The 57671-nt window shown below is 63.2% G+C and carries 48 protein-coding genes (1 of these 48 running past the window's edge); 34 read left to right on the top strand and 14 right to left on the bottom strand.

The genetic code is table 11. The annotated features are described in order from the left end of the window. Positions 1–2303, bottom strand: the 5' portion of a protein-coding gene (locus tag VF629_RS10275) for a mechanosensitive ion channel domain-containing protein (RefSeq protein WP_331058391.1). 109 nt of this gene lie to the left of the window's left edge; the window shows 2303 of its 2412 coding nt (coding positions 1–2303); it begins with the start codon at positions 2301–2303; its stop codon lies off the left edge, out of view. Between the two features lie 237 nt (positions 2304–2540). Between VF629_RS10275 and VF629_RS10270 the strand changes: the two genes are divergently transcribed. Then, the gene (locus VF629_RS10270; protein ID WP_331058390.1) at positions 2541–4406 is read left to right on the top strand and encodes a M1 family metallopeptidase; all 1866 of its coding nucleotides are present in this window, start codon (positions 2541–2543) and stop codon (positions 4404–4406) included. Positions 4407–4602: 196 nt separating this feature from the next. Here VF629_RS10270 and VF629_RS10265 read toward each other — a convergent pair whose 3' ends face one another. Next, complete coding sequence (locus VF629_RS10265) at positions 4603–5127, bottom strand: acyl-CoA thioesterase (RefSeq protein ID WP_331058389.1); 525 nt, start codon at positions 5125–5127, stop codon at positions 4603–4605. Between the two features lie 390 nt (positions 5128–5517). On the opposite strand from VF629_RS10265, the gene VF629_RS10260 reads away from it, so the two are divergent. The 8 genes from VF629_RS10260 (at position 5518) to VF629_RS10225 (ending at position 12814) form a co-directional block, all read left to right on the top strand. Next, positions 5518–7515, top strand: a complete 1998-nt coding sequence (locus tag VF629_RS10260) for an FAD-dependent oxidoreductase (RefSeq protein ID WP_331058388.1) — start codon at positions 5518–5520, stop codon at positions 7513–7515. A gap of 188 nt (positions 7516–7703) precedes the next feature. Further along, positions 7704–8516 (top strand): helix-turn-helix domain-containing protein, encoded by an 813-nt coding sequence (locus tag VF629_RS10255; RefSeq protein WP_331058387.1) that lies wholly within the window; start codon positions 7704–7706, stop codon positions 8514–8516. Positions 8517–8578: 62 nt separating this feature from the next. Continuing rightward, the gene (locus tag VF629_RS10250; RefSeq protein ID WP_331058386.1) at positions 8579–9208 is read left to right on the top strand and encodes an SDR family oxidoreductase; all 630 of its coding nucleotides are present in this window, start codon (positions 8579–8581) and stop codon (positions 9206–9208) included. Between the two features lie 18 nt (positions 9209–9226). Further along, positions 9227–9730: a DUF1772 domain-containing protein gene (locus VF629_RS10245; protein WP_331058385.1), complete on the top strand. Its 504-nt coding sequence runs from the start codon at positions 9227–9229 to the stop codon at positions 9728–9730. 63 nt (positions 9731–9793) lie between these two features. After that, complete coding sequence (locus VF629_RS10240) at positions 9794–11401, top strand: hypothetical protein (protein ID WP_331058384.1); 1608 nt, start codon at positions 9794–9796, stop codon at positions 11399–11401. 23 nt (positions 11402–11424) lie between these two features. After that, on the top strand, positions 11425–11859 hold the full coding sequence (locus VF629_RS10235; protein WP_331058383.1) for a hypothetical protein: 435 nt from the start codon (positions 11425–11427) through the stop codon (positions 11857–11859). Positions 11860–11970: 111 nt separating this feature from the next. After that, complete coding sequence (locus tag VF629_RS10230) at positions 11971–12330, top strand: hypothetical protein (RefSeq protein WP_331058382.1); 360 nt, start codon at positions 11971–11973, stop codon at positions 12328–12330. A gap of 58 nt (positions 12331–12388) precedes the next feature. Beyond that, the gene (locus VF629_RS10225) at positions 12389–12814 is read left to right on the top strand and encodes a hypothetical protein (protein ID WP_331058381.1); all 426 of its coding nucleotides are present in this window, start codon (positions 12389–12391) and stop codon (positions 12812–12814) included. A 24-nt stretch (positions 12815–12838) separates the two neighbouring features. Here VF629_RS10225 and VF629_RS10220 read toward each other — a convergent pair whose 3' ends face one another. After that, a complete protein-coding gene (locus VF629_RS10220) occupies positions 12839–13522 on the bottom strand; it encodes a hypothetical protein (RefSeq protein WP_331058380.1) in 684 nt (227 codons plus the stop codon). 478 nt (positions 13523–14000) lie between these two features. Here VF629_RS10220 and VF629_RS10215 point away from each other — a divergent pair, with 478 nt between their 5' ends. The 3 genes from VF629_RS10215 to VF629_RS10205 all read left to right on the top strand — a co-directional run bounded on the left by VF629_RS10215 (position 14001) and on the right by VF629_RS10205 (position 16530). Beyond that, positions 14001–14774 (top strand): bacteriorhodopsin, encoded by a 774-nt coding sequence (locus VF629_RS10215; protein WP_331058379.1) that lies wholly within the window; start codon positions 14001–14003, stop codon positions 14772–14774. 118 nt (positions 14775–14892) lie between these two features. Continuing rightward, a complete protein-coding gene (locus VF629_RS10210; protein ID WP_331058378.1) occupies positions 14893–15894 on the top strand; it encodes a Brp/Blh family beta-carotene 15,15'-dioxygenase in 1002 nt (333 codons plus the stop codon). A gap of 225 nt (positions 15895–16119) precedes the next feature. Then, complete coding sequence (locus tag VF629_RS10205; RefSeq protein WP_331058377.1) at positions 16120–16530, top strand: hypothetical protein; 411 nt, start codon at positions 16120–16122, stop codon at positions 16528–16530. Positions 16531–16548: 18 nt separating this feature from the next. Here the strand turns inward: VF629_RS10205 and VF629_RS10200 are convergent, their stop codons facing one another. Continuing rightward, a complete protein-coding gene (locus tag VF629_RS10200) occupies positions 16549–18012 on the bottom strand; it encodes an aldehyde dehydrogenase family protein (protein WP_331058376.1) in 1464 nt (487 codons plus the stop codon). 245 nt (positions 18013–18257) lie between these two features. On the opposite strand from VF629_RS10200, the gene VF629_RS10195 reads away from it, so the two are divergent. The 3 genes from VF629_RS10195 to VF629_RS10185 all read left to right on the top strand — a co-directional run bounded on the left by VF629_RS10195 (position 18258) and on the right by VF629_RS10185 (position 21154). Continuing rightward, positions 18258–19457, top strand: a complete 1200-nt coding sequence (locus tag VF629_RS10195; protein WP_331058375.1) for a phosphatase PAP2 family protein — start codon at positions 18258–18260, stop codon at positions 19455–19457. Positions 19458–19871: 414 nt separating this feature from the next. Then, positions 19872–20957: a hypothetical protein gene (locus tag VF629_RS10190; protein WP_331058374.1), complete on the top strand. Its 1086-nt coding sequence runs from the start codon at positions 19872–19874 to the stop codon at positions 20955–20957. After that, positions 20942–21154, top strand: a complete 213-nt coding sequence (locus VF629_RS10185) for a hypothetical protein (RefSeq protein ID WP_331058373.1) — start codon at positions 20942–20944, stop codon at positions 21152–21154. Before VF629_RS10190 ends, VF629_RS10185 begins: the two co-directional genes overlap by 16 nt. A 129-nt stretch (positions 21155–21283) precedes the next feature. On the opposite strand, the gene VF629_RS10180 is transcribed toward VF629_RS10185, so the two are convergent. The 3 genes from VF629_RS10180 to VF629_RS10170 form a co-directional block, all read right to left on the bottom strand. Then, positions 21284–25213, bottom strand: a complete 3930-nt coding sequence (locus VF629_RS10180; protein WP_331058372.1) for a T9SS type A sorting domain-containing protein — start codon at positions 25211–25213, stop codon at positions 21284–21286. A 280-nt stretch (positions 25214–25493) separates the two neighbouring features. Continuing rightward, positions 25494–26144 carry a hypothetical protein gene (locus tag VF629_RS10175; protein ID WP_331058371.1) on the bottom strand — a complete coding sequence of 217 codons (651 nt, stop codon included), beginning with the start codon at positions 26142–26144 and terminating at the stop codon, positions 25494–25496. A gap of 149 nt (positions 26145–26293) precedes the next feature. Next, the gene (locus tag VF629_RS10170; RefSeq protein ID WP_331058370.1) at positions 26294–27163 is read right to left on the bottom strand and encodes an SDR family oxidoreductase; all 870 of its coding nucleotides are present in this window, start codon (positions 27161–27163) and stop codon (positions 26294–26296) included. Positions 27164–27465: 302 nt separating this feature from the next. On the opposite strand from VF629_RS10170, the gene VF629_RS10165 reads away from it, so the two are divergent. After that, positions 27466–28767, top strand: a complete 1302-nt coding sequence (locus tag VF629_RS10165) for a hypothetical protein (protein WP_331058369.1) — start codon at positions 27466–27468, stop codon at positions 28765–28767. Positions 28768–29059: 292 nt separating this feature from the next. Beyond that, complete coding sequence (gene rluF / locus VF629_RS10160) at positions 29060–30100, top strand: 23S rRNA pseudouridine(2604) synthase RluF (protein WP_331058368.1); 1041 nt, start codon at positions 29060–29062, stop codon at positions 30098–30100. Positions 30101–30286: 186 nt separating this feature from the next. On the opposite strand, the gene VF629_RS10155 is transcribed toward rluF, so the two are convergent. Continuing rightward, positions 30287–31558 carry a S41 family peptidase gene (locus VF629_RS10155; protein WP_331058367.1) on the bottom strand — a complete coding sequence of 424 codons (1272 nt, stop codon included), beginning with the start codon at positions 31556–31558 and terminating at the stop codon, positions 30287–30289. Positions 31559–31645: 87 nt separating this feature from the next. Between VF629_RS10155 and VF629_RS10150 the strand changes: the two genes are divergently transcribed. From VF629_RS10150 to VF629_RS10140, 3 genes are all read left to right on the top strand, one after another. Continuing rightward, complete coding sequence (locus tag VF629_RS10150; RefSeq protein ID WP_331058366.1) at positions 31646–32467, top strand: hypothetical protein; 822 nt, start codon at positions 31646–31648, stop codon at positions 32465–32467. A 154-nt stretch (positions 32468–32621) separates the two neighbouring features. After that, a complete protein-coding gene (rlmF, locus tag VF629_RS10145; RefSeq protein ID WP_331058365.1) occupies positions 32622–33617 on the top strand; it encodes a 23S rRNA (adenine(1618)-N(6))-methyltransferase RlmF in 996 nt (331 codons plus the stop codon). Between the two features lie 113 nt (positions 33618–33730). Beyond that, positions 33731–34219 carry a cold shock domain-containing protein gene (locus VF629_RS10140; protein WP_331058364.1) on the top strand — a complete coding sequence of 163 codons (489 nt, stop codon included), beginning with the start codon at positions 33731–33733 and terminating at the stop codon, positions 34217–34219. Between the two features lie 377 nt (positions 34220–34596). Here the strand turns inward: VF629_RS10140 and VF629_RS10135 are convergent, their stop codons facing one another. Both VF629_RS10135 and VF629_RS10130 read right to left on the bottom strand, forming a co-directional pair. Continuing rightward, a complete protein-coding gene (locus VF629_RS10135) occupies positions 34597–34860 on the bottom strand; it encodes a hypothetical protein (protein ID WP_331058363.1) in 264 nt (87 codons plus the stop codon). 81 nt (positions 34861–34941) lie between these two features. After that, the gene (locus VF629_RS10130; RefSeq protein ID WP_331058362.1) at positions 34942–35301 is read right to left on the bottom strand and encodes a hypothetical protein; all 360 of its coding nucleotides are present in this window, start codon (positions 35299–35301) and stop codon (positions 34942–34944) included. Between the two features lie 397 nt (positions 35302–35698). Here VF629_RS10130 and VF629_RS10125 point away from each other — a divergent pair, with 397 nt between their 5' ends. Then, a complete protein-coding gene (locus VF629_RS10125; RefSeq protein WP_331058361.1) occupies positions 35699–36223 on the top strand; it encodes a nuclear transport factor 2 family protein in 525 nt (174 codons plus the stop codon). Positions 36224–36253: 30 nt separating this feature from the next. On the opposite strand, the gene VF629_RS10120 is transcribed toward VF629_RS10125, so the two are convergent. Then, the gene (locus VF629_RS10120) at positions 36254–37384 is read right to left on the bottom strand and encodes a putative sensor domain DACNV-containing protein (protein WP_331058360.1); all 1131 of its coding nucleotides are present in this window, start codon (positions 37382–37384) and stop codon (positions 36254–36256) included. Between the two features lie 453 nt (positions 37385–37837). On the opposite strand from VF629_RS10120, the gene VF629_RS10115 reads away from it, so the two are divergent. The 3 genes from VF629_RS10115 (at position 37838) to VF629_RS10105 (ending at position 43178) form a co-directional block, all read left to right on the top strand. Then, the gene (locus VF629_RS10115) at positions 37838–38485 is read left to right on the top strand and encodes an isoprenylcysteine carboxylmethyltransferase family protein (protein ID WP_331058359.1); all 648 of its coding nucleotides are present in this window, start codon (positions 37838–37840) and stop codon (positions 38483–38485) included. Between the two features lie 707 nt (positions 38486–39192). After that, positions 39193–41433, top strand: a complete 2241-nt coding sequence (locus VF629_RS10110) for a beta-1,3-glucanase family protein (RefSeq protein WP_331058358.1) — start codon at positions 39193–39195, stop codon at positions 41431–41433. A gap of 290 nt (positions 41434–41723) precedes the next feature. Then, positions 41724–43178, top strand: a complete 1455-nt coding sequence (locus VF629_RS10105; protein ID WP_331058357.1) for a carbohydrate-binding protein — start codon at positions 41724–41726, stop codon at positions 43176–43178. A gap of 172 nt (positions 43179–43350) precedes the next feature. Here the strand turns inward: VF629_RS10105 and VF629_RS10100 are convergent, their stop codons facing one another. Then, a complete protein-coding gene (locus VF629_RS10100; RefSeq protein WP_331058356.1) occupies positions 43351–43938 on the bottom strand; it encodes a YdeI/OmpD-associated family protein in 588 nt (195 codons plus the stop codon). 191 nt (positions 43939–44129) lie between these two features. Here VF629_RS10100 and VF629_RS10095 point away from each other — a divergent pair, with 191 nt between their 5' ends. Continuing rightward, positions 44130–45227, top strand: coding sequence for an L-dopachrome tautomerase-related protein (locus VF629_RS10095; protein WP_331058355.1), 1098 nt, complete (start codon positions 44130–44132; stop codon positions 45225–45227). Positions 45228–45330: 103 nt separating this feature from the next. Here the strand turns inward: VF629_RS10095 and VF629_RS10090 are convergent, their stop codons facing one another. Beyond that, a complete protein-coding gene (locus VF629_RS10090; RefSeq protein WP_331058354.1) occupies positions 45331–47784 on the bottom strand; it encodes an outer membrane beta-barrel family protein in 2454 nt (817 codons plus the stop codon). A 228-nt stretch (positions 47785–48012) separates the two neighbouring features. On the opposite strand from VF629_RS10090, the gene VF629_RS10085 reads away from it, so the two are divergent. Beyond that, a complete protein-coding gene (locus tag VF629_RS10085; RefSeq protein ID WP_331058353.1) occupies positions 48013–49125 on the top strand; it encodes a sensor histidine kinase in 1113 nt (370 codons plus the stop codon). A gap of 73 nt (positions 49126–49198) precedes the next feature. Then, a complete protein-coding gene (locus VF629_RS10080) occupies positions 49199–49885 on the top strand; it encodes a LytTR family DNA-binding domain-containing protein (RefSeq protein WP_331058352.1) in 687 nt (228 codons plus the stop codon). Positions 49886–50111: 226 nt separating this feature from the next. On the opposite strand, the gene VF629_RS10075 is transcribed toward VF629_RS10080, so the two are convergent. Continuing rightward, positions 50112–52118 (bottom strand): amidohydrolase family protein, encoded by a 2007-nt coding sequence (locus VF629_RS10075; protein WP_331058351.1) that lies wholly within the window; start codon positions 52116–52118, stop codon positions 50112–50114. A gap of 195 nt (positions 52119–52313) precedes the next feature. Between VF629_RS10075 and tssD the strand changes: the two genes are divergently transcribed. The 7 genes from tssD (at position 52314) to VF629_RS10040 (ending at position 57650) form a co-directional block, all read left to right on the top strand. Beyond that, positions 52314–53483 (top strand): type VI secretion system tube protein TssD, encoded by a 1170-nt coding sequence (tssD, locus tag VF629_RS10070; protein ID WP_331058350.1) that lies wholly within the window; start codon positions 52314–52316, stop codon positions 53481–53483. Beyond that, entirely contained in the window at positions 53480–54046 is a 567-nt protein-coding gene (locus tag VF629_RS10065; RefSeq protein WP_331058349.1) for a hypothetical protein, read from the top strand. Before tssD ends, VF629_RS10065 begins: the two co-directional genes overlap by 4 nt. 56 nt (positions 54047–54102) lie before the next feature. After that, the gene (locus VF629_RS10060) at positions 54103–55266 is read left to right on the top strand and encodes a hypothetical protein (RefSeq protein WP_331058348.1); all 1164 of its coding nucleotides are present in this window, start codon (positions 54103–54105) and stop codon (positions 55264–55266) included. A gap of 20 nt (positions 55267–55286) precedes the next feature. Then, complete coding sequence (locus tag VF629_RS10055) at positions 55287–55874, top strand: hypothetical protein (protein WP_331058347.1); 588 nt, start codon at positions 55287–55289, stop codon at positions 55872–55874. Positions 55875–55917: 43 nt separating this feature from the next. Continuing rightward, on the top strand, positions 55918–56538 hold the full coding sequence (locus tag VF629_RS10050) for a hypothetical protein (protein ID WP_331058346.1): 621 nt from the start codon (positions 55918–55920) through the stop codon (positions 56536–56538). A gap of 262 nt (positions 56539–56800) precedes the next feature. After that, positions 56801–57433 (top strand): enhanced serine sensitivity protein SseB C-terminal domain-containing protein, encoded by a 633-nt coding sequence (locus VF629_RS10045; protein ID WP_331058345.1) that lies wholly within the window; start codon positions 56801–56803, stop codon positions 57431–57433. Positions 57434–57461: 28 nt separating this feature from the next. Then, positions 57462–57650, top strand: coding sequence for a hypothetical protein (locus tag VF629_RS10040; RefSeq protein ID WP_331058344.1), 189 nt, complete (start codon positions 57462–57464; stop codon positions 57648–57650). Positions 57651–57671 lie beyond the last annotated feature (21 nt).

The raw sequence follows: 57671 nt of genomic DNA, 5'->3' as shown, positions 1-57671 counted from the left end.
AGCTCGTACACCTGCCCGTTGATGCCGCTGAGCAGCACCTCGGCCGGGTGCAGGTGGAGCGTGTAGGGGCTGCTGCTGATTTCCTCCTGAATCAGCTCGCGGGCCGTTTGCAGGTCGGCCTGCAAGTCGGTTTCGGGGTTGCCGGCCGTCATTTTCAGGGCCAAATCCACCCGGATGTGGTCATTCGTCCGCGTCCAGTTGATGACGTGCTGCGAGAGCAGGTCGCCGTTGGGCAGGATGATTTCGGAGCCCGTCGCCGACACCAGCTTGCTCGACCGAATGCCGATGTCCTGCACCCGCCCCGACTTCCCCGCCACCTCAATGAAGTCGCCCACGTGAAACGGCCGCTCAAAAATCAGGATAATGCCCGACACCAGGTTGTTCACAATGCTCTGCAAGCCCAGGCCAATGCCCACGCTCAGCGCCCCAAACACGATGGCAATCTTGCTCAGCGGCAAGCCCGTGGCCGCCGTGGCCAGCGCAAAGCCCACCAGCACCAGCAGCAGCCGCAGCGCCACCAGCCACGACCCGCGCCGCCGCGAGTCCGAGCTGTCGTCGTCGCCCACCTCCCCAAAAAAGTAGCCGATGTACCGCTGCAGCTGCGCCGAAACGTAGAGAATCACGAAGAACAGCAGAATATTGCCGTAGGTAAACTCCGTGCTGCCCAGCACCCGCGGCGCCGTCAGAAAATGCTCAAAAACGCCGTAAATGACCCCGTACAGGTTCAGGTTCGACGTGAACACCACCAGCCACAGCGCCCCCGCCAGCACCGTGAGCAGGCGCATCAGCTGCGGCTCAATCTTGGCGTAGTCGAAGCTGGCCACGCCGCCTTCGCTGCCCCGGCTGCACAGCATCTGCAAGTGAAACGCCTCCGTGAACACCTGAATGAACACCGCCAGCCCAATGGCCTGCGTCAGCCCAAAAATGGCCGCCGTGCTGAACATCTTCGCCAGGCTCAGCCGCCCCACCACGTTGCACACCACCGCCAGGCCATTCAGCGCCACAAACAGCCCCGCCACCGGCACCAGAAACCGCAGCTTCTCCAGGGTCTCGCGCAGGCGCCACAGCAGGAAAGTTCCCACGCCCACGGCCAGCGCGTTGAGCCCCAGCAGCCCCCACCGAGCCCACAAGCCGCTATCGGCCCGGGCGTTGGTCAGGCTCAGCCACACAAAAAACCCCACCAGCCCCAGCCAATACAGAAACAGCCGCCGCGGCCAGCTCCGCGCAAACACCGCCGTGAGGGCCACCAGCAGCAACAGCTGCAGCAGCGCCAGGTAAATGGGCGGCGGGTGCAGCTCCAGCGCCGGCGCCAGGCTGAACATCACCACCAGCGTGGCCGCCACCGGCCCCGGCCGCAAGTAGCTGAACGGCTCCTCCATCACCAGGTTCTGGGCCTTCGCCCGGCGGTAGTTAACCGTGACCCAGGCGTAGAACCCCAGCCCAATCAAGACCATGTAGGCCCAGTTGTCCCAGTTATTAGCGAAGTAAAAGCCGACGATTTCGCGCCGGTACTTCCCGGCTTTGGCGGCATCGGGGTGGGCCGGGGCCGTGGGAATGGAGCGCGCCTCCCACAGCGGCGGGTAGTTGGCCTTCACATTGGCGCGCCCAAAGCGCCGCATCTGGTCGCCCACTTCGTCCTGCAGCTCCATGCCCTGGATGTAGCTGGCCGCTACCAGGGTCTGCAGCTGCTTCACCTTCATAAAGCGCTTGGCAAGCAAGCCCCCAATGCGCTGCTGCCGGGCCTGCAGCGCCGAGTCGGAACGTTCCAGCGCCAGGGCGGTGGCGTTGGGGTTGAGGGCGCGGGCGGGTGGCGCGGGCAGGCTCCTGAGGCGCACTTGCATGGCAGCCAGCTGCTTGTTGGCCACGCCCAGCGCCGCCCGCCACTCGGCCAGCTGGTTCTGAATGGTGCCCAGCATCAGCTGGCACATTTGCAGCTGCTTAATGTCGACCACCTCGCCCTTCTGCTTCACGGTGAACTGAATGGCCTTGAGGTTTTCCACCACATCAGGCAGCTCCTCGGCCAGTCCGCGCGTGTCGAACACCTGCCGCACCTGGCCCGAAATGCCGCTGAGGGTGGTGTAGCCCACTTCCAGGCGGTAGGAATCATCGCGCACCACGGTGTCCAGCGCCGTCGAGTCGGCCGGGGCGGCCACGGGCGGCGGGGCGGTTTGGGCCGCCGCCGGAGCCAGCAGCCACAGCCACACGAGCAGCGTAGCGAGGCCGCGCCGCTCGGTCATCACTTCATCTCTAAGCGCTAGTATTTTCCACTTCAAGCCTAGTATTTCCCTATCAAAAAACGTCATATCAAATAGCTAAGGCCCGAAATTTACGCCCGCCAACCCGAAGAAGCTGGGCGCTACCCCAAGTCCCGGCCGGTCCGACCGCCCTAGGCGGTCCGACCGGTTGCCGCTAAATCGGCTTATGAGGATGAGGCGAGAACCGGTCGGACCGCCTAGGGCGGTCGGACCGGACCGGAGCGGGGCTTACTTTTGCTGCTACTCGCTGCAACGCCTCCCAACCCTTCCCCGTCTGTGCTTCCTATGATTCGAATTTTCCTTGCCCTATTGCTTCTGACTGGCCTCACTGCCCCCGCCGCCGCGCAGCAGGCCCTTTACATGCCGCGCGACATCCAGCAGGCCTACGCCAAAGGCACCCGCTCGCCCGACGGCAAGCCCGGCCCCAAATACTGGCAAAACCGCGCCCGCTACGACATCACCGTGACCGCCGCGCCGCCCGCCCGCGACATCCGGGGCCGCGAAACCATCACCTACTTCAACAACAGCCCCGACACGCTGCGCCAAGTGGTGCTGCGCCTCATCATGAACATTCACCGGCCCGGCGTGTCGCGCGACGGCGACGCCTCGCCCGATTACCTCACCACCGGCCTCGTCATCGACACCTTGGCCGTGGCTGGCCAGACGCGCCCCCTCCCGCCCAACCTGGGCCTGGGCACCATTCAAGGCGTGCGCCTGCCCAAGCCGCTGGCCCCGCGCGACTCGGTCAAGTTCGCCATTGCCTGGCACTACCCCATCTCGGTGGAAAGCGGCCGAGAGGGCATGATTGACCCCACCTCCTACTTCCTGGCCTACTTCTACCCCCGCATCGCCGTCTACGACGACTACGCCGGCTGGGACCGGATTCCCTTCGTCGACAGCAAAGAGTTTTACAACGATTTCAACGACTACACCCTGCGCGTGAAAGCGCCGGCCAACTTCATTGTGTGGGCCACCGGCACGCTCCAAAACCCCGACCAGGTCCTGCAGAAAGCCGCCGCCAAGCGCCTCAAGCAGTCCCTCACCAGCGACAAAGTTATTCGGGTGGCCACCGCCGCCGACCTGGCCAAGAAAAGCATCACCGCCCAGCAGCCCATGAACACCTGGGTCTGGACCGCCAAAGACATTTCCGACGTAACCGTGGGCCTCAGCGACCACTACGTCTGGGACGCCGCCAGCGTGGTAGTGGACGCCAAAACCAAGCGCCGCGCCAGCATGCAAGCCGCCTACGCCGACTCCACCGTCGGCTTCCGCGAGTCCGTCAAACACGGCCAGTACGCGCTGGGCTGGTTTTCGAACCCCAAGAACTGGCCCGGCGTTGCCTATCCCTTCCCCAAAATGACGGCCTTCCAGGGCTTTGCCGACATGGAATACCCCATGATGGTGAACGACAGCCCGCAGCGCGACCCCGTGTTCGCCCAGTTTGTGCAGGACCATGAAATTGCCCACACCTGGTTTCCCTTCTACATGGGCATCAACGAGAGCCGCTACGCCTACATGGACGAAGGCTGGGCCACCACGTTTGAGTTGCTCATTGGCCGGAGCGAGCGCGGCGCCGCGGCCGAGGAGCTCTACAAGCAGTTCCGGGTGAACCGCTGGATTAACGACCCCTCCACGGCTCAGGACCTGCCCATCATCACGCCCAGCTATGAGTTGCGCGCCGGCTACGGCAATAACGCCTACGGCAAGCCCTCGCTCAGCTACTTCGCGCTGAAGGACATGCTCGGCGACAACCTGTTCAAGCAGTGCTTGCACGCCTTCATGGACCGTTGGCACGGCAAGCACCCCATTCCGTGGGACTACTTCAACTCCTTCAGCAACACCGCCGGCCAGGACCTAACCTGGTTTTTCAACAACTGGTTTTTCACCAACCACTACATCGACCTGGCCGTGGCCCCCGTGACGGGCACCACCGTCACCGTCCAGAACATCGGCGGCTTCGCCGTGCCCTTCGACGTGGCCGTGGAATACACCGACGGCACCAAAGCCACCCTGCACCAGTCGCCCGCCGTGTGGCAGGCCAACCAGCGCCAAGCCACCATCACCCTGCCCAAAGCCGCTAAATCGGTCACGCTGCAAGGCGGCATCTTCATGGACGCGACGCCCAACGACAACACCTGGGCCCAGCGGTAGCGCCCACCCGTCATTGCGAGCGCAGCGCGGCAATCCGTCCTCTCTGTGCGACCAGCCCCAAAGTCGTGACAAACTCATAAAAAAGCCCCGGCACTGCGCAGTGCCGGGGCTTTTCACATCGTGGGGACTAGTCGCTGAGAACAGGACGGATTGCCGTGCTGCGCTCGCAATGACTGGTATCGGCTTTTCTTATTCGTCATTCGTCTGCCCCGGCGTTGCGGCGCTGGTTTTTCAGCTCGCGGCGCACCTGCTTCACCCGCTCGTCAAACCCGTCGGGGTCGTAGTCGATGGTGTCTACGTCGACCTCATCGAGCAGGTCCATCATGGCGTTGGCGTGGTCGGTGCGGGTGCCGGCGGGCATGGTCACGTAGGTCATTTCCGACCACAGCAGGGCCAGCAGGCGGCTGCCGTCTTCGCTGCGCATCTGCATTTCCAGCACCAAGTTGGAGTTGTCGAAGTGAATAAGCTGACTGAGAATGCGCACTTTGGCGCCCTGCCGGGCCGGCTTGAGGTAGCTGATGTGGTGCTTGGTGATGACCCAGGCCGCGTTTTGCTCACGGGCCAGCTCACCCATGTTCAGGGCGTAGTGCTCGGAAGTGTGGTCTTCGCGGGCGTTGAGGAAATAATCGAGGTAGCGGGCGTTGTTGAGGTGGCCCAGCATGTCGCAGTCCTGGAAGTGGACGCGGTACGTGGTTTCGGGCGTTTGGATGAGGCGTGGCATAAGCAGCGGGTATTGCGAGCGGGCAAAGGTCGGAGCAAATGAGGATGTAGCGGGCAACGTGGCATTTTACTCCCGCGGGACCTCCCCCCCGACCCCTCCCCCGCGGAGAGAAGGCCTGACGAGCTGTAGCGCGGACTTTTAGTCCGCGAGTGGCCCGCGGTCATCCCAATCAAGACGCGGACTAAAAGTCCGCGCTACGGCTGCGCCGCCGTGGCTCCCCTCTCCTGGGGAAAGGGGCAGGGGGTGAGGTCCTGCGAGACTGCGCACGCCAGAGGCTTCGCCGCGCTCTGCATGACGAACGACATACGCGCTTACTTACCCTAAACTACTCGGCACGCCTAACACTTTGCGGAAAATTCCTTACCTTTTACCACCCAAAATTCCCGCGCCATGTTCTCGCTTACCCCCGCTCGTTCTGCTGTCCTTCAAGCCTTAGCCGACACTATCATTCCCGCCCTGCCCGACGGCAGCCCTCCCGGCTCGGCGGGCGTGAACCTGGAAAAGCTGGAAGCCGCCATTCAGGAGCAGCCGCAGGGCGCACAGGCTGAGTTTGGGCAGCTGCTGGACTTGCTGGAGAAGCCACTGCTGGGCCTCACCTGGTTTGGGCCGCTGAAGCCCTTCCGCAAGCTCGAGGCCGCGCAACGCGAGCAGCTGCTCCAAAGCTGGGCCGCCTCCAACGTGCCGCAGCTCCGCAAAGGCTTCCAGGCGCTGCGCAAGCTGTGCACGCTGCTCTACTACGGCGGCAGCATGGCCGAAGTGCCCGCCGCCTGGGGCCGCCTCGGCTACCCTGGGCCCGACGAAAAGCCCGTGGACACGCCCAAGCCCATCCATACCCTGCAACCCACCCGCGACACGGTGTACGAGTGCGACGTGCTGGTAATTGGCAGCGGCGCGGGCGGCGGCGTGGTGGCCGGCGAGCTGGCCCAGGCCGGGCACGACGTGCTGGTGCTTGAAAAAGGCCCCTACTGCCACGGCTGCGACTTCACCCAGCGCGAAGTGGACATGCTGGGCAAGCTCTACGACGCCAAAGGCACGCTCTGCACGCAGGACGGCAGCATTGGCATTCTGGCCGGTTCTTGTTTGGGCGGTGGCACCACCGTGAACTGGGCCGGCTCGTTCCGCACCCCCGACTACGTGCTGCAAGAGTGGGCCCGGGAGCACGACGCGCCGCAGTTCACCACCCTCGCATTCAAGGAAAGCCTCAACGCCGTGGCCCGCACCATCGGCGTGAACACCAACCACACGCGCCACAACGGCCAAAACCAGGCCCTCTGGGACGGCTCGACCAAGCTGGGCCAGGAAGTGAAGCTGATTCCGCGCAACGAAAAAGGCCTCACCGATTCGGACAGTCACTTCCGCAGCCTGGGCTACACCACGCTGGGCGACGCCCACGGCATCAAGCAAGGCACGCTGAACACGTATTTGCTCACCGCTTTTGAGCACGGCGCCCGCATTCTGGCCGACACTAAAGTTGACCGCGTGACCATCGCCAACGGCCGCGTCACCGGCGCTGAAGCCGTGCACACCACCGAGGACGGCCACCGCGTCAACATCATCGTGCGGGCCAAGCGCGTGGTGGTGGCCGGCGGCGCCATCCAGACGCCCGCCCTGCTGCTGCGCTCCGGCCTGAAGCACCCGCACCTGGGCCGCCACCTGCACCTGCATCCCACCGTAGTGGTGGGCGCCCGCTACCCGCACCCCATGAACTCCTGGCACGGTCCCAGCATGAGCGTGGTAAACGACACCTACACCATGCTGCACGGCACCAACTTCGGCGCTAAGCTCGAAACGCCGCCCACCCACCCCGGCCTGCTGAGCATGGTGCTGCCCTGGCTCTCGGGCAAGCAGCACCACGAGCTGCTGCGCGACGCCAGCCACCTGGGCTCCTTCATCGTCCTCACCCGCGACCGCGACGGAGGCCGCGTGACCATCGACAAAAACGGGGCGCCCTTAATTGATTACACGCTCTCAGACTTCGACCGCAGCAACATGCTGGAAGGCGTGCGGGCCGCCGCGCAAATTCACGTGGCTGCGGGGGCCCAATCGGTGTATTTGCCCCATGGCACCTTGCCCACGCTGCACGCCCAGGGCGGCACGCTTCAAAACCCGGAAGTACTCGACAAGCTGCCCCACCTGAGCTGGAAGCCCAACCACTTTGGCCTCTACAGCGCCCACCAAATGAGCACCTGTCGCATGGGCGGCGACCCCGCCACCCACCCGCTCAAAAACAACGGCGAAACCGTGGAAGTCAAGAATCTGTTCGTGGCCGACGGCTCGGCCTTCCCGGCATGCAGCGGCGTCAACCCCATGCTCACCATCATGGCGCTGGCCCATTTTACCGCACAGGGCATGAAGGTGGGCCGGGCCGTCGAAGCCATGACGGCATAGGTTGAATGCCATAGGATGTGAGCCTCTTCGGGACCGGTGAGGCTACCACTTTCCTCGCCAATGCTTATTTTCGATGAGCGTAGGCGCAACCAGCCGTGACGCGGCAGCCAGATACCAGTGAGCCTCCGGCTTGCCATCTCTTGCGGCTTGGGCTGAGCAATTTTCACCGACCACTTCTTTAGTTAGTGATGCACTTCCAGCAAATTGCCCCGCCCGCGCCGCTTCAGCCTTACGTGCAGCATTTCTGGACCCTAGAAAGCGCGGAGCCAGTGCCCCGGTCGTTTTCCACCATCGCCGACGGCTGCCCGGGCCTGATATGGCAGCAGGCAACGGGCGGCATTCGGGACCACGCCGGCAAAACCTGGCCCACGGTGCTGCTCCACGGCCAAGCCACGCAGGCCAGCACCATGCACATCGGCGGACCGTTTCGGATGGTGGGCGCCTGCCTGCACCCAAGCGCCGCCCCGGCCCTCTTCGACCTGCGCGCCGATGAATTGACCGACTCCTGCCTGGACATCGGCTTGCTGGATAACCCCGCACGCGCCCTCACTCACCACTTGAACCCCGATGCTACTCTGCCGCAGCAGCTGGAGCAGCTGTCGGCATACCTGCTGGCGCGGGTGGCGGCCACTTCGCGGCCCGCGGTGCCCGGAGTGCAGCACGCTTTGGCCCGGCTGCAGGCCACACAGGGCCGCGTGTCGCTGCGGGAACTGCAGGAGGAAACGCAATTGTCAGAACGCAGCTTGCAGCGTCGTTTTCAGGAGCAGGTGGGCATTTCGCCCAAACTATTTGCTCGCATTTGCCGGTTTCAGGCCACGTTGCATGAGCTGCGGGCGGCGAGCTACGACAAGCTTTCCGACCTGGCTTTTGAGCACGACTACGCCGACCAGTCGCACCACATTCGGGGCTTCCGGGAGTTTGCCGGCCTCTCGCCACGCCAGTACCTGCACCAGGCGCGGGAAGTGATGCAAAACCTCACCGAGCCGCACCGGAAGGGCTGACGGTTTTGTTCTATTTATTAGAGTGCAGCAAGGGGTGATTTGTAGAAAAAACAACCACTCCTATGAACCTCCTCATTTTCGGCGCCACCGGCGGTACCGGCCGCCAACTCGTCACCCAGGCCTTGGCGCAGGGCCACACCGTCACGGCCTTCGTGCGTCAGCCGGCCAAACTAGCCATCTCCCACGCCAACCTGCGCCTGGCGCAAGGCGACGTGCTGGACTACGCGGCCGTGCAGCAAGCCATGCCGGGCCACGAGGCCGTGCTGTCGGCCCTGGGCGCACCCGCACCCCAAAAAGATGCTTTGCGCTCCGACGGCACCCGCCACATTTTGCGGGCCATGACGGAAGCCGGCGTGCCCCGCTTCATCTGCCTGACCACGCTGGGCATGGGCGACAGCAAAGCCGCGCTGCCCGCCCTTTACAAATACGTGCTGGTGCCGCTGTTTCTGCGGCACGCTTTCGCCGACTCCGAAATCCAGGAGCAGTACATCCGCCAAAGCCCGGTGCAGTGGACCATTGCCCGCCCCGCCACCCTAACCGACGGCCCTCGCACGGGCCAGTACCAGCACGGTTTTCCGGCCACGGCCAAAGGCCTGCGCATGAAAATAGCCCGGGCCGACGTGGCCGATTTCATGCTGCGCCAACTGCACGAGGCCACCTACCTGCGCCAAGCGGCCAGCCTATCTTACTAACGCGCCTCGTTCTGTTTTATGCAAGGCAAAAACCTGATTCTGGCACTAGCCACCGGCACCACGGGCCTAGTAGCCGGGTTATACTACGGCTTCGAGGTAGCCATCAACCCAGCCTTTGCCCGGCTGGCTGACCGCCCCTACATCGAGGCAATGCAGCGCATCAACGTGGCCATTGTTAATCCGCTGTTTGCGCTGGGCTTTTTTGGGGCGCCGCTGCTACTGCCGCTGGCCGCCGGGCTGCACCGCCGGGTGGACGGCCGCCGGTTTTGGCTGCTGGCGGCGGCAACTGGCACTTTTTGGGTCGGCAGCCTCGGCGTCACAGTCGGGGCAAACGTCCCGCTCAATGACCAACTGGCCGCATTTTCCGTCTCCGCCGCCACGACGGCCCAGGCTGCGGCAGCCCGCGCCGCTTTCGCCGGGCCCTGGAACGGCTGGCATTCGGTGCGGACTGTGGCTAGCATTGCTGCGCTGGGGCTGGCTCTGGCCGCGTGCTTGGTGGGGAAGCGTGGCGGTATTGGGTAGGAACGGTTCGGAAAGGGCTTGCGCTGACGCTCAACTACCTTTGGGCGGTGACCAATGGGCCTTATGCGCGCTTTTAATCTGCTACAATCCCGCCGGGCAGTCACCTCGCTGTTTTTTGGCGGCTTGCTGCTGCTGGGGCTGCTGCTCACCCGCGACTACGGCATGGCCTGGGACGAGCCGGCTGAGCGCGAAGCCGGCTACATCAGTTTGCGCTACGTGGCCCAGCGGCTGGCCCCGCAAGTGCTCGAAGCCGGCCACCTGGCCCACTTGCCCGAGCTGCGCACCTACCGCGACGCCGACCACGGCGTGGCCTTCCAGCTGCCGCTGGCCGTGATGGAAGCCGCCTTCGCTCGCCACGACATTCAGGCGGCGTACTGGCTGCGGCATTTTCTCACGTTCAGCACGTTCCTGCTGGGCACGTGGGCGGTGTACCGGCTGGGGCGGGAGCGGTTTGGCAGCTGGCGCTGGGGCTTGGTGGGCGCCGCCATGCTGGTTTTGTCGCCGCGCATCTTCGCCGAGGCTTTCTACAACTACAAAGACCTGGTGTTCATGAACCTGTTCGCGCTGGGCGGGCTCACGCTCACACGGCTGCTGCAGCGGCCCACCGCCGGGCGCGCCATGGTGCACGCGCTGGTCACGGCCCTGGCTTCGGACGTGCGCATCATGGGCGTGTTGTTGCCCATTCTCACGGTGGGGTTTGGGGCGTTGGAAATGTGGGCCCGGCCGGCGCGCCGGCGGGTGCTGGCCCGCACGGTGGCGGTGTATGTGGCGGCCACGGGGCCACTGGTGGTGCTGTTCTGGCCGTACTTGTGGGAGGCGCCCGTGCAGCGGCTGTGGGAGTGCTTCGGCAGCTACCGGCGCTACCGCCAAACCCTGAAGGTGTTCTATCTGGGACAGTTCGAGTCCTGCCAGCGCCTGCCGTGGCACTACCTCTCGGTGTGGCTGCTGGTGACCACGCCGGTGGTGTACTCCTTGCTGTTTTTTGGCGGCGCGGGCACGGTGCTGCGGGCGTTTTTCCGGCAGCCGCGGGCGTTTCTGGGGCGCACCGTGAACCGGCGCGATTTGCTATTTGGGGTGTGGTGCGTGGGGCCGCTGGTGGTCATTGTCCTCATTGGGTCGGTGGTGTACGATGGCTGGCGGCACGTCTACTTCGTCTATCCGGCGTTTGTGCTGGTGGCGGTGCGGGGCCTGTGGGCGGGGGTACGGGCCTGGCAAGCGGCGGCCCCCGCTTCAGCACCCCGACGACTGGGCTGGGCCGCGGCGGGGCTGCTGGCCCTGGGCGTGGCGCACACGGCGTTTCGTCAAGTCAACGACCACCCGCACCAAAACGCCTATTTCAGCTTCTTGCCGGGCCCAACCGCGGCCCGGCTGTTTGAGCGCGACTACTGGGGCATCTCGGCCCGGCAAGGCCTGGCATGGGTGCTGGCGCACGACCGCCGGGCCACGGTGACCCTCAGCGACACGCTGTATTACCGGTACTTTTTGCACAACAATTCCCTCCTACTCTCCGGGGCTGACCGCAACCGCCTTCGCTTGGTGCCCCATCACCAGGCACGATACTTTTTTGGCATGTACCGCTGGCATCCCACGCCCTACGAGGCCTCCTACGGCACGCCCGTTCACGAAATCAAGGTGGCGGGGCTGCCCATTCTCACCGTGTTTCGGCGCTGAGGCTTGGCGGTGTACTTTGCACGATGGGAAAAGCCTTTTCTAAGCGCCCCGGCCGGCCGCTGCTCCTGCTGCTGCCTTTGGGGGCGGTGCTGCTATTTGGCAATTGCGGCGGGGGCGGCGTGCGCGCGGTGGTAACCAGCATGGAAGTCAAACGCCACGAGCGGTTTGGCGCCATCATCGCGCAGCAACGGGCCCATCGGACGGTCGCCCGGCAACAACTGCGCGGTCCGGCGCGCTGGGTTGCCTACCGCCGCCTCGACTCGCTCCACGCGGCTCGCATTGACAGCTTTTTCCACCCTGCCCCGCTCGCCAAATACGAAGAGTACCCTTACCCAAGCGAGCATTACGCCCGGGAACGAGCGAAATACGCCCGCCGCCGCAAGATGACGCGACAGCTGCTCTCGCCCGACAATCGCCCGCTGATTCCGCCCATCCGTGTGTCCATCGACACACGCTGAGCCGCCGTGGCGCCATCAAAGCCAATTTCTTCGCCTGCCCTCAGCCGCGCGCCCCGTCGCTGCTCCGTTGCGGATGTTTCGGCGCTGAGCGCGGGCGGTGTATTTTGCACCATGGAAACTCCAGCGAACCAGCGCGTGAGCTGGCCGCAGCTGTTGCTGCTGCCCTTGCTGGCCGTGCTGCTTTTTGGCAACTGCGGCTTGTCTTCCACCCGAGGATTTTTGCGTGACCTCGGGCCGGAACGACGCGACCGGTTGCGGGCCTTGGTGGTGCAGCGCCAAGCCCTGCGGGCCGCCGCGCGCCAACGCCTGCGCGGCGCGGCCTTGCAAGACGAGTACTTCCGCATCGAAGGAATCATCGATGCCCGGGCCGACAGTTTGTTTCCGTCCGGTACCCCGGCTAAGTTTCGTAACCGGCGCAACAAGATTGACCGCCAACTGCTTCGGGCTCCAGCCGTTTCGGCGCGTCCATAGCCACAGGGGGGCTGATTTGCGTATGCTAGCGCAGGCTACCATCCGGAGCCATCTAGCTATGCTTCGTTATTCTGCTTTTCGGCATCAATTACTAGTTGCCACCACCTTGCTGCTGGCCACCACCAGCTGTTCCGTTTTCCAACGCAAAAAAACCCCGGTGGTCGAAACCGTTCGCACCACCGACTCGCCCGCGCCGCCCACCGCCGCCCGCGACCTGGCCGATGTCATGGGCACGGAGCTCCAGCTCACCCCCGACCAAACCATCCGCGTCCGCAGCATCCTCAACGGTACCCTGGCCGAGTCGAACGCCGCCAAAGAGAAGTACGCCCCCAAATCGCCCCAGCTGCTGGCCGAGCTCAAGCGCATCAACACCGACTCGCAACGGGAACTGCGTACCGTAGTCGGCCCCGCCAAATTCAGCCAGCTGCAAACCAAAGCCACGCAGCAGCGCATTGCAGCCCAAATGCAGCAGCGGCAGAAGTAGCCCGCACGGCATTGCCGCCGCTCTTTAGTGGCGGCGTTGGTAGTTTTCCACCGTTTGCCACAGGCCGGCGTAGCGGCCCACCCGGCGCGTCTGCTGCGGGGTGGAAGGGGCCAGCCGAAAATGAGAAATTCCCTTGGCGCGGTGGTAACGGATGGGGGCCGCCTCCGAGGCCAGCAGGCGCACCGTGTCTTGCCCCAGGGTTTGCCAGCTCAGGCGATGGCCTTCAATTTCTAGCCTCTGCACCAGCCAGCTGTCGTCGCCTGCCTTGGGAACATTAAGGTAGTAGCGGCCCTGAAAGCGGCGCAACTTGCCCGCATTGGGGCCCGCAAGGGTGAAAATCGTGTCCTGGAGCAGCCAACTGTCCCGAACAGAATCTTGGGTTACTAGCCGTACGTAGTGAAGTCGGCCTTTCTCGTCCTGGTACGTGCTGTCTTGGGTGAGGCGGCGTGGCAGCGAATCGAGTTGCCGCCGGTCCAGCGTGATGCTTTGCAGTTCCTGCCGCCACACCGCGGTGCGGCCAACGCACAACGACCTGCTCGAATCGGGGGCGGTGTACACGGCGCGGTGCCGGGCCGGAAAAGCAGCCATGTCTGCTGCCTGCGCCGGGAAGGGTTGTGCAAACGTCACCTCCACTCCACCCTCGCACGCCGTGAGCAGCGCCGCCAGCATGGCCCACCCAGCCCCAGCCAGTCTGCTCGCCTTTCTCATGCCTTTCATGCCGAATGGCTGGCGAAGGTAACCTCCCGTTTGCCGGCTGGGGTCTGTGCTTGTAAGCCCTTCAGCAGCAAAGAGCCAAAGTTGCGCGCCACAGGCGAGCAGGGCGGGCACATGGCCCAAGAACCCGTGAAGACCAGCCGCTGCCTCGTCACCCAACGCCTGGAAGCTGTTTGAGTTAACTAAAACAGCTTCTTCGCGGGAATTGCAGCGAATGGCGGTGCGCCCAATGCGAAGCCCGGCCTCTTTTCTGCGGACTGATTAGGCCCCGCTGTGTGCTGTCAGTAATACTGGCATTCAGGTTTTTCCAATTTATTTTTTGCGGGTCCGCAAACGATTCCTGCTTCCACTGGCTGGAATCGGCCCTGTGCAAATTTTTGTTTATGTTATTGAGCAAATATATTAAACAAAAAATCTTTAAATGTATTTTATCTATCACATTACCCATCCGTTCACTTTAACTCTTTTTCACATGCAAAACGTTTTGCTGGACATCATGAAAATTCCGGTTGACGACCCGATTGCGTTCACCTTTTTCACGGGGTATATGGCCATGGCGGCCGCAGCCGTGTTCTTCTTGTTTGAGCGCAGTACGGTGAGCGATAAATGGAAAACGTCCCTGCTCATTTCTGGGATGATTACCGGCATTGCGGCCGTGCATTACTACTACATGCGCGACTATTACATCACCACGAAGGAAACGCCCGTGGCCCTGCGCTACATCGACTGGACGTTGACCGTGCCGCTGATGGTGGTCGAATTTTACCTGCTGGTGCGGGCGGCGGGGGCCAAAACCAGCCTGCTCTACAAGCTGATACTGGCGGCCGTGGTCATGCTCGTGTTCGGCTACATCGGCGAGGCGTTCACCGACGGCTCGATGCGCCACTCGGTGCTGTGGGGTTCGCTGTCCACGCTGGGCTACGTCTACATTTTGTACAGCGCCTGGTACGGCGAAGTGGCGCAGCTGGCCGCCGCCACCGAGTCGGTGGCCGTGCGCAAGGGCGTGCGCGCGCTGGCGTGGTTCGTGCTGGTGGGCTGGGCCATTTACCCCATTGGCTACATGGCCATGCCCGGCGGCTGGCTCGGGCCCGACGGAGCCAACATCCTGCGCCCACAGGCCCTCGACCTGCTCTACAACATCGCCGACGCCATCAACAAAATCGGTTTTGGTCTGGTCGTTTACGGCATTGCCCGCAGCGAGTCGGCCGTGAAGGTTGCGCCGCCCTCCTACGCGTCGGTGGTGTAGCGGCTACCGCCGGGCCGTGTTAGCCCGCCGAACCTGCTCCATAACAGGCTGAATTTCACTGCCCCGGCCGTGCGGTTCAGCCTGTTTTTCCTTTCTCCCGGCTCTCTTATTTCCCGCCATGCCCTTTCCTGTTGCTCCCGCCGACTGGTTGCGCCGCCGTTACTCCTACGCGGCCGTGCTCGCGCTCACGGGCGTGGGCGTGGCCTTTCCCGCCGCCGCGGGGCTGCTGCTGGGGGTGCCGCTGGCCGTGGGCATGGTGGTGCTGGGCGTGGCCCATGGCGCCTGCGACCAATGGGTGGTGCCCGCTGGCGCGCCCAGCGCGGGCGGGTGGCGGTACTGGCTGCGTTTTCTGGCCGGGTACCTGGGCCTGGCAGCTTTAGTGGGCGTGCTGTGGTGGCAATGGCCGGCCGCCACCGTTGGGCTCTTTTTTGTGCTCACGGTGTGGCACTGGGGCTCGGCCGACGCGCCCGCCGCTACACAGGTGCCCCGGACGTGGTGGCTGGGCCACAGCCTGTTGCGGGGACTGTTCCTGTTTGCCGTGCCCGCCTGGCGCTGGCCCGCCGAAACCGCCGACGTCGTGAACGGCCTGCTCACGTTTGCCGGCGCGCCTACGCTGGGTGCGGCGGCTTTTGCGGGGGGCGTGGCGGGCCTGGGCCTGCTGGTGGGCGGCGGGCACCTGGCGCTGTGGGCGCTCTACGCCCGCCACCGCCGCTGGGCGTGGCTCACCACCGAGCTGGTGGAAGTGGCGGTGCTGGCGGCCCTGTTCGTGGCGGTGCCGCCGCGGCTGTCGGTGGGCGTCTATTTTGTGTTTTGGCACAGCCTGCAGCACGTGCTGCGCATGAACCACTGGCTGGGCTACACCGCTCCCCGCGCCCGGCCCGCCCTGCTGCCGCAGTTGGCTTTTTTCCTACGCCGCGCCGCGCCGCTGCTGCTGGTTAGCTGCGCCGCGCTGCTGGGGCTGGGCTACCTGCTGGCCGGGCGGCTGCCCAATCCGGCGGCGTGGTTTAGCCTGGCGCTGGTGGTGGCCTCGGTGGTCACCCTGCCCCATGCCCTCCTCGTTACGCTGGTGATGGACGCCGGCTACTGGCAGCGCCCGCAGCCCAACGCCACGGCCGGGTAGACAACCGGGCCGGGAACGAATCTTGCATTCGTGCGCAGTGGCCCGTCACGGGCCACGCCAGCGCTTTGCCTGGCAGAAGCCCGCCGGCCTAGGACCGTTTACGGGTCAGTTAATAACGGCGCACGAATTCGCCTTCCGGGTGCCAGAGCCCTTCGTAGCGACTCATCGGCCCCACCAAATGCTTTACTTTGATGGTCCGGCTTCCCTTGCCTTCCCGGCCGCTACATGAGCAACCTGCCCGTTTCTGCCTACCCGAGAGCAGTAAAAATGATTTTTGCAGTGTATTCCATCGGCTTTCTGGTGGGCACTTACACACATAGCGCCGACTTGTTGGAGCGCGGCTTGCTGGCGCACCCGGTTCCGTTGGTCATTGGTGTGTTCTGGAACGTGTTAACCTTACTCGACCCGCTGACGGTCGTGCTGTTGTGGTGGCGGCCAACGCTGGGCATTCGGTTGGCGCTGGCCATAATGGTTGCCGACATCTGCGTCAACACCCATGTGTATCTGGCCGGCTATTTTGGGCCGCCGGTCCCCGGCATGGTTTGGGTGGACCTGTTCCTGCAGGCGTTGTTTGGGTTGTTTATCTTCGTGACAGCACCGTTGGCCTACCAGCTTTTGCGAGCCAAGCAGCACTAAGCCCCGTCATCTTTCTTCTTACAGGTACTTCACCAGCAGCGCCACCAGCTTGCGCACCTTGGGCGTGTAGGGCGGGTACATGGCCTTGATGCCCGTGAAGCCCACGCGCTGGCGCATCACGCCTTTTTCGTTGCTGAACGCCAGGAAGCCCGCGTGGCCGTGCGCTTTGCCGAGGCCGCTGTTGCCCACGCCACCGGTGGGCAGCTCGGGGTGGGCAAAGTGCAGCACCGTCTCGTTGATGCCCGCGCCACCGGCCGAGCTGTTTTCCAGCAAATAGCGGCGGTTGGCCGCGTCGGTGGAAAAAATGTACTGCGCCAGCGGCTTGAGGCGGGCATTGATGTAGTCCGTGGTTTCGCGCAGCGTTTTGAAGGTGAGCACCGGCAGCAGCGGGCCAAATATTTCCTCCTCCAATATGCGGGCGCCGACCGGCACGTCGGTCAGAATGGTGGGCTCGATGTAGTTCTGGGCCGCGTCGAGGGTGCCTCCGGCGGCCACCGTGGCGCCGCGGGTCTGGGCATCTTCGAGCAAGCCGGCGAGGCGGGCAAAATGGTGCTGGTTCACGATGCGGGCCAGAGATTCCGACTGTTGAATGCCGGCCCCATCGGGGTTGTAGGCGCGCTGAATAGCGGCGGTGAGCTCGCGCAGCAAAGCGGGTTGCACGCTCTCCTGCACCAGCAGGTAGTCGGGCGCCACGCAGGTCTGGCCGTTGTTGAGGAATTTTCCCCACACAATCTTCTCGGCGGCGTCGCGCAGGTCGGCGGTGGCGTCCACCACGGCTGGGTTCTTGCCACCCAGCTCCAGGGTGAGGCCGCTGAGGTGCTGGGCGGCGGCGCGCATCACAATCTTGCCCACTTCGGGGCTGCCGGTGAAGAAAATGTGGTCCCAGGGCAGCTTGAGCAGGTCAGTGGCTACCTCTTTGTCGCCTTGCAGCAGCAGCACTTCTTCGGGCCGAAACAGCTCCTCGCACAGGCGCTGCAGCAGCGCGGAGGTGGCTGGCGTTTGCTCGGCGGGTTTGATGACCACGGCGTTGCCGGCCGCAATGGCCGAAATCAGCGGCCCCACGGCCAGGTAAAACGGGTAGTTCCAAGGCGAAATGATGAGCACCACGCCCTTGGGCTCTATTTGCACCCACGACCGGGTGCCAAACAGCGCCAGCGACGTGCCCACCCGGCGCGGCGCCATCCACTGCTTGAGGTGCTTGATGGTGTGTTTCAGCTCCACCAATGAGGTCCAGATTTCGGTCAGGTCGGTTTCCGTGGCCGGCTTGCGGAAGTCGGCGTACAGCGCGTCCTGAATGGCCGTGCGGTTGGCGTGCAGCCAGTTTTGGAGCTTTTGCAGGCGTGCGCGGCGAGCCGCCACGCCTTCGGCCCGCAGCGCCGGCGCGTGCTGCCGCAAGGCAGCAAACTGCGCCTGAAACGGGTTGGTGACCGACGGAGCGCCCGCCGCAGAATCGACCGCGGGCCCGGAAACAGCAGGTTGCATATGGAATAGGAAAGGCGAGCCGACCAGCAAGGCCGCGGTTTGCAGAAAGGTACGCTAGGGCTACAACAAATGGAGTGGTCATTCGTCAGCACTTGCGGCCCTGCCTCAACATTACCCCGGCGCAACGCCGGTGTTACCTTTGCGGGTTGCTCCGCCGTTTCGGCCAGCCAATTATTCGTTTAGTATGCTTCTTCGCTTTCGTCTCGCGCGCTGGCGGCCCTGCTATTTTTAGTGTTACACGTTTCGTGAAATCTCGTTGTCGTTGCCGCGCCACACTATTATCGGTCGCGCTGTTAGCCAATCTGCTTCTTGGTACCGCCAGCTTTGCTACTGCCCTGCGGCCCCATGCCGCTCGGCCAGACACGGCCGTAGCAGCCTCGGCGCGGGTAGTGGCCGACACGGCCGTGGTGGCCGCCAAGGATTCGGTGAAGGCCGTGGCTCCCAAGCGCCAGCCTTTTCCCGCCGATACCGTGCCGCACGCCCGCAATGCCCAGGGCCGCATTTCGGAGTACACCGTGGCCCCCGGCGTGGCCTGGCACTACGACAAGCCCAAGCCCTTTCGGTGGCTGCTGCACATTCCGCGCGATTTCGGTCAGTTTCCGGGCTACGCGTTTCGCAAGGAAAACGTGAGCACGCTGAGCGGCTTGGTGGCAAGTTCGGTGGTCTTGTGGGTCGCCGACCAAGTCCTGCTGGAAGGTGCCCAGGACTTTGGCCGGGTGCTGGGGCTCAAGGCCAAGAGCACCCAAAAAACCCTGGTCAACATTCCGTTTCGGGTGGGCAGCACCAACCTGCCGCTTGAGTTCAACGTGCCCGACAACCTCAACAGCACGTTCTATTACCTCGGTGACGGCTGGACCCACTTGAGCATTGCTTCCGGCTTCTGGATGTACGGCGGCCTCCGGAAAGACAACCGCGCCCTGCAAACCTCCAGCCAGCTCGGCGAGGCCATATTGAGCACCGGCCTGGTGGTGCAAGCACTCAAGCGCATCACCGGCCGGCAGAGCCCCTTCGTGGCCACCAAAGAGCGCGGCGAGTGGCACCTGTTCCCGTCCTACAGCCGCTACCAAAGCTTCGTCCCGAACTACGACGCCTTCCCCACCGGCCACTTGGCCACGGCCATGGCCACGGTCACGGTCATCGCCGACAACTACCCCGAACACCGCTTCATTCGCCCCTTGGGCTACTCGCTGATGGGCCTGCTGGGCTACTCCATGCTCAACAACGGCGTACACTGGGCTTCCGACTACCCCATCGGCATCGCGCTGGGCTACGCGTTTGCCAAAATTGCGGTTCGCAACGGCCGCACCCGCGTGGAAGCTCCGCTGAGCTCGCCGGGCACCGGCTTGGCGCCCCCGCCCAAGCCGCAGCGCTGGTACCGTCAGGGCCGGTTTTCGCCTTACTCCTCCGGTCCGTTCACGGGAGCCTCCTGGAAACTAAGCTGGTAAGGCTCCGTTTCGCGGCTTACTTCCCTCGAAAGGCCTGGCTCAACCGCCTTAGGGCCTAACAAAATTTTGGCAATTGCAGGGCCTTACGAAACCCTAAAATGGGCTGGTTTTGCTGCGCCAATCAAGGTAGTGGTGCAAGTCAGCCGCAACGTGTGAGGGCCGCCAGCGGGCAAGTGCAATTGCCGAGCTCAAGCAAGCACAACAGTCAAATAATCTGCGCTTTGGAACCCACCACCGTCCATAAGGAGAGTGCGGCATTTTGCACTTAAACCGGACGTGTTTTTCGAGATTACTGAAAAACAATTGCATTTATGGATATACAAGATTTCTAATTAGACTTTTCTATGCGTCGCAGCAGGTGCGTTTGTCGAAGTGGGTTTACCTTTCAGCAACCCTAACCATACTACCTCATCTATGAAATTACAATCTATTACACTTGCACTGCTGTGCAGCGGCATGGGATTTTTCCTCTCGTCCTGTGAGAAAAATGACGCCACACTTCAGCCCAAAGATGCCCTGACAGCGGTTGCATCCAGCAACGCCACCGCGACCAGCAGCGACGTGCAAGTAAACTCGGGACTGCTGAAGGGCGTGACGCTCGACTGCTCCTTCGAGGCCTACACCCAAGCCGTTCTGAACGGCTACAGCAGCAACGCCGTGCTGCCCAGCGCCTGCTCCCCCACGGCATTGGACGGGGTGGTAAGTTCCTACGTGCAGCCATTTGGCGCGTTGGAGCGCCAGTGGTACAGCACCTTGGCCACCCTCAACCAATACTACAGCTACGTTGATACTTCGACGCCTTACTTCGGCGTGAACGGCGAATTGACCCAAGTGGCCACCAAGTACAAGCGCGACCTGGAGTCGTTCTGGAACATGCCCAACGAGGTGGACCTGCACGGCCAGCACACTGCCAACCTGCAAAACCGCGACGCCATTGCCACTGCCTACATCGAGCTGGTGGGCCGCACCACGGCCGTGGCCTACGCAAACGCCGACTTTCTGATTGCGAACGTGGTAACTCCCAGCACCGTCTTCAAGACGACGCCCTTGCTGTCGTTCGACGGCTTTGCCACCACGGGCGGCAGCACCGCCACCGGCAAAGTCATCGGCAACCTGATTGTGATTGGCGACGGCATCCTGCAGGCCATGACGGCCACGTCGAGCCCAAAGTGGCTTTCGGCGGCATCCTGGCCCACGAATGGGGCCACCAGGTGCAATTCAACAACTACACCGCCTGGTACGGCCCGCGGGTGGATACTCCCGAGCAAACCCGCAAGACGGAGCTGGAAGCCGACGTGTTTGCCAGCTACTACCTCACCCACAAGCGCGGCGCCACCTACAACTGGAAAAGCGCGGCTGAATTCTTTGAGCTGTTCTTCAACATCGGCGACTGCAGCTTCACGTCGGCCGGCCACCACGGCACCCCGACGCAGCGCTTGGCTGCTTCCCGCCTCGGCTGGATTATCGCCCAGGAGACCATGCCCATGGGCCACATCCTGACCGCCGAAGACGTACACTCGCTGTTCATTGCCTCGCTGCAAAGCATCATCGACAACAAAATCGACAGCTCCGCCGCTTTGGCCAGCCTGAAAACCCCGCAGCTGAAAGCCATTTACGGCAAAGTGAAGCAGCGTGAGCAGGAGCTCAAAGGCATCGCGAACGGCACCTTGAGCCCCGGCGCGGTTAAGAACCTGTAAGCACAGGCCGTTTATTGAACCAAAAAAAGCCCCGCTTCTGCGGGGCTTTTTTTGTGGGTTTGCGGCGGCCAAAAGCCGCGTGCGGAACGGCAGAGAGCTCATGATAGAGCCGCGGGTGGCAGCGCTTCACTATTCCACCACCAAGCGCCGGCTCACGGTACCCACCGCGGTGAGCACCCGCACAATGTATAAGCCGGGAGCCAGGCCGACGAGCGACAAGTCCAGCATTTCGGGGGCAGCAGGCCCGAAACGATGCTGTCCCACCGTTTGGCCCAGGGTGTTGAGAATGGTCACGGTGGTTGCTTGCCGGGCACGCAAGGCCCGGGGTACTACTAATGAGGCTTGGTGATGGGCTGGGTTTGGAGCCAGGCTCACGAGCGCCGCCAGAGCGGCCGTAGCCGTAGCCAGCACCAGCGTTTGTTTCGAGAATACAACGCTGTAACGCCCCACCAAAGGCACTCCGGCGGCCAATGGCACTGCCGTAACGGGCGTTGTCGCCAGGTTGGTGTAAGTGCCACCGACAGCGTCCAGCAAGTAGGCGCGGTAGCCGGCGGGAAGGTTGGCCAGGGCATCAACGGCTAGCTGGTAGGTGCCTGCCGTGGCGGCGCTCATCTGCAAGGGTACCGCTACGTTGGTGCTGTCCAGGACCGGCAGGCCGTTGATGCTGAAGGCCTCTGCTCCGCTGGTCGAGGTTAAGGCCAGCGGCTGGCCGGTACTGGCCAAGTAGAGGGCGTCGTAGCTAGGGTCGTGGGTTTCCGTGGCGCCATCCTGAAAGTAGATGGCTGTTTGGTGGGCCAACGTACCGGCGCCGTTGCGCAGGGCCAGCACGAGCCGCGGCCGGGTTTCGGCAACGCCTCCATGCCCGGAAGTCGAATCGGGTGTCGTGAGCAGGATAGCCGGGGTTAAGGACACCAAACCGCTGGTTGAGACAAGACGCCTGCGCACGAAATAAGCCTGCCCCACCGGCACGACGTTGGTGCCCCCGTTCACGCTAATGCCGGCCAAGGTATCTTGCTTCGGTAGGTAGCTGGAATACGCCCCCGCGTAAGGCCCGTTGCTTTTGAAGAGGTAGAGCGCTTTGTTAACAGTGGCCAAGTAATTGCCCACTCCGGCCCTCATGACAAGGTCCCAGTCGAGCGGCGCAGCGTAGGGATTTCCCAACAAATGCCACCCGGCGTCGGCGGCGGGGCCTCGCGCCAAGCCGGACTTTGAGAACCGCGTGGTTGTGACGGCCGGCCCGTTAAAACTCAGCGTGGCATTGCCCGGCATGTGCACCGCGTAGCCGCTGCCCGCCACCAAAGGTTCCGTCAGGGTCGCGGGCGACAGCCAGCCTTGGTCGAACCCGACCGGCCCCGGTACTCCGGTCATGCCAATGCGTGCCTGGTTGTAGCGCAAAACGGTGGGAGCAGGCGTGACGGCGCTGCCCTGGGTGTTGAACAACGGATTGACCACCGGCGCGAACGAGGCCGTGGCAAAGCTGCTGACCGTGCCGCCCGCCACCGGCGCTGAGAGCTGGCGGTGACTCACTCCGGCGTTGCTGCCATCGACGTACACTTCCACCCGCACATTGCCGGTGTACGCCCCCAGCGTGAGCGCGCGGCCCACGGCGGGGACGACGGGCGTCATTCGGGCTTGCTGCCCGGGCCCGGCACGCAGCGTCAGCTGCCCGTTGGTGATGATGGTGGCCGGATTCAGCACCTGGCCCAGCACGTGGACGGGCCCATTCAGGACCAGCGTTTCCGCGGCGCCGTCAATGGCCAAAACACCCACCGCCACAGGAGCCGTGCTGGTGATGGTGTGCTCGAGGCGAAAGGTTGTGGCCGTGGGGTCGTTGGCAAATGTCAATTTGCCCCGCTGGCTGCACAACAACGTGCCGCCCGTGGCTGCAAAATGCCCCATCAGGTTCACTTCGGCGTAATTGCCAACGGTGAGGGACGTGCCGGCCGGCAGCACCACCCCCGACTCCGGCGTGGCGTGGTCGGGCAGCAGCAGGCGGCCACCGGGAGCCGCGGCCGTGCCCGGCGCCAGGGCCAGAGTGGTTGCCGGCAAGCCAGCGGCTGGCTGTAGTTGCACGGTGGTGCGCACCTGAAGGCTACCGGCTGCGGCAACGGTCAGTTGCGCTTGCGGAGCCAGCACCAACGCCCGCACGGTAGCGGCCACGGCCACGCGGGGCGCGAAAGGCGTCGCCGCCGCAATCGTGACCACGTCGTAGGTGGTGGGCACGGCGCCAGTGCTCCAGTTGGCAGCGGTGTTCCAGTCGACGCTCTGGGTGCCTTGCCAGGTGATGTTCGCGCTGGGCGTTACCGTCGTGAAGTCAACAAATACCCCTTGGCTCAAATTGTAGTACGACCCGGAGGCTCCCGTCGTCAGTTGGCGGGCCCGCACCAGGTAGGTGGATGTGCCGGGCAGCGGGGCCGGGTCCGTGAAGGTGAGGGCCGCAGTGGGCTGCGGCGTGAGGCGGAAGAACGGCCCGGCCGGGGTGTTGGCGCGGTACACGTAGTAGCCGGCGCCGGCGTCGGGGCTGGCGGCCCAGGCCAAATTGGCTTGGCCCGCGCTGGCCGTGGCGGTGAGCGCAGCGGGAGGCGCCACCACGTGCTGGCGCAGGGTGGGGTCGCCCATCAGGGCCACGTGCACCGACCGAGCGCCAAACATTCCCCGGGAGCCAAAACTGCCGTTCTGCGACAGCCGGGTGCAGTAGCCAATGGTTTCGCCCATGCCCATGTGGCAAAAAGACCAATCGGGCCGCCCCGCCCAGCAGTTAGTCAGGGCGTAGCCTTCGGCCGCCAGGGGCGCGCGCAGCACGTTGTTTTCGTTGTCCCAATCGCCAAAATAGCTGCCGAAGGACATGTTGAAGACGCTTTTCACCGGCCCGGCCGCGTAATCAGCGGTGCTCGCAACCCCCGCAATGGTGGTGTAGCTGCCGGCGCCGCAGCCGTAGGCCCAGGCGTAGTCCTGGGTGCGCAGGGTGCTGAGGTAATCCGCGGCCACCACGTTGGCAGCCCCACACAGCGGAGCAAAATTGCGCCAGCCGTTGTTGGCAAAATCTTCGCCAGTGCTCAGCCCAAAATTGTCATCCACCAACCCGCGCTGGGCCACGGCGAATACTTTGTGGCGGTAGTCGTGGTCCTTCTGCAAGTAGCGCCGCAGCAAGTCCCGCTCGGGCAAGCCAAAGGCGGGCATGTTGGCCAGGTCGATGCGCCCGATTTGCAGTCTCACCTCAGCCGGCAAATCGGACTGGTCGAATTTGCCGTCGCCGGGAGCGTTGCGGTTGGCGGGGCGGCTCGCGCCAACGTTGGTGCCGATGTCGGTCCAGGTGGCATTCAAGTCCCCGTAGTAGGCATCGGCCGGCCAAGCGCCGTCGTGGTCGGGGTGCCCGTCGGGGGAGATGTTGCCGGAGTACGGCACGGCCACGTGCCCCAGCAGCAGCACGGCCTGCACCAGCATTTGAGAGGCCGCATAGTCGGCCCGGATGAGGGCGCGCACCTGCGGCGGCGGCATGGTGGGCGCCACGTCGTGGCGCAGCACGCGCCAGCCGTCGCCCACCAAGTCGCGCTGCAACCGCTCGATGTCGGCGGCCAAATACGCGGCGTGGGTAGAATCGACCACCAGCACCAGCACGCCCCGGCTTTCGACGGCGGCAGCCTCGATGCCGGCTACTACGAACCCCAGCCCTCGCTCTCCATTGCTCCTTTTGCTGAGGGCGTACTGGTAGGTAGTGCCCAGGGCGGCGCTGTTGTCAATAAATTCAACCGCGGTGCCCGGCAACGAGGCCAGGTTTACGCTTGGCAGACCAGCCTGGTCCTTTGTCGTGCGGGAAATGCTGTAGCTGGTAGCCTGCGCATCGGCGGGCCAGGTTAGCTTAATGCGGGCCGGGCCGGTCAAGCCCACGGCGCTGACCTGGATTGCCAGATTTTCCATCGTCGCCTGGGCCTGGGTTCGGCCGGCCACGGCGAGCAACGCCCCCGCCAACGCCCACAGCCGCAGCCAGCCAGAAGCGCGGTAAAAAGGTCGGCCCGTAGCTTCTCCGCTCCGATTATAAACTCCCGCTGTGGTGACCATGAAAAGGCTAAAATTAAACTCCGCGTATTAGCCTGCAAACTACAACCTCCTAGGTGTTTAAACTGAATAAACCGGTATTGGAAAGTTGTTAAGTCCCGCTTGAATAATAAGAGTTTGCATCCCACTGCTGTGGAGGACGCGCAGCGCATGGCCATCGATTAGGAGCACCCAAGCATCGACCCAACCAAAGCCGAGACACCAACCTGCCCCAGGTACGGCCACAAAAAAGGCCCGCTCCAACGTTGAAGCGGGCCTTTTTCGCGTAAAACGCAGTCGCCGTTTAGTCGAACAGCGGCTTCTTCACCTTGCGGTTGCCGTCTTCGTCGGTTTTGATTTTGGTGCCGTCGGCCAGCTTCACTTTGCGCGAACCGTCGTCGTCCACCTTCACTTTGGCGTCGTTCATGTACTTGGTTTTGCGGTCGCCGTCGCCTTCGCGCTCCAGCTTCTTAATGGCCGTGCCCTGGCTCACGCCGTTGGCGCGGCGCGCGGGGCTCACGCGGGCCGGCGCCAGCGAGTACGGGCCGTCGCCGTATGAAGCGCGGTTCGAGGAGTAGGTGTTGTAGTACTCCGGGTTGTTGAGCGTGGTGCGCACCTCCTCATCGGCCTGGTCGTTGACCTGGCGCACGGCGGCGTAGCGGCCGGTGGTGTCAGTGGCGTACCGGGTTTCGAGTTCGCCCAAGCGGCGGCCGCGGGTGTAGTACGTCTTTTCGATGCGGGTCACCACCACGGTGTCGGTCAGCTTGAGGTCTTCGGCCACCCGGGCCGAGAGGCGGCGGGCGTCGTCGTAAGCAGCCAAGGTATCAGAGGTTACGACGGCGGTGTTCGAGTCGGTTGTGGGCGTGGTCGTGACGGTCTCCGTCGTCTTTTCTTGCGAGCAGGCCGCAGTGGCCAGCGAGGCAGCGGCCAGCAGGCCGAACAATTTATGGTTCATGTAAGCGGGATTTTAACTACATAAAAACGGCCATTTAGCCATTTTTATGGCCTGATACGGTGGCGCTTGTTGCGAGGTTCGCGCCCCGGATTTCGGCACAGCTTGGTGAGGCAGAAACGCACGATTGTGTTCCTGCCTCACTGTGGCCTTTAGGCGTTTACCACCGAGCCGCCATTGGGGTGCAGCGTTTGGCCCGAGAAATACGAGGCGTCTTCCGAAGCCAGGAACACGTAGGACGGGGCCACTTCTGAGGGCTGACCGGCGCGGCCCATGGGCACGTCGTGGCCAAAAAGCGGCAGTTTCATGAGTCCCACGCCCGTGATGAACGGCGTCCAAATAGGCCCCGGCGCCACCGAGTTCACCCGAATACCTTTCTTGATGAGCTGCAACGACAAGGCCCGCGTGAAGGCCGTGATGGCGCCCTTGGTGGAGGTGTAGTCGAGCAGCATCTCGTTGCCCTTGAAGCCGTTCACCGACGCCGTGTTGATGATGGAGTCGCCCTCGGTGAGATGCGGCAGCGCGGCCCGCGTGATGCGGAACATGGCAATGATGTTGAGGTTGAAGATGCTGTCCAGCTCCTCGTCCTTGATTTCTTCGAGCGTGTCGTGCCAGTTCTGCTCGGCGGCGTTGTTCACCAAGATGTTCAGCCCGCCCAGCTCGGCCACCGTGCGGTCCACTATTTCCTTGCAGAAAGCGGGGTGCTTGAGGTCGCCGGGCAGCAGCAGGCAGCGGCGGCCGTGGCCCACCACTATCTCCTGCACTTTTTCGGCGTCCTGCTGCTCGGTGGGAAAGTAGCTGATGGCCACGTCGGCGCCCTCTACGGCAAAGTGCACGGCCACGGCGCGCCCGATGCCGGAGTCGCCGCCCGTGATGAGGGCCACCTTGCCCTTGAGCTTGTCGGCGCCCTTGTAGCCTTCCCGAATGAACTCGGGCTCGGGCGTCATCTTGTATTCGAGGCCGGGCTTGCCGGCGCCCGCGTCCTGGCTTTGGGGCGGGAAAATGGTGGGTTTGTCAGACATAAAACGCAGCGGTTGGGAAAGGATGAGCTTTTCCTAACGGTTCCGGCCAAGGCGGGTTGCCCGGCGCAGGATTTAGCATACGCTTGGCTAACCCGCTGCGCTAAAGCCCGTAAAACCCTAACTGTCACCTAATGCCCTCATTTTTCTCTACCTGGTCATTTACCACAACGGCGCGGTTTGGGTGGCAACACCGGTCCGGCCTTCGCTTTACTCGCTGCCCACGCACCCGGCCTGGCCCCGCCCTAAAAGCCGCCGCTGGGTGCTGGCGGCTTCGTTGTTCCAAGCCCTTATTCCGGCTCGCTATGACCATTTCTTTCAACACCGCGGCCTTAACTGGCCTGCTGCTGACGGCCGCCCCCGCCGCCCGCGCCCAGTCGGTGGAGCTGACCATGGACAACTTCACCAGCAGCGCCATGAATACCAGCCTCACGACGCTCAACAACGCCGCCGTGATGGCCGCCGCCAAAAACGCCAGCGGCAAAGGCACCGCCAACAGCACCGCCAGCAACTCGGCCAGTGCCGTCCGGCTGGCCTACATACCTTCCACCAGTGCCCGCCGCGCGGCCGTCGAAGCGCAGGCCCGGCGCCTCAAGGCCAGCAACCCTGCCCTGGCCGCCAAGCTGCCCGGCACGTTCGGACCCGGCGGGCCGGCCGACTTCAGCCTGCTCTACCCGAAGGCCATTCAAGGCTCCGGCTTGCGGGAAAACGACGTGGCCGATGCCTTCGCGGCCTACCTGGTGGGCACCTATCGGGTGGCCCACGGCGAGGTGCCGGGCGGGGCATTTTTGCCGCCCAAGCTGGTGAGCGCCGTGCGCACGCAGTACGCCCCGGCGGCAGCCCGCGCCCTGGCCGGACGCCCAGCCAGCACCACGGCCGAGTTGGGCGAGTTTTTGAAGCTGCAAACCGTGCTGCTCTACGTGGGCGCCACCCAAGGCCGGCCCACCGACCTGACGGCGTTTCGGCAAGGGGCAGCCGTGCAGCTCAAGCAATTGTTTAAAATGGACGTGAATGCCCTGACCCTGACGGAGCGGGGCTTTGTGCAAAGCGGGGCCGGAACCGGGACACCGGCCACTGCGGCGGTCAGTGCGGCGGCATCACCCGCGAGCCCGGCGGCAGCCGCCGCGCCAGCGGCTCCCAGCGGCACGGGCGCGGCGGCCGGGGCGCAGTGGTTTTTCCGCTCCGTGAGCGACGCCTACGGGGGCATCGCCTTCGAGCCGGTGGCCCTGCTGGCCAGCGGGCAGTACTGCGACGTAGGCGACGGCCCCCTCGAAACCCTCAACCCCGCCGCCGACAAAGCCCGGCGCCCCGCGGCCTGGGGCACCTGGCGCAAAAACGGCAACACCGTGGTTCTGACCAACCACAAGGGCCAGTCGAACTCCTACACCCTGGGCACGGGCAGCTGGTTTCCGGCCTACGCGGCGGGCGCCGTGCCGCTGAAACGCACCTATAAAAATGCCAGCGGCGGCAGTGTGGGCGGGGCCACGTCGTTGGTCATTTCCAAAATAAATTTCCTCGACGGCAGTCATTTCAGCGAGGGCTCGGACGCGGGCATCGTTTCCGCCAACGCCGCCGGTGGCAACCGGCGCAGCGCCAGCGGCACCTAGCGCCTGCAAGGCCACACCCTCACGCTGACCTACGCCGACGGCCGCACCGTGCGCAAGTCCTTTGCCATCGGGGCCTCGGGCGCACCGGCCCGACCGTCCAGTAACCTGATTTTTATAGGCGGCGATGCCTACACCGACGACTAAGCGCCTCGCAGCAGGAAGCCGCTACGCGCTGAGGTACCTTTGCTCTGAAGATGCGGTAAAAGTTGAGGGTTAAAAGTAAAGAGCTGAACGGCTCTTCCTGCCCACTTTTTCCGTTTAATCCTCAGCTTTTAATCCTGCGCTCGCGCCCATGCCTTCACCGTCTTCCACCCGCCTCAATAAATTCATCAGCGAAAGCGGCCTGTGCTCGCGCCGCGAAGCCGACCGCTACATCGAGCAGGGCCTGGTGCTGCTGAACGGCAAGCCCGCCCAAATAGGCGACCAGGTAGGGCCGCGCGACCGCGTGACCGTGAACGGCCACAAGCTGGAGCCAAAGCAGGTCGAAGACGCCGTGTACCTGGCGTTCAACAAGCCGGTGGGCATCACGAGCACCTCGGAGCCGGGCGTGCGGGGTAACATCGTGGACTACGTGAACCACGCGGCGCGCGTCTTCCCCATTGGCCGGCTCGACAAGGACTCGTCGGGCTTGATTTTCCTGACCAGCGACGGCGACATCGTGAATAAAATTCTGCGGGCCGGCAACAAGCACGAAAAGGAGTATGTCGTCACCGTCGACCGCATTCTCACCGACCGCATGCTGGACGAAATGGCCAGCGGCATCCCCATGCTGGGCACCGTCACCAAGCCCTGCCTGGTGCAGAAGGAAACCCCGTACATCTTCCGCATCACGCTGGTGCAGGGCCTCAACCGCCAAATCCGCCGCATGGTGGAGCATTTTGGCTACGAAGTGGTGAAGCTCGAACGCGTGCGCATCATGAACGTGACCCTGAAAGGCCTGCCCGTGGGCGACTGGCGGGAGCTGACCGAACAAGAGCTGGCCGGCATCATGAAAATGGTGGAAAAGTCGAGCGGCACCGAAGACGCCTCTGGCGGCCGGCGCAACTCCAAGCCCGCTACCAAAGCCGCTCAGGAACCAACCGGAACAGGAGAACCCAAAGCCAAGCGCGCCCACAAATCCGGCCCGCCGTCGCAGAAAAACCCATCCAGCAACGGCTGGTGGGGCCCGCGCCCCGAGAAGCCCCAGGCGGCCGGCCCCGGCAAGCGCCCCGCCAAGCCCGGCGCGGGCGGCCCGGCCCGGCCCAAGAGCAAGGGCCCCAGCGCCACCGGCAGTCGCCCAGCGTCGAAGGGCTCACCCAGCGGCCGCAGCAAAGGCCCGGCCCCGCGCCGGTAACTTTTCGCCGACGTTAGCTTAGAAACTGTTTGGGGTAAATGGCCAGCGACCGAAGCAGGGTAGAGACGCAACATCTTGCGTCTCGTCGTTGAACGATGACGCCCGAACTGTGCGGTTGTAACCGTTCAACGGCGAGACGCAAAATATTGCGTCTCTACCCTGATTTTTGCGAACTCCACCAGCTTCCTATTTCTTACGGCGCAATTGGTCCAGGGCCGTTTGCAAAACCGGGTCGGGCGCAGCGGACGGATTGGTGGTCTTCAAGTCGACGTACACGGGCGGGCGGAAGGCCTCCCGGGGCTGGCCCTTCACGTGGAAAATCCGCTCGGCGGGGATGGCGAAGCGGATGGCCGAGTGAGGCAAGGTGTAGGAGTAGATGGCGCCGTTGAGTTGCGCCATTTCGGTGCCCACCACCGTGGCCCGGCCCAGCGCGTCGAAGCCCACGGCCAGGCCCTCGCCCATGCTCCCGGTCCAGCGCCCCACCAGCAGCACCAGCGGCGCCGAGTAGCGCACGCCCCGCGGCGACACTATTTCTACCCAGCTTCGGCGCACGCCAGTCTGCATTTCCTCGCGCGTCAGTTCGTGGCGCTGGTAGGGGCCTTCCTTGCTCACAAACCGCCCCATGATGGCACGGGCCACCGTGGTGTTGCCGCCGCTGGGGGTTTCGCGCAGGTCCAGAATCAGGCCCTGCGTGTTGAGCAGGGCCGTGAGAGCACTGTCGAACGATGCGATGATGCCGTTGTCGCTCAGGGAATTGTTGATTTTGAGGTAGCCGATAGTGCCCAGGCGGCGGGCTTCGAGGCGGGCCGGGTACGGCATGTTTTCCAACTGCATGCCGGCCTCGTCGGGACGGGCCGTGAGGGAGCGGCCGTTGGCCAGCAGGCTCCAGACCCGTGGCGTGAGGTGGTTGCCGGCCAGCAGTTGCAGCAGGGCAAAATTGCGGGCGGCGGCATCGGGCTGGCGCAGCGTGCGGGGCAGAAACGGCTTAATGGCGTCGTCGATGGGCACGCCGTTGGCCGCCGTCACGACCATGCCCGGCCGCACGCCGCTGCGGGCGGCCCCAAACCCGGGGCGCACCGCCTGCACCACGGCGCGGCCGCCCACGAATTCCGCCCAGGTGTCGGTGCTTGTGGGCACCAGGCGGCGCGAGTCGGGGCGGTTGGTGCTTAGGCCGGCGTGGTTGTCGTAGAGCTCGGCCAAGGCATTTTCGAGCACCCGCACGAAAGCCTGGCGGCTAGTTAGCGTGTCGAGCTGCGGGCGGTACAGGGCCCGGACCTGCGCCCAATCGGTTTGTTTTTGGGTGAAGTAGCAGTAGTTGGTGCGGACGGTGTTCCAGAGGAAATCAAAATCCTCCTGGTACTGCTGGCGGGTGAGGGGCGGTTTTTGTGCCGCGGCCGGCCCCGGCGCCAGCATACTCCCCATCAGCAAGGCAAGCAGCAGCGAAAAGCGGTAGTTCATGGCGGCAAAGAAACAAACGCCGGCCCCGGCACAGGTCCCGGCCGCCGGCTGGAATCAATGCGGACCGTTTTGGGGTTAGGTTTGCTCATGAAGTACTTCCTCCTCGCCCTGTGTTTGTGGCTGCCCCGGGCCGTGGGGGCCTTCGCGCCGCTGGAGCCGCTGCAGATTGCCGAGCAATTTGTAGCGCCCACGGGCTGGCCCGACATGAAAGACTACCTCTGCTGCGAGGCCGCGGGCCAGGCCAAGCGCGAAACCCTGGGCCAGCAGATTCCGGGCCGCCTGCGCCGCACCTGCCAGCTCCTGGAGCAGGGCCCCAGCACGGCGGTGGTGGCCGTGGAGCTGCGCGACCCCGCCGAGCGCCGCGACTTCTACCTGCACTTCGCCAAAGAGGGCGAAACCTGGAAGCTGCGGGCCATCCGCAACCTGGCCATGACGCACCTGGGCCCGCCCATGGTGGACTTGCTTGCGGCCATGCCGCGGGCCGAAATAGCCCAGTACGACCTCAAACACCCCGAGGCCAGCCACGCCTTCACCCTGGGCAACCTCAAGCTGTGGACCAGCTCCGACGCCGACATCGCCGCGCACTTCCGGAAGAACCGGGCCGATTTCCGCAAGGTGCTGCGCCTGGTGCAAGCCGGCCAGTATTTCGCCGCCGACAGCGCCGGCGAGCAAGCCGCCAACGCCGACCCCGCCGTGCACGCCCTGCTCCGCAAGCTGTACCTGGGCCGCGTGCGGCGCCGCGAAACGGGTTGCGCCAGCTGCCTGGAGTTCGTCATCGGCGGCAAGGTGACCAGCACGGTGGGCTTTCTCTACCAGCCCGAAGCCACGCAGCTGCCGGCCATGACGCCCGACCACCTCATCGTGCTCAAGCCCCTGGGCGAAGGTTGGTACCTGTACAAAACCACCTAACCGGCTCGACGAAGCTGCTAGCAATTCAGGATTTTTCGTGTCTGTCATCCTGAGCTTGCGAAGGACCTTCTCACCGTCGCACGATTAACGTTCTGGCTGGATAAGGTCCTTCGCAAGCTCAGGATGACGGCCGTTTAAAATTATTGACTTTACATTGAAGAAGCCCACTACCCCACTTGCCGCGCCCTTGGCGGAAAAAGACGCGTTGCACCCGCGCAACCCCCACCGCGCGCCCTACGACTTCCCCCAGCTCAGCAAAGCCAACCCGGAGCTGGCCGGCTTCGTGCAGCCCAACAAGTTCGGCAATCTGTCGATTGATTTCGCCAACCCCGCGGCGGTGAAAGCCCTGAACCGGGCGCTGCTGCGGCAGTTCTACGGCATCGAATTCTGGGACATTCCGAAAGGCTACCTGTGCCCGCCCATCCCTGGCCGGGCCGACTACATCCATTATCTGGCCGATTTGCTGGCCGAGAGCAACGGCGGCACCCTGCCGCCCGGCGAAGAAATCACGGTGCTCGACGTGGGCGTGGGCGCCAACTGCATCTACCCCATCATCGGCCGCCGCGCCTACGGCTGGCACTTTGTGGGCTCCGACGTGGACGGCCTGGCGGTGCGCGCCGCCCAGCAGATTGAGGCCGCCAACCCGGTGCTGGCCGGGGCCATCGAGTGCCGGCTGCAGCCAGTGCGCAGCCGCATTTTCGACGGGCTCATCCAGGCCGGCGAGCTGTTCGACCTCACCATGTGCAACCCGCCGTTTCATGCCTCCGCGGCCGAGGCATCGGCCGGGGCCCAGCGCAAAGTGGCCGGGCTTGGCACCAACCTGGGCACCGGGCGCGGCCCCCGGGCGGCCCTGAACTTTGGCGGCCAACACAACGAATTGTGGTGCGAAGGCGGCGAGGCCGGGTTTATCCGCCGCATGGTGCAGGAAAGCAGCCGGCGGCCCCGCACCTGCTACTGGTTTACCACGCTGGTGTCGAAGAAAGACACCCTGCCGGGCGTGTACCGGGCCCTGAAAACGGCCGGGGCCACGGCCGTGCGCACCATCGACATGGCCCAGGGCCAGAAGAAAAGCCGCCTCGTGGCCTGGACTTTTCTCACCCCTGAGCAGCAGGAAACCTGGCGAAAAACGCGGTGGTCGGCGGCTATTTAGGCAGGCCGTGCGTTTCGCCTTAGATATTGCGTATCTTCGTCATAATCCACTCCTCTGTTTTACCTCACCCGCACCAGGCCAAAACAGATACAACGAATCAGCAGCACAACACTATGGGTAGGTCACAAGAGACGTTTGGTAAAAAAGACAACGAGAAGAAGCGCGCCAAAAAGAAAACCGAGAAGGAGGAGCGCAAGGCCGAGCGCCAAGCCAACGCGAAATCTGGGGCTGCGCTAGAAGAAATGTTTGCGTACGTGGACGAGAACGGCAACATCACCGCCACCCCCCCCGACCCCACCAAGAAGCGCGTCATCAAGGACGAGGACATTCGCATCAGCGTGGCCAAGCAGGAAGACCGGGAGCCCGAGGACACCCAGCGCACCGGCACCGTCACGTTTTTCAACACTTCCAAAGGCTACGGCTTCATCAAGGACTCGCAGACGCAGGAGAGCATTTTCGTGCACGCCAACGGCCTGTCGGGCATCACCATTGGCGAGAACGACAAAGTCACTTTTGAAGTAGAAATGGGCCCCAAAGGCCCCAACGCCGTGCGCGTGCGCATGGCCAGCAGCACCCCGCCGCCCGCGCCTGCCGCCGAGTAAGCTCCTTCGCCCCGCCCCAATACGAAAGCGGCCGCTGCTCTAGGAGCAGCGGCCGCTTTCGCGTTGTTGTACAGTTGGTCATTGCTGACGACCGAAAGCTTTTCGGGAGACAAATTCGTTAACAATCAACGTCATGCGTCGAAGCGGTTTCGCAGGTCGGCGCCGTCCGGTCCGACGCGCTAGGCGTCCGACCGGTTGCCGTTGAAAGGGGACAGTAGGGCGGCTCAGGCGGCGCGGACGACAACCGGTCGGACGCCTAGCGCGTCGGACCGGCAAACGGCATATTTCCTAAACCGCTTCGTCGACTCCGCTTAGCATGGCCGTTTGAGAATGTTTAATGAATGGTCTCTGAATGCCCCAAGCCTTTTCCCTGAAAATCACGCGTTGCCGTCTAGCGCGGCCAGGTTTTCTTCGGCGGCGGTGGCATCTGGGGTCGTCTCGGGAGCTGTGGACGCGCCAGCCTTGCGGCGGGTGTTCCAGTAGCTCAGCCCAAGGACTACCAGCGCGGCGCCGCCCACCACTTTCTGGGTCGTGCTCAGGCCGCCGTTTTTATTGCGTTTGCCCAGGTTTTTGAGGGATTTGGCCGCGCCGCCCAGCAGGGTGGTTTTCTTGGCGCCTTTGTTTTTCTTGGTCTTTTTCATGGCTGTGGGTTGAGTTGAATGAATGGCATGGCCGGAAAGCGCCGCCGCCGTGAGGCGCAAGAAATCGCGCCCGGCAGCCGCTCAGCTGTCGTGTTTTGTTTTGGCGGGCTTTCGGCTTTTGTGGGAAGAAGTCGGCTTGGTGGGCGCGTCGGCGGCGTCCTTGGCGGCTGGCTGCGCCTCGGCGGAAAAAGCCAGCTGCGGCACTGCGGGGGTGGGTGCGCTGGCGGCGGGTTGCTTGTCGGCCGCGTCGGACTCTTGCTTAGCCAGGTAGGCGAGGCCGGCGGCCACGAGGGCGAGCCCGCCCACTATTTTCTGGCCCGTGCTCAGCTTGTGAATCTCCTTGGTCACCTTCCGAAACTTTCGCACGGAGATGGCGGCAACGTCCAGGATGTCCTCGGTCACTTCTTCTTTTTTCGAGTGCTTCTTTTTGCCTTTGCCCATGGTGAAACAGAGAAATACGGTACCAGAGAAAGTAAAATGCGACTTTGCTGGGATGGGGGCCGCCCACAAGGTGCGTCTCTCGGTGCCCAGGCGGCTAGGTTATTCGCAAGCCCGGGCGCGAAGGTTTCCTTCGTTGGCAAACGTCGGCCGGCTAGCAGTGTCGTTACGAAGGCTACTGTTAAGCTGCGGCCGCTGGCGCCAGCAAGCCGGCTGCGGCGTTAACTGACCAGCAGCGCCATTTGAGGAGCGCTGGCGTCTTATCCCGCCTCGGCATTCACAAGTACCTTAGGGTTGCGGGGCCGCTCAACGGGCTGGGCTTCTGGCACAAGCTGCTGGTTGAAGCAGCAGGGTTGGCTTTCGGTATTTTGACACAGTTCAGCGCTAAAATTCAGTTGCCATGCTTCGTAAAGCACTCGTATTAAGCTTACCGCTGTTCTTTGCCACGGGCACGGCCTGGAGCCAGCAACGGAGCCCGGGCAAGGCCGCGGCCACTCCCCCGCCCGGGGTGGCGGCGCCGCCGGCCGCCCCCGCTGCCGCTCCCGATGAGCTCAAGCAAAAAGTGGCGCAGCTCGACGCCGAGATGTTCGCCGCCTTCAACGCCAAAGACGTGGACAAGCTCACGTCCTACTTCGCCGACAACCTGGAGTTTTACCACGACAAAGGCGGCCTGGCCAATTTCACGCAAACCAAAGAAGGCTTTACGCGCCTGTTCGCCCAGTCGCCCGACATCACCCGCACGCTGGTGCCGGGCAGCCTGGAGGTGTACCCCGTGCAAGGCTACGGGGCCATGCACATCGCGACGCAACAGTTTTGCCACGTCGAAAACGGCCGCGACGACTGCGGCAACTCCAAATTCGTGATGGTGTGGCAGCAGCAAGGTAGCGCCTGGAAAATTACCCGCGTGGTGAGCTACGACCATTAGTCAGCGGCCGGTTTCAAACGCTTTTTTTCTTTACAGAAGCAGCACGTCGATGCGGTGGGCGTGCACCTGCTGCAACGTTTCCGACCAGGCAAACACCGTGAAGTAGCCGTCTTGCGACGCCACCAGGGCCACGGCGTCGCGCTGGTCGTGCACAAACTGGGCAGCGGCCAGGTGCCGCGTGCCGCCCACCTGGGCGGGGTGCAGGTGCTGGGCTTCGCTGCCCACCACGGGCTCGGTCAGCACCATGTTGTCGACGGGGGTGCTGGTGCGGGCGCGGGCCACTTTTGCGCCAAACGCCAGCAGGTGGTAGTGCTGCGTGATGACGGTGGCCCCGTCGATGGCCGTGAAGCCGCCCACCACGTCGATGTTGCGGCGCAGCATGTCTTGGCGCCGGCGCCGCAGCTGCCCGGGCTGCTGGCGCGCCCGGCTGCCCTGCGAAGTGGGCGCCACCACATACGTGATGGGGTGCACCACCGAATCCTGCCATTGGCTGGAGCCGGGCGGCACCACCAGCACCAGGCCGCCGCGGCCGTGGGCCCGCATGGCCGCCGCCAGGCCCAGCAGGGCGTTGTCGGTTTCGCCGGTGCCGGCGGGCAGGCTGCGGCCGGGCAGGAAGGTGCGCACGGCGGGGCAGTCGCTCAGGCCCACGTTTTCTTCGTCCACGAGCTGCAAGCGGTCGCCGCGGAGCACGGCCACGTTCACGTACTTGCCAAAGCCGCCGGTGCGGCGGTGTTTCACCACCAGCAGGCCCGGTTCCACCACCTCCAGCACGAAGCACAGGGGCGGCACCACCGTGGCCGTGCCCCACACGTAGAGGCCGTCGGCGTCGTGCCACACGCCCAGGTGGATGCCGGGCTGCTCCACGGCGGGGGCCATTTTCAGCAGGTTGTAGGGCGTGAGCTGGCGCCGCTGGCCCAGCACCAGCGGCTGGCGGGCCTGCTCGGGCGGCAGCAAGGCCAGCGAAATGCGCGGCGGGTGCCCTTCCTCCCGCCGCAGGCTGGCCCAGAACGCCACGTCAATCGCGGCTTCTACCCACTGGGCTTCGGGCGGGGCGGCCAGCCGGGCGGGGTCTTCGGCGGTGGCGGCGCGGTGGCGCGCAAAGTGGGCTTCGACCATGGGCGCGGCCATGCGCGCCGTGAGGTAGGTGGGTTCGGAAAACATAGGGCAAATATGAAAGCACCGGGCGACAAGCCAGAACGCACGGGCGCCACTGGGCTAGGCACCTTAAAAAAGAACTCCCGACGTGGACTACGAAACCTGGGTCACGGTGTGTGGCTCCCAGGCGCCACCAGAGCCAGCAAGCATGGCCACGCCAGCACCATTTTCCTGGCCTGAGGCCACCTAGACCGCCCACGTGAGCCAATCAACTTCCTGTTAGATACATAGTATAAGGCTAGTTTACTATAAGTATTTGATTTACAATAATAAACACCAGAATGTGACGCTAATTCAATTTTAATATTCAGAAACGCCGTATTGCACCCATATTTGTCGTTCCATTAACTTAAGCACAACCCTATGCCGTTGCGAGAAGAATTTGAGCAAGACGGAAATTGGCTCTTTAAGAACCGAAGCTGGCTGCCCACCCTTTTGTATCCTTTCGCCATTGCCATTATGTATTTCCACCGCGACACGGTGCACGGCTACATCACGCACGAAGGCTGGGGCACGGTGTGCTTGCTGGTCTCGTTGGCGGGGCTGGCGGTGCGCTCCGTCACCATCGGATTTGCCCCACAAGGAACTTCGGGGCGCAACACCAACGAGGGCCAGGTGGCCGAATCGTTGAACCAGACCGACATTTATTCGGTGGTTCGCCACCCGCTTTACCTCGGCAACTTTCTGATGTGGTTGGGCCTGTTCATGTTCATCGGGGTGTGGTGGTTCGTGCTGATTTGCAGCCTGGCGTATTGGTTGTACTACGAACGGATTATGTACGCCGAGGAGGAGTTCTTACGCCGCAAGTACTCGGCCCGCTACGAAGAATGGGCCAGCCGAACCCCCGCTTTTCTGCCCTGCTTTTCGAAGTGGGTGTCCTCGGGCATGCCCTTCGCGTTCAAGAACGTGTTGAAGCGCGAAACCCATGGCCTGTTTGCCATCCTGCTGTCCTTCGCCGCCCTGAACGGCATCAGCCACTTCTTTGCTGAGCGGCGCTTTGCCGTCGATGACCTCTGGAAAGTGCTGTTTGTTGCCGGAGCCGTGCTCTTCGTTGTCATACGCACCCTGCGCAAGAACACCAAGCTGCTGGACGTGGCCGGCCGCTAGGGTCAGAACCGAGCGTCGGCCATGCGCCGAATGAATGCCAAAAGAGGCCGAAGCTGTTGAAGCTTCGGCCTCTTTTCGTGCGGGGCTAGCCCAGTGCGGCTGTCCGTCCATGCAGCACACGTGCGGCAAGGCAGCGCCGTTGGATAGTGGGCCCAAAGTAAGCGTATCCTTAACCGGTGCGTCTGGTTAATTGCCGATTGCACAATTCATGGGTTTCATTTAACCGAGCAAAGCGCGGTATTTCCGCGTCGCTCACGGTTGGGCGGTGGCTTGGCGAGCAGGCAAAAAAGTGGCAAAAAGTTGATTGTTATTTATCCGAAATCGGATTGTTTTTTAAACACCATCGGCAACTACTTGCTGGGTTTGGGAGGGCGAGACCGGGAGAACAGGGAATGAATGAGGGTGCTGGTAGCCGCGCGCGCGGCTTGTGCAGTAAGCGTGCAAACACGGCTACAAACGATTGTTTCGCATTGCCAGGCCGCTTTTTTCTTGCGCAAAGACTTCTAGCTTGCGTCTCGAAGTGCTGGCCCAGCTGGCGCACTTCCCACCCTTCCGAGCGCCGAATTTCTGCAACGGCCGCCGCTCCACCAAGTCGCCGAGCACCTGTTCGGCACCAAGCGCTTTTTGCACGTGCACCTGCTTACCTGCCCCCAACGCCGCCGTCGGGAGCGGGCTCATTTCCATAATTCCCACATCCCTTTCTAACTATGAAAAAAAATACTTTTTTCTCAGCACTGGCCGTTCTGCTCACGGCGCTGCTATTGCCGTTTGGCAGCCGGGCCCAAGGCCCGATTCCGTTCACCATTGCCAACAACTCGCCCTTTGCCGACACGGACTTGTTCGTGGCCGTGGTCGGCATTGACGCCTCCACAGGCAACCACATCTGGGTAAACCCGCGCACGAGCGCCGTATTGCCCATGTCGTCGTCCTACAACACGGTGCTGGGCCCAACCTACAACGGCGCCACCGGCCCTGGCGGCAACTCGCGCTACGCCGACTGCTTCACCCGCCTCAGCGACATCAACAACCGCACCTTCACCCTGCCCCAGATTGCGGGCTGCCGGGTGTTCATCTCGCGCGGGCAGCAGCTGTATTTCTACTTCTACGGAGCTTCGGGGGCGCCGTCGGGCTATTCGGGACCCAACCCGCAGAACCCGAACGACCCCAACCGGGGCATCCTCTACGAAATCATCGAGCTGACCAACAACCAGTTCGGCTTCTTCGGCAACACCACCCGCGTCGACTCCTACAAGTACCCCATGGGCCTGGAGCTGTTTGGCGTGGGTTACCAGCAGCGCACCGGCGAGCTGAAAAACCACGCCGACATCCAGGCCGCCTACCGGGCCAACGTGCCCACTGAATTCCAGGGCCTGCTGAACAACACCACGGGCGAAATCACCTTCCCCGCCAAAACCCCCGCCTTTGCCGACGGCACCAACGGCACCACGCCCGGCCCCTACGCCAACTACCTGGGCCCGTACATCGACGCCATCTGGAGCAAGTACACCAACGAGGACCTGATTTTCTTTGCCGGCAACGCGGGCGTCTTCAGGGGGCGCGTGAGCGGCGGGCGCCTCACGGTGGTGGGCCAGTCGGGGGCTTACGCCGGCCGCACGGGCATTGTGGCGGCCAAGCCCACCACGCAGGAAGCCTTTGAGGGCAAGGGCGTGCTCGACCGGCGCGTGGGCGACGGCGACTGCGACCTCGTGGTGCAGGCCCAGCTCACGGCGGCCATCAACCGCCACGTGGTGAACACCACCACGCCCAACCCCGGCCAGCAAAACTGGTACGACGCCTCCCGGTACTACCTGACCGCGCCGGCCAACTACTACGCCCGCTTCTGGCACCTGCCCGGCATCAGCATCGACCAAAAGTCCTACGGCTTTGCTTACGACGACGTGAACGACCAGTCGGCGACGCTGCAAACGCCGCGGCCAACCCGGGCCGTGGCCACGTTTGGCGGCTACGCGGGCGCTGCGCCGCCACCCGCCACCGGGGTTGCCACCGTGTACAAGGACTGCAACTACACCGGCACCGCCACGGCGCTGCCCGCCGGCGACTACACCCTGGCCCAACTGCAAGCCCGCGGCATTCTGGACAACGACATTTCCTCGCTGCGCGTGAACAGCGGCTTTGAAGTGGTGCTCTACGAGAACAACAACTTCAGCGGGGCCGCGCTCACGGTGGGCTCGGCCGGCAACGGCTGCCTGGTGAACAACCCGCTGGGCACCGGCAACTGGAACGACAAAGCCACTTCGCTGCGGGTGCGCACGGCTTCGTCGGCAGCTTTCAGCCGCCAGCTGGAGGCCGAGGCAGCCAACGTGAACAACGGCATGGTGGTGGAAAACTGCTCGGAAGGCGGCCAGAATATGGGCTTCATTGACGGCGGCGACTACCTGGTGTGGAACGGCATCAACTTCCCTACTTCCGGCACCTACCTCATCGAGTACCGCGTGGCTAGTGGGGCCGGCGGCGGCACCATTTCGGCAGATTTGAACGCCGGGGCCACCCAGTTGGGCAGCACCACCATCCCCGGCACAGGCGGCTGGCAGAACTGGACCACCGTGTCACGGACCGTCACCATCAACGCGGGCACCTACAACTTCGGCATCTACGCCCAGACCGGCGGCTACAACCTCAACTGGGTCCGCATCACCAAGCAGGGCACGGCTCGCTTGGCCTCCACTGCCACGGCTACGGCCATGCCCGGCAGCGAGAAGGTGCTGGAGCTGTACCCCAACCCCACAACGGAGCGCCTGAACCTGGCGCTGCCCGCCAAATACGCCGGCGAGCAGATGCAGATTCTGAGCGTGGAAGGCCGCGTGGTGTGGCGCGGCACCTACACCGGCGAGGCCGTGGACGTGAGCAGCCTCAAGGCCGGCCTCTACACGCTGGTACTGAGCACCAAAGAAGCCGGCAAATTGGTGAGCCGCTTCAGCAAGCAATAGGCAAATGGTCACCGAAACCTAAAAGACCGTCACGCCGAGCGCAGCCGAGGCATCTCGCGTGGGGCAGTGATTAAATCGTTTGTCATCCTCATCTGGCGTCCGCGCAGCGAAGGACCTTCTCACTAGTGGACGAGTTCTGGCTTGATAAGGTCCTTCGCTGCGCGGACGCCAGATGAGGATGACAGACGAAACGAGCGAGATGCCTCGGCTGCGCTCGGCATGACGGTCTTTTGGATTGAACACAGCTATCCAAAAACCTTCCATTTTCCATTCCACAAAACCCACCCCTCATGAATAACCTGTTTACCACGCTCCGGCGGGCCCTGGCCATTACGGCCGTGTGCGCCCTGGGAGCCCAGGCGCAAACCTACCAGCAAGTCTGGGCCGACGAGTTCACTACGGGCATTGGCCCGAGCTGGAAATTTGAAACCGGCGGCGGCGGCTGGGGCAACAACGAGAAGCAGTACTACCAGGCCTCCAACGCCTCGGTGGCCAACGGCGAGCTGCGGATTACGGCCCGCAGGGAGAACGTGGGCGGCATGCCCTACACCTCGGCCCGCATGATAACGCAAGGGCTCAAGCAGTTCACCTACGGCCGAATGGAAGCCCGCATCAAAATGCCCCAGGGCCAGGGACTGTGGCCGGCGTTCTGGATGCTGGGCAGCAACATCAGCACGGTGAGCTGGCCCCGCTGCGGCGAAATCGACATCATGGAGCACATCAACACCGAAAACCGCGTGCTTGGCACCGTGCACTGGGACAACAACGGCAGCTACGCGCAGTACGGCGGCAACACCGCCACCACGCCAGCCGACTACCACGTCTACAGCGTGGAGTGGACCCCCACGTTCATCAAGTGGTTCGTGGACGGCGCGCAGTACCACGAAATCAACATCGCCAACGGCGCGGGCGGCACCGACGAGTTTCAGCGCCCGTTCTTCCTGCTGCTGAACCTGGCCGTGGCCGGCAACCTGCCCGGCCAGACCGTGGACGAAAGCCGGCTGCCCGCCACCATGTTCGTCGACTACGTGCGGGTGTTCCAGAAAACTGGCACCACCACGCCCCAGCCTTCTTCCATCACCCTGCAAGCCGAAGCCGCTACCGTGAACAGCGGCATGGTGGTGGAAAACTGCTCGGAAGGCGGCCAGAACATGGGCTGGATTGATGCCGGTGACTACTTGGTGTGGAACAACGTCAACTTCCCCACCTCGGGCACCTACCTCATCGAGTACCGCGTGGCCAGCGGCGCGGGCGGCGGCACGATTTCGTCGGACCTGAACGCGGGCAGCACCCAGCTGGGCAGCACGGGCATTCCCGGCACGGGCGGCTGGCAGAGCTGGACCACCGTGTCCAGGACCGTAAACGTGAACGCGGGCACCTACAACTTCGGCGTGTATGCCCAGACCGGCGGCTACAACCTCAACTGGGTCCGCATCACCAAGCAGGGCACCGCCCGCTTGGCGGCCAGCCCCGAGATGGCCACTTCAGCCCCGGCCACCTCGGAAGTAAGCCTCGTGAAATCAACCGAAATCTACCCCAACCCCGTTGCCGACCAGCTCCACGTGAACTCCGACCTGGAGTTGGCCACCAGCGAGTACCGCATCCTCAACGCCTACGGCAAAGCCGTGGCCAGCGGGCGGTTTGAGCGCGGCGACGTGAACGTGGCCGCGCTGCCGGCCGGCGTGTACACACTGGTGATAACGAGCAAAGGCCAGCAGACCGTGACGCGCCGCTTTGTGAAGTAAACTAGAGAATATGTTGAAAGAACAGGCCGCCCGCTAATGGGCGGCCTATTTGTTTGAACGAGGTAGAGACGCAACATTTTGCGTCTCGTCGTTGAACGACTCGCATTGAGCGATGACGTTGTTGGCACGATACGCTAACGGCGCGGCCGCCGAGACGCAAAATGTTGCGTCTCTACTCGCGGTCGAAGTTGGCGCGCTTGTTCAGGGCGGCCAGGCGCACGGTTTCGGCCACGCGGCGGGCGCGGGTTTCGGGCTGTTTAGCGCCCAGCACCCAGGTCAGAATCATCTTGCGGGCCGAAAGGGAGAAGGCGTCGAAATTGGCTTGCGCAGCGGTATTGCCGGCAAAAGCATCGGCTAAATCTTCGGGTACCTCGCCGGCTTCGGCTGCGTCGAGGCTTTCCCAGGCGCCGTTTTGCTGGGCGCGGGCGATGGCGGCCAGGCCGGCGGGCATAAGCAGGCCGGCGGCTTCGAGGCGCGTCAGCCGCTCCTTATTTACCTTGCTCCAACCGCTTTTGGGCTTGCGCGGCGTGAAGAGCAGCTGCGTGCGCTCGGCGTCGAGCTTGCGCGGGTGCGAGTCAATCCAGCCGAAGCAAAGGGCTTCTTCCACTGCCTCGGGATACGTCACGCTGGGCTGGCCACTGGCTTTTTTGAAGTACACCAGCCACACGCCGGGTTCGGTGGCGTGGTGGGTGGCCAGCCACTGCCGCCACTCGGCGCGGCTGGCGGGCTGGGTTTGGGCGAAGGCATCGGTGCGGGGCATGGCGGGGGCGAAGAAGGGCTCGGGCAGCAGCGAGTAGCTCCGTATTTCTGACCAAACCGCTTCCGTAAAAATGCGGAATCAGCGGCTAGCGACCAGCTTGGCAGCGCCGCACGGGAAAGGTAGCGCGTACAGGTGAAAATGAGCGCAGGGGTCGCTCACGCCTTTGCCTTCCATTCTCCCTGTTCTACCTGATGAGAAATCTACTTGCCCTGGGCTTGGGCCTGCTGCTGCTGGCGGGCTGCAACGACGACAACGACGAACCCCTCACGCCCGTCACGCCCTCCCTGAACGTGCCCCTCACGCCCGTGGCCACCTCCACGGTGCAGTGGACGGGCGTGGCCGTGACCCGCGACAACCGCGTGTTTGCCAACTTCCCCCGCATGGAAACCGACACCATCCCCTACTCGGTGGCGGAGGTGAGCGGCACCCAGGCCACGCCCTTCCCCGACGCGGCCTGGAACACCTGGGACCGCACCCAGCCGCCCCAAAACAAGTTCGTGTGCGTGCAAAGCGTGTACGTCGACGCCAATAATTTCCTGTGGGTGCTCGATGCGGCGTCGCCCTCCATGCGCGGCGTGGTGCCCGGCGGCGCCAAGCTGCTCAAGTTCGACGTGAACACGCGGCAAGTGGTGCAGCGCATCGACTTCAACGACCAAACCGTGGTGTACCCCACCAGTTACCTCAACGACGTGCGCATCGACACGCAGGCCAATTTTGCCTACATCACCGACTCCAACGCGGGCGCCCTCATCGTGGTGAACCTGGCCTCGGGCCGCGCCCGACGCCTGCTCAGCAACCACCCGTCCACGAAGTCCGAAAATCTGATTTTGACGGTGGAAGGCCGGGTGTGGCGCAACCAAACCGGCGAGCTGCCCGACATCGATTCCGACGGCATTGCCCTCTCGCCCAACCGCGACTACCTCTTCTACCACGCCCTCACGGCCCGGCCACTCTTCCGCATTGCCACCCAGTACCTGCGCGACGAGGCCCTGCCGGAGTCGCAGCTGGCGCAACGCGTCGAGCTGGTGGCCGAAACCAACCCGCCCGACGGCATGGCCTTCGACCCGGCCGGCAACCTCTACCTCACCGACATCCAAAACAACGCCGTGACGCGCTTCACGCCCACGGGGCAATTCCAGGTGGTGGCCCAAGACCCGCAGCTGAAATGGCCCGATAGCTTCTCGGTGGCTTCCGACGGGTCGGTGTACGTCACCACGTCGCAGCTGCACATTCCGCGCCGGCAGCGCACCGAGCCGTACCGCATATTCAAGCTGGCGGTGCCGCAGTAAACCAGTACGCACGGAACATGCAAAAAAGGCCGAAGCTCGTACAGCTTCGGCCTTTTTGCGTTGGAGAATAGCCCTGGGCAGGCATTGCCGCTGGGCGCGGGGGCTAGTTGTCCATGCGCGACTTTTCGGCTTCGATGCCGGTGCTGCGGCGCTGGCTGGCTTTCACGTTCTTGTTGCCGAATTTGTAGCTGAAGTTGAGCTTCACGAAGCGGCTTTCGGCTTTGTCGAGGTTGGCGGAGTTGATGCCGTTGGCCAGCACGTCGTAGCGGTTGTTTTGGGTGTTGAACACGTCGCTGACGTTGAGTGTGAGCGTGGCCGCCTCTTTCAACAGCGACTTGGAAACCCCGAAGCTGCTCACGAAGCGCGACTGGAAGGCCAGGCCGCCAAACGTCATCGGCGACATGTACTGGGCCGATGCTTCGGCCTTGAAGCCCTTGGGCAGCGTGAGGGTGTGGTTGCTGGAGAGGAAAGCCGAGGGCCGGGCGACGCTCAAGCCCACGTTGGCGAGGCCGTTGATGCGAGCATACTCCAAGCCCAGCGTGGTCACCGTCATCCATTTGCCGCTCAGCAGGGGCTTCATGAGGGTAGTGCTGGCTGAGACGGACTCGGCGCTGCGAAAGTTCTGGAAGGTGTTGACCACTACCTGCGTGGCTTCGTCTTTCTGGTAGGTTTCCATCAGCACGTCGGTGTGGCGGCCGTAGCTGATGGAGGTGGTGAGCAGGTTGTTGTAGGAGTGCGTGAATTCGAAGTTGTTCGAGAACGAGGGGCGAATGGCGGGGTTGCCCTGGGCGTAGCGGTACTGGCTGATGTAGGTGACGAAGGGGTTGACGATGCCGAAGGCGAACCGGTCAATCTTGCGGCTGTAGGCAAAACCGAGCTGCACTTTTTCCGACCGGTTGTACTGAGCCGACACGCTGGGGAACAGGTTCAGGTAGTGGCGCCGGGTGGTTTGGCCGGTGGTGAGGGAGGTGCCGGTGGTGTTGGTTTGCTCGGCGCGCAGGCCCAGCTGCACGCTCACTTGCTGCACGCTGCGGCCGAAGGTGCCGTAGGCGGCATTGATGTTTTCGCGGTAGACGAAGTGGTTGGTTTTGCCCAGGTCCACGGCCCAGGGCTGGCCGGCGCGGGCCTGCTCCCAGCGGATGTCGTTGTCGGTGGTGGTGAAGGTGGTTTTCAGGCCAGCCTCCAGGGTGCCGTGGTAGAGGGGCTGCGTGTAGTCGGCCGAGGCGGAGCGCACCGAGTTGCGGGCCGGCGAACTGTCGCGCAGCAGGCTGGCGGGACCGGTTTCCTGCATCAAGTCATCGAAGCGGCGGGTGGTGTAGTCGTTGCGCCAGTCCTTGCGGTAGCCGAAGTAGTCGGCGTTCAGGCTCAGGGTGCGGCCCAGGGTGTCGAGGGTGGTTTTGTAGTAGACGTTCACGGACGGGCTCAGGAACTGCGCCGTGCCCACGGTGCGCACGGCCGAAGCGTCGAGCGGCACGTCGGTGCTGAGGCGGGCCAGGTTCTGGCCGTCGCGGTCGCGGGCGTTGAGCATGCCCTTCAGCACCACGCCGGCCGAGCTGGTTTTGCTCAGCTCGTAGTCGAAGCCCAGCTTGGCGGAGTTGTTCTGGTTGTGGCGCACCTCGCGGCCGTTTTCGCGGATTTCCAGGGCGCCCTCCACTTTGCGCACGGCGCCGGTGGTGGCGTACACCTGGTTTTCGAGGCGGTCGAGGCTGCCGTACACGTTCAGCTTGGCGGTGCGGTGGTTGAGGGCGAGGCCGGCGTTGTAGCGGCCGTACTGGCCGGCGCCCACGCCCAGCGTGGCCGTGCCGTTGGTGCCCAGCTTGCGGCTTTTGGCGGTGATGAGGTTGATGACGGCGGCGCCGTTGGCGTCGTATTTGGCCGAGGGGTTGGCAATGACTTCGACCCGGTCCAGTGTGCTGCCGGGCATGGCGCTGAGCATGGTTTTCAGCTCTTCCCCGCTCATGTTGGTGGTTTTGCCGTCGAGCAGCACGGTCACATTTTTGCCGCGCAGCACCAGTCCTCCCCCCTGCTCCAGCACGCCGGGGGCGCGGCCCAGCACGTCGTAGGCCGTGCCGCCGGCCGCAATGGGGCTGGCGGCCACGTTGAGCACCAGCTTGTCGGCCCGCTGCTCGATGAAGGGCTTGGCCGCCGTCACGGTCACGCCGCCGAGGAGCTGGCGGTCGGCGGCCAGCAGCACAGGCGCCAAAGCCGTGGGCTGGCCGGCGGCCACGGTAACGGCCACCGGAGCAGTCGTTTTGTAGCCCACGTAACGCACCTGCAGCTCGTAGCTGCCGGCCGGCACGGCGTCGAAGCGGAAAGCGCCTTGCTCGTTGCTAACGGTGCTGAGCAGGTTGCGGGCATCGGCGGTGGCTTGCAGAATTACCGTGGCAAACGGCAGCGCCTGGCGGCCCAGGCTGTCGGCCACGGTGCCCGAGAGCGACGATGCAGCGGAAGGGCTGAGCGCCTGGGCCGCCGTGGTGGCCGGGATTTGAGCGAGGGCAACTGCGGGGGCAGTGGCCAGGGCGGCGAGGAACAGCAGGGAGGTGGAAGCGTTTTTCATGACGAAGAAAAAGGAGGTTGCTGAGGAGGTTGGCCCGAGCCGCTAACCGGCTGGGAATGGGACAAAGCAACGGCGGCCCAATCCTGTGTTTCCTGCTTTTTCGACCACGCCAAGCCACTTTCCGACCAATTCGACCCGGCAGTTTTTTAGTCGAAAAAATCCCGGCATTGGTCGAAAAATCCCCCGTCCGGCACCGGCATCCCGCCCAAAACCTGCCACCTTCGCCCCATGCAACCCGCCCCCCCCGCCGACCGACCCAGCCGCTTCCCCCTACTCTTCGAGCTGCTGATTTGGGGCCTCTACGTGGGCCTCTACAAGTACGCGCAGTACCTGGACGACGCCACGCTGCTGCACCAGCCCATGCAGCCAGCCAACTTTCCCTTTCCGCAGCTCATCCTGTTTGCGCTGCTGGCCACCGCCTATGTGCTGCCCTACTACCGCTGGCTGGTGCCCAGGCTGCTGCGTCAGCGCCGCTACGCCCTGCTGGCGGGCAGCGCGCTGGTATACCTGTGGTGGGGCATCAAGCTGAACACCTGGGCGGTGGCGCTGCTGTTTCGGCCCCTGGCCGTGCCGCCCCTGCTGGCCGATTTCTACCAGCGGTTTGCGGCCCTCACGCCCGCTCAGCTCCTGGGGTTGCAAAACCCGCAATTGGGCCTGCTGCTCACCGATTTCCTGGCCTTCGGGTGCGTGGCCTTCGTGCGGGTGGCGTTTGAGCAGGAATACCGGCGCCGCCACCTGGAGCGCGACCACCTGGCCCTGCAGCTGGAGCAGCTCAAGAGCCAGCTGCAGCCCCATTTCCTGTTCAACACCCTCAACAGCATCTACGGCCTCAGCCTGGCCGGCTCGCCCGAAACGCCGCGCTTCATCCTGCTGCTCTCGGAGCTGATGCGCTACGTGCTCTACGACAGCGGCCGCGAACGCATTGCGCTGGCCGAGGAAGTCACCTTTCTGGAAAACTACTTCGAGATGGAGCAGCGCAAATACGCGGGCGCCAGCATCACCTTCACCGCCACCGGCACCGCCGATGCTGCGCTGCAAGTGCCGCCCCTGCTGCTGCTACCGCTCGTGGAAAACAGCTTTAAGCACGGACGCCACCACTATTCCGACCACGCCAGCGTGGCGGCCACGCTCACGGCCACGCCCAGCCAGCTGCATTTCGTGATTGAAAACGACATGCTGCCCGAAGCGCCAGCGGCCGTCGGAGCGAGGCGCAGCGGCGGCATTGGGCTGGTAAATATTCGTCAGCGGCTGAACCTGTACTACCCGAACACGCACGTGCTGGTACTCTCGGAGCGAGACGGGCGGTACCGGGCCGAGCTTACCTTGAATGTCTCGTCGTAGCGCGGACTTTTAGTCCGCGCGTGGTAGGTTCGTAGCGGTTCTCACTCGCGGACTAAAAGTCCGCGCTACTCCCATGTCCTCCCCCGTCCGCTGCCTGATTGTCGACGATGAGCCGCTGGCCCACCAGGTCCTCACCCAGTTCATCAACCAAACGCCGGGCCTGGTGCTTGCCGGCACCTGCCGCAACGCCATGGAAGCGCACGAGCACCTCACCCAGCACCCCGTCGACCTGATGTTCCTCGACATCGAAATGCCGCTGATGAACGGCCTCAGCTTCCTGCGCACGCTGAAGCACCCGCCCAAAACCATCATCACCACCGCCTACCGCGAATACGCTTACGACGGCTACGAGCTCGACGTGCTGGATTACCTGCTCAAGCCCTTCAGCTACGAGCGGTTTCGCAAAGCCACGGGCCGGCTCCAGCCCGCGGCGGCTACCAACTCAGACGAGGAAAAAACGCTGCTCCTGAAAGACCAGGGCAGCTTGTTCAAGGTGCCGTACCGCGACATTCTCTACGTGGAGGGCTGCAAAGACTACGTGAAGGTGGTAACCGCCGCCAAAACCCACCTGCACCACGCCACCATGCAGGCCATGACCGACACGCTGGGCGAGGCGTTTGTGCGGGTGCACCGCTCGTTCATTGTGGGAGCGGCCCACATCAAGCTCCTCCAACCCGAGCAAGTCGCGCTTACCGATGGTAGCCTGATTCCCATTGGAAATTCCTACAAACCGGAGCTGCTGGCGTGGTTCAAGAAGTAAAAGGTCCCTGGAACACTGACCGGCCTCTCACTAACTGACAGTCGCGATGAATCAAACCCGTCCTGCCGAACGAAGCCGGTCATGCTGAGCGCAGCCGAAGCATCTCGCGTGTGGTAGTAAACCAATCGTCAGGATTACTGGCGGCACGCGAGATGCTTCGCTGCGCTCTGCATGACGGTTTACGATTTAGGTGCAATGCAATGAGAAAGCAGGCAAAGAAGACCTACTACTCCACATAATCGGCCAACTGCCGCATCTGCTTTGGCTCATATACCTGCCCGTTTTTCACCACCAATCGCACGCGCCGCAAGTCGCTGATTTTCTGTAGCGGGTTGCCGTCAATAATCACCACATCAGCGGGCTTGCCAACGTCGAGTGAGCCGGCGCGGGCGTCCATCTGCATGGCGCGGGCCGCGGCAATGGTGGCCGTCTGCAAAGCTTGCATGGGCGTGAGGCCGGCTTGCACGTAGAGTTCCAGCTCGCGGGCCAAACTGCTGCCGGGAAAGCCCATGTCGGTGCCGGCCACAATGGGGATGCCGTGGTCGTAAAGCGCCTTCACCAGGCCCCGTTCGCTGGCAAAAAAGGGCACGGCCTTCGCGGCTTTATCGGGCGCCATGCCCATGTTGACGTACAGGCCCTGCAGGGGCAGCGGCAGCTTAGCGTAGTTGGGCTCCAGCTCCTTGATGTCGGACTTGGTAGAGCGGAGCATCATTTCGTAGATGCCCAGTGTGGGGTCGATGACGGTATTGTGTGCTTTGAGGAAGGCAAAAACGCGGGCGCTGGTGGTGTCGTTCAGCACGAGGGAGCGGTCAGGCTTGCGCTGGAGCAGTTCGGCCACGTAGGCAATGTGGTTTACCTGGTCCATGCCCGCGGCTACGCCCTGGTAGAGGTTCATGTCATCCGGGATGTGGCCCGTCACGGTAAGGCCCGCGCGGTGCGCCTCCTGACAAATGGCCCGCACAACATCGGGCTTCAGGGAGCTGTAGAGCTTAATTTGGGCGAAGCCACTGGCCTTGTAGCGCTGTACTGCCTGGGCGGCCTCGGCGGGGGTATTGGCCCGCACGATGCCGAGTGCGCTGGGCCCGTCGCCGTCAATCAGGCCAGCTTTGAGGATGCGCGGGCCCACGCCCTGGCCGCCGTCGATGGCTTGTTGAATGGCGTTGATGTAGCTAAACTCGTTGCCGCAGTCGCGCACCGTGGTCACGCCGGCCGCGAGGTAAGCGGGCCCCCACTCGGCCTGCTGGAAGTGGGCGTGCATGTCCCAGAGGCCCGGCAGCACGGTTTTGCCCTCGGCCCGAATGACGCGGGCGCCTTTAGGCACGGCCACGCTGGCGGCCGGGCCCACTTTGGTAATCTTGCCGCCGGCCAGCAGCACCACGGCGTTGGGGATGCTGCAGCCGCGCACCACGTCCACCACGGTGCCGCCCACAATAGCCAGCACGGCGGGCTGGGTGGCCTTTTTGCTGGCAGCAGTGGCGCCCATCTCGGCCCGAAACAGGCGCATGCCGTGCCCGGCCGCCCTGCCGATGAGCGCGGGCAGTAGGGCTTCGTAAGGCTGCCACATCAGTTCGAGTTTGTCGCCCTCGGCGTCATTGGTGATGAGGCCGACGAGGTTGTTCTGCTGGTCGGTCCAGAGCAGCTCGTTGCCCCACACGAGGCCCTTGAGCACGTAGCGGCGCAGCAGCAGCGGCCGGTTCTGGAATTGCAGGGTGTCCACGCCGTCTTCCCGGATGCGCACCGTGCCGCCGGGCAGCAGCGGCAGGCTGGCGGGGCGGCCGTGCTGCTGCCAGTAGCGCAGCAGCAGCCACTGCCCAATGCCGGGCGAATAGCCCGCCACCGGGAAGCTCAGGGCTGGCAGCTTCTCGGTGCGCACGGCGTCACCGACGCGCACGCGGGCCTGCCCTTGTTCAATGCGAATGGTGTCGTTGATGGTGCTGAAGCGCGAGGTCTGCCCTTTCGCGGCCAGCCGCAGCGGTTCGCCGGCGGGCGTGACGGCAATCTGAGCCTTTAGTACCACGGGCGAGCCCCGGTCCACGAACTTAAAATCAGCGTCGTAGGTGTGGGCCTGCGCGGTGCGGGTCACCCGGTACGTTTCCTTGCCAATGCGCTGCTCGAACTTGTGCAGCAGGAAGGTGGCGCTGTCTGTGGGGGCCGGGACTTGGGCCTGGGCGGCGGCAGGACGCAGCAGGCTGAGTAGGCAGATGAGCGTTAGGCAAGATTGTTTTTGCAGCATGAGAAGTAGCGTGTATTCAACTATCCTAAAACTACAGAAGGTTTGTGGTTTCGGGGCCGGGGCCGGCGTAGCCGGTCGGGCTACGAAGGTTTCTGATAGCACAACGGCGGCGTTTGTATATGCGTGGCTAACTTGCTGCCCACAATCGGCTTGTTGGTCCGGTACGGTCCCAAGCGCAATTCCTTTCGTCTGCCCATGCCCTCCTTCTACGCCGAGCTCAAACTTGCCGGCATTGCGTACCGGGTGGTGCGCTGCCAGTACGCCTGCCACCAAAGCACCGACGCCCGGGGCCGGGCCAACGCCAAGGTGCGCCACGCCCTGCTGACCCTCACCCTCGACGTGCCCGACGACGACGCCTTGCTGGCCTGGGCGGCGGCCCCGTTCAAGGCCCTGGCCGGCGAGGTCGTCTTTTACAGCGCCACGCAGTTGGTGGCCCACGAAACCATCGCCTTCGCCGCGGGCCAGTGCGTGGGCTACGCCGAAACGTTCGAGAGCGGCGCCGGCCGCGACGGGGCCTACGTGTGCCACCTCACCGTGGCCGCCCCCAGCTTCGAGTTGCGCCGCGGCGGCCCGGGCGCTGTGGCGGCCGTGGCGGCTAGGGTGTTGCCGACCCTTGACAGTCCTAGCGTTACCGGTGCCGATACCGTCGCAATTGAGGCCGGCGCCGCAGTTGGCCCGGCTTTGCTTTCCTTGCCACCGGCTGAATACTCATTCGACGAGTTCAAGGCTACCATCTGGGGCAGCGACAAGGTGCCGACTGCGGTCATTGAACAACTCTACGCCCATTTCAACGCCGCCAGAGCGAGCCGTAATCCAGCGCCGCAATGGGCGAAAATGGAAAGCTTAGTTCGGGCCTCGACTTACATAGATGGCAAAGGGCTTCAGACAGCACTAAACGGGGGCTGGCCACCTGCTTTTGGGGGCTTCAACAAACGATTGGTGCAACCTGCTCCTCCTGATACATTCGACCGCTACCAAAAAGATGTGGACCTAGACGAAGAAGGACAGCCGGCATTGGGGGGCACATTCACTTCGCCAGTCCCCGCCGACGGCGCCTTGAATTATGAGGCCCGCGCCTTAGAAGGCGAGGAGAAGGACTATGACTTGATGTACGAAATCAAAGTTCTTAAACCTTTTCCTTTTCAGGGAGAAGAGGCCGACATCATTCCGTGGCATGGGCATGAGGGCAACGGCGTTCAGACCCGAATGCTGTTTCCGCCCAAAGACCCTGCTACTGGTCAATTTCCGTGGACTTGGCAACGACTCCAAAAAGAGAAGTACATTGAAATAAAATACAAGTCGTCCCCAAGCGGTAAATTTTTGATTTCACCCGACGGAACTTCACTAAAAGCAGCATCTGTATGAACGCGGTCGCCAACATCGAAAAAATATCCGAAGTCACAGTCGCACAAATGGAAGTTGAGCCCAGCAAAAAAGACACCTTCTTGGCTGGGCTGGTGCAAACCGGTGCTTTGCCTTTCATCTTTTATTATGGCAAACGCCGGGTACTTCAACACACCTGCAACTCCTGCGGCATCGAAGTAAGTGCTGAGTTTGCTTTTGGAAAACAGCTAATTGGCTTGGGCACTTTATCCAAAGAGGACTTCAATAATAATACCGCCCAACTCGATATTATGGGGCGGCTTTTTGAGCAACACCTCCGGCACTATACTGACGAGAATGGCATGGAGTCTTACCTCTACCTTAGTGCGCCTGACCCCAACAAAGGCGCTTTGCTAAGCGTGTCATACTATCGTTGCGCGCATTGCCACGCACAGTATTTAGTGCTCTACCAAAAACAGCTAAAAGATGAACGTCCTCCTTTTGAGCCGGATGAAATTCGCATTGAGAAAATATTTCAAGTCTCATTCGATGAGGACAAGTTGCTTGGGTTGCTCAACCGTGCGGGCTTGTCTGTTTCTGCCTAAGCCACGGTTTACCAAATTGGCCCCGTTGTCATCATGCGGTCAGCAACTAATTGCCGTTGGTTCGTTCATCGAACCGTGGCCTCCTGGCCTGGAATGGACGCCACGCTCGCTCGGAAGCAAGCCCTAATAATCACGAAACCATCGCCTTCGCCGCGGGCCAGTGCGTGGGCTACGCCGAAACGTTCGAGAGCGGCGCCGGCCGCGACGGGGCCTACGTGTGCCACCTCACCGTGGCCGCCCCCAGCTTCGAGCTGCGCCGCGGCGGAGCTCCGGCGGCGGCCGCGACAACGGCGACCGCGCTGCAAACGGCGGCTAAAATAGCTGCCAAAGCCAAGCCGGCTGCTGCCATTGTAGCCGCCGCGGCCGGGGCTTCGACCGCCGACGTTGCCAAGGCCGGAGCCGCAGCGGCCGCCGCTCACATCCTGCCCGCCGGCTTGCCCACTGGTTTCGTGACCGAGTACAGCCTAGAGGAATTTAGCTGCACCATCGGCGGGGCCCAGCACATGCTGCCGCCGGAAGTCATTGAGCAGTTGTATCAGCTATTCAACGCTGCTTCAGCCGCCTCGGTGCCGGGCCAGCCGTCGCTGGCGCACTGGAAAGCGGTGGAAAACCTGATGCGCAGCTCCTTCTACGTGGGCCCCAAAGATGGCAAAACCAAGCCCCTGAACGGCCACTGGCCCCCCGGCAACGGCGGCTACCAGCGCCAGACCGTGCAGCTCAAAGCTGACGACCGGTATGACCGCTACCAAGGGGGGGTGTTCGATAAAAAGCAGAACCTAGTAACCGGAAATTTTGACGTGGACCACGAAATCGGGGATGAATTTAAAGTAACGTTCGGTGGCAACTTCGTATCGCCGTTGGGCAGTGCTAGTACCCCGGATGCGCAGCAGTCCTTTGAGTCGCGGGCGCTGAACATGGCCGAGGACCAGTACCCCTTCAAATACACCATCGACATCCTCAAGGACGTGCCCACGGACGCCGTGTATGGCGAGCTAGCCAACGTCATTCCCTGGTACGGCCAGCCCGGCGGTGGCACTCAGCTCGACATTCGTTTTCCCGAAGAATACGAAGGGGAGCCTTGGAAATATCGAGAGTGGCAAAGGATGCAAGAAAAAGGCTTTGCAAAAATTGATTTACAATCCTCTCCCAACGGTCAGTTTGAAGTGCTGCCCAAGAATAAAGTGCGGCAGCTCAGAGACCATCCTAAAAAAACAGTTTAATGCCTGTTTCCCCTCCTTTATTGACCGCAGGCCTGCCTATTCGCCACCTCGGTACCGTTGCCCAAGCCACGGCCACCATCTGGCGCGATGACAACAACCCGTATGCCATTGATAAACCCGAATTTCACCTGGTATCCGTCACTTTCCCCGCCCGAATTCCAATGGAAGGCGGCTGGCGCCTGCAACATGCTTCTCCCACCTCCGGCAAACTGGTCACCCAGAATTCGATGGTGAGCTTATTCCACAGTGCGCAACGCGATAACGTTCGATTGAACACCTTCAACCTCTACAACATTGGCCTGCTTGAGAGCATTGCCTCCGCCTTTACCAACCAGCCATCTGCCGGAATAATGCACGGGGCCATGCGTACGGCCGAAGGCACCCCGCTGCTGCCGGGCAGCTCGCCCACTCTGACTTACTACCGACCCTTAGAAGCACCCGAGGAACAGTATCTGCTGCTCTATGATAATTGCTTCGCGCCTGGAGAGCGGCCCAACGAGGAGCCCAGCTTTACTGAACTCTACGCGCTGGTACAGGTCGAACTCGACGAGGAGCGCCTCGTTTTCCTGCTGCACCAAGCCCTCGACGCTGCTTATGAAGCACGGTAGGCGAAACCCCGGCAACACAGGGGCGGGCGGTAAGGCTTAAAGCTTGCTTGGTTTTTCTTTCCCTTCCGATGTCCGCTCCCCTCCCCTGCTAACCGAAGGCCTACCCATTCGCCGTCTCGGTATCGTCCCCCGGGCCACGGCCACCATCTGGCGCGATGACAATGACCCGTATGCGGCGGGTAAATCCGAATACCGCCTGGTGCCGGTCACGTTTCCGGCCGAGGTTCCAATGGAAGGCAGCTGGCGCCTGCAACACGCCTCGCCCACCACCGGCCAACTCGTGACCCAGAACTGGCTAGTGGACCTGTTTCACAGCCCAAAAGCATCAACCCTTCAGCTGGATACTTTTAGCTTGAACAACATTGGCCTGCTAAAAAGTATCGCCGCCGCTTTTACTAGTCAGCCAATTCCTGGGTTGGAACGCGGGGACCTAATGACAGTGGACGGGAAACCCCTGCTGCCGGGCAGTTCGCCTACCCTGACCTACTACCGCCCGCTGGAAGCGCCCGAGGAGCAATACTTGCTGCTCTATACCAACCGCTTCGCTCCCGGTGAGCGCGCAACTGAGATGCCCAGCTATGTCAGCCTCTATGCCTTGGTACAGGTCGAACTCGACGAGGAGCACCTCATTTTCTTGTTACGCCAGGCCCTTGACGCGGCATAAGAGGCCCGCTAAGCTCAGCCGGACGCAATGCCTGAGCTGCTTCCTTCTGTTTCCCTGCCAACTGGCGACCTGCTTGCCAGGCCGCCCTCGCTTACCAGTGCGAAACTCACATGGCTCATTGTTTAATCAATTTAGCCATTATCGAATGTGCGCCTAGGCTGAAACAGAACACTGGCTGGGCTCAATAAACCGTTGCTACACGGCAGAAACGAGCCTATGGTTGCTGCTATCTTTGGCCTCAATCCTTCCCTGCTTTCACTCCATGGCTACTCAACCTCCCCGCACATTTATCGACGACCTGACGAGCTATTTTGCGCAAAAAACCGAGGTACAAGCCGCTTATTTTGCTTTTTTATTTAGCTCCGCGAGCGAAACGCACGACCTGTTTCTGGGCGTCGAGCACGTCGGCGGGCTCGAGGGCATTCAGACCATGACCCTGCTCATCAAAAACGTGTACCTTGGCGACAGCCCTATGTATTTTGCTTCTACCGAGCACGATGCCGACACGTTCGCCATCGTGAAGGAAGAAGGGCTGCTGTTCTTCTCGCGCCAGGACGAAACCGCGGTAGCCCAGCAGTTGCTCAAACTTTTGTTCGATAAGCGCGAAGGCTCCGAGGCGTTGGCTGAAGCAGTGCGCCACAACAGCGTGTATGCGCTGGTTAACTCGGCCATGCTTCAGGAAAAAAAGCTGGCGGTGCAAGCGTTTGCCCAGGGCGAAACCGTTTTTACGCCACTCTATACGCATCCCAACATGCTGGCGCGGGCCGGGATGGCAGCCGTGCCGGCCGGCCTTGCCCTGGCGCGCGTCACGTGGAGCAAGCACTTGGCTGGCGCGCCCCCCCGACAGGTGGTGCTCAACCCCGATACCGACTTTACGGCCCAATTCGAGTTGTAGAGTGAGCAAGGCCCGTAATCCCCAGGAAGTGAAACTTCTGCTGAATGTTCATATCCAAGACACCGGCAAAGAGAAATGGACGGCCGCCGGCGGTTTTTTCATGAGCCCTGGCTCAGCCGCGGAAGTCGCGGCCGCCATTCGGTCCTTCCAAGCCGATGTGCGGCCCGTGCAAGAGCAGCTGGCGCTCGATTATCGCGGCACGTTCTACAAGTCCTGAGCCCGGGGAAAGTGGCCGCGG

This window comes from Hymenobacter sp., from assembly GCF_036388155.1.
Taxonomy (GTDB): Bacteria; Bacteroidota; Bacteroidia; order Cytophagales; family Hymenobacteraceae; genus Hymenobacter.
This window is presented reverse-complemented; position numbering and strand designations above follow the sequence as displayed.

Bases quoted from the DNA above. Each gene is read 5' to 3' on its own strand.
- VF629_RS10270 (WP_331058390.1), top strand. From the start codon at position 2,541: ATGATTCGAATTTTCCTTGCCCTATTGCTTCTGACTGGCCTCACTGCC.
- VF629_RS10265 (WP_331058389.1), bottom strand. From the start codon at position 5,127: ATGCCACGCCTCATCCAAACGCCCGAAACCACGTACCGCGTCCACTTC.
- VF629_RS10260 (WP_331058388.1), top strand. From the start codon at position 5,518: ATGTTCTCGCTTACCCCCGCTCGTTCTGCTGTCCTTCAAGCCTTAGCC.
- VF629_RS10255 (WP_331058387.1), top strand. From the start codon at position 7,704: ATGCACTTCCAGCAAATTGCCCCGCCCGCGCCGCTTCAGCCTTACGTG.
- VF629_RS10250 (WP_331058386.1), top strand. From the start codon at position 8,579: ATGAACCTCCTCATTTTCGGCGCCACCGGCGGTACCGGCCGCCAACTC.
- VF629_RS10245 (WP_331058385.1), top strand. From the start codon at position 9,227: ATGCAAGGCAAAAACCTGATTCTGGCACTAGCCACCGGCACCACGGGC.
- VF629_RS10240 (WP_331058384.1), top strand. From the start codon at position 9,794: ATGCGCGCTTTTAATCTGCTACAATCCCGCCGGGCAGTCACCTCGCTG.
- VF629_RS10235 (WP_331058383.1), top strand. From the start codon at position 11,425: ATGGGAAAAGCCTTTTCTAAGCGCCCCGGCCGGCCGCTGCTCCTGCTG.
- VF629_RS10230 (WP_331058382.1), top strand. From the start codon at position 11,971: ATGGAAACTCCAGCGAACCAGCGCGTGAGCTGGCCGCAGCTGTTGCTG.
- VF629_RS10225 (WP_331058381.1), top strand. From the start codon at position 12,389: ATGCTTCGTTATTCTGCTTTTCGGCATCAATTACTAGTTGCCACCACC.
- VF629_RS10220 (WP_331058380.1), bottom strand. From the start codon at position 13,522: ATGAGAAAGGCGAGCAGACTGGCTGGGGCTGGGTGGGCCATGCTGGCG.
- VF629_RS10215 (WP_331058379.1), top strand. From the start codon at position 14,001: ATGCAAAACGTTTTGCTGGACATCATGAAAATTCCGGTTGACGACCCG.
- VF629_RS10210 (WP_331058378.1), top strand. From the start codon at position 14,893: ATGCCCTTTCCTGTTGCTCCCGCCGACTGGTTGCGCCGCCGTTACTCC.
- VF629_RS10205 (WP_331058377.1), top strand. From the start codon at position 16,120: ATGAGCAACCTGCCCGTTTCTGCCTACCCGAGAGCAGTAAAAATGATT.
- VF629_RS10200 (WP_331058376.1), bottom strand. From the start codon at position 18,012: ATGCAACCTGCTGTTTCCGGGCCCGCGGTCGATTCTGCGGCGGGCGCT.
- VF629_RS10190 (WP_331058374.1), top strand. From the start codon at position 19,872: ATGAAATTACAATCTATTACACTTGCACTGCTGTGCAGCGGCATGGGA.
- VF629_RS10185 (WP_331058373.1), top strand. From the start codon at position 20,942: ATGGGCCACATCCTGACCGCCGAAGACGTACACTCGCTGTTCATTGCC.
- VF629_RS10180 (WP_331058372.1), bottom strand. From the start codon at position 25,213: ATGGTCACCACAGCGGGAGTTTATAATCGGAGCGGAGAAGCTACGGGC.
- VF629_RS10175 (WP_331058371.1), bottom strand. From the start codon at position 26,144: ATGAACCATAAATTGTTCGGCCTGCTGGCCGCTGCCTCGCTGGCCACT.
- VF629_RS10170 (WP_331058370.1), bottom strand. From the start codon at position 27,163: ATGTCTGACAAACCCACCATTTTCCCGCCCCAAAGCCAGGACGCGGGC.
- VF629_RS10165 (WP_331058369.1), top strand. From the start codon at position 27,466: ATGACCATTTCTTTCAACACCGCGGCCTTAACTGGCCTGCTGCTGACG.
- rluF (WP_331058368.1), top strand. From the start codon at position 29,060: ATGCCTTCACCGTCTTCCACCCGCCTCAATAAATTCATCAGCGAAAGC.
- VF629_RS10155 (WP_331058367.1), bottom strand. From the start codon at position 31,558: ATGAACTACCGCTTTTCGCTGCTGCTTGCCTTGCTGATGGGGAGTATG.
- VF629_RS10150 (WP_331058366.1), top strand. From the start codon at position 31,646: ATGAAGTACTTCCTCCTCGCCCTGTGTTTGTGGCTGCCCCGGGCCGTG.
- VF629_RS10140 (WP_331058364.1), top strand. From the start codon at position 33,731: ATGGGTAGGTCACAAGAGACGTTTGGTAAAAAAGACAACGAGAAGAAG.
- VF629_RS10135 (WP_331058363.1), bottom strand. From the start codon at position 34,860: ATGAAAAAGACCAAGAAAAACAAAGGCGCCAAGAAAACCACCCTGCTG.
- VF629_RS10130 (WP_331058362.1), bottom strand. From the start codon at position 35,301: ATGGGCAAAGGCAAAAAGAAGCACTCGAAAAAAGAAGAAGTGACCGAG.
- VF629_RS10125 (WP_331058361.1), top strand. From the start codon at position 35,699: ATGCTTCGTAAAGCACTCGTATTAAGCTTACCGCTGTTCTTTGCCACG.
- VF629_RS10120 (WP_331058360.1), bottom strand. From the start codon at position 37,384: ATGTTTTCCGAACCCACCTACCTCACGGCGCGCATGGCCGCGCCCATG.
- VF629_RS10115 (WP_331058359.1), top strand. From the start codon at position 37,838: ATGTATTTCCACCGCGACACGGTGCACGGCTACATCACGCACGAAGGC.
- VF629_RS10110 (WP_331058358.1), top strand. From the start codon at position 39,193: ATGAAAAAAAATACTTTTTTCTCAGCACTGGCCGTTCTGCTCACGGCG.
- VF629_RS10105 (WP_331058357.1), top strand. From the start codon at position 41,724: ATGAATAACCTGTTTACCACGCTCCGGCGGGCCCTGGCCATTACGGCC.
- VF629_RS10100 (WP_331058356.1), bottom strand. From the start codon at position 43,938: ATGCCCCGCACCGATGCCTTCGCCCAAACCCAGCCCGCCAGCCGCGCC.
- VF629_RS10095 (WP_331058355.1), top strand. From the start codon at position 44,130: ATGAGAAATCTACTTGCCCTGGGCTTGGGCCTGCTGCTGCTGGCGGGC.
- VF629_RS10090 (WP_331058354.1), bottom strand. From the start codon at position 47,784: ATGAAAAACGCTTCCACCTCCCTGCTGTTCCTCGCCGCCCTGGCCACT.
- VF629_RS10085 (WP_331058353.1), top strand. From the start codon at position 48,013: ATGCAACCCGCCCCCCCCGCCGACCGACCCAGCCGCTTCCCCCTACTC.
- VF629_RS10080 (WP_331058352.1), top strand. From the start codon at position 49,199: ATGTCCTCCCCCGTCCGCTGCCTGATTGTCGACGATGAGCCGCTGGCC.
- VF629_RS10075 (WP_331058351.1), bottom strand. From the start codon at position 52,118: ATGCTGCAAAAACAATCTTGCCTAACGCTCATCTGCCTACTCAGCCTG.
- tssD (WP_331058350.1), top strand. From the start codon at position 52,314: ATGCCCTCCTTCTACGCCGAGCTCAAACTTGCCGGCATTGCGTACCGG.
- VF629_RS10065 (WP_331058349.1), top strand. From the start codon at position 53,480: ATGAACGCGGTCGCCAACATCGAAAAAATATCCGAAGTCACAGTCGCA.
- VF629_RS10045 (WP_331058345.1), top strand. From the start codon at position 56,801: ATGGCTACTCAACCTCCCCGCACATTTATCGACGACCTGACGAGCTAT.